The organism is Collinsella sp. AM29-10AC, assembly GCF_003469085.1.
GTDB lineage: Bacteria > Actinomycetota > Coriobacteriia > Coriobacteriales > Coriobacteriaceae > Collinsella.
Genome location: NZ_QSKB01000002.1, coordinates 1 through 57,671 on the forward strand (window position 1 = coordinate 1; position 57,671 = coordinate 57,671).

A 57,671-nucleotide genomic window follows, 5' to 3' on the forward strand; every position below is an offset into this window, starting at 1 on the left:
GCCTTCAGCGCCAGTTCGCCGACTTCGTCACCCAGGTCGACAAATCGCAATTTATCATCCACCAAGATCTTCACGGCTTTTGAAAAGACAGATAGTTACATGTCCAACGCTACAGAAGCCCGAGGACCGTCGCCTTTGATAGCATCTCGTAGGCTCGCGGATATGTCTCTTTGTCGCGCTCGGCCATAAATGCCCAGTTCGCCGTCACGTCAGCCGCCCTCACCATAGCCACCTTGGAGGAGTCGACATAGGAGACTGGAATCTTGGGCAGCCAGTCGCTAAATACAGGAGGGTAGGAGGTCTGCCACGTTGGGTTGAACATGCCGCAGCGCAGCTCCTCATCAACCGATTCTGCCAGGTTGTACTTTCCGTCGATCGAAGTCGAATGCTCGTCAACCACAACAGAAACTGCATCAACCTCGCTCGCGGCAATTCCCTGAAGCCTCAGCGCGTCAACGATGCCGGACTTCACGCCGCGCTTTAGAGCGTAGTCAAGATACCTTTGCTTGCGCCTTTTCGAGCTTGAATTCTCAGAGCAACTGCAACACCCCTGAGTAGTGGACCTCGTAGGGCGTCCTGAACCCCAGGCGCTTGTGGGGCCTGCGGTTGATGGCATCGTACACCCGCTCGACCTCCTCGTCCGAGACCGCAGAGAAGCCGGTCCCCTTCGGGAAGTACTCGCGCAGCAGACCGTCTGTGTTTAGTCAAGCCTGATTTTCGGGTTGGGGCTGCGGTGGAAATCCTGGTCCTCTTTTGGTCCAGGATTTCCACCGCAGCCCCAACCCGTAAATTGAACGCTATCAAACACAGATGCCGTCGCGAAGTCGATGTCGCGCGTGACGCGGCCGTCGGGGATGCGCGCGAGCAGCCCGCTTCCGCCCTTGAGGATAAACCGGCCGTCGGGGTTGCTGAACACCCTGCGCAGGAACCGGTCGCGCAAAGCCCGACGACAGCCGTCCCCGGGGTCACCGCCCCTGTCGCGAACGGCCCTCTTCAGGGCCCTGTCGAGCTGACCGCCGTTCTCGTACGTCATTCTTCCCGCCTCCTAGCTAACGAATCGTACAGGCTGGCCCCCGCCGGCATCCCGGCTTTTGCCCCCCGGCGTCGATTTTCTCCCTCAGCGCGCCCTCGTCTTCGACGAGGCCCCTTTCGAGCGCGTCCGCGAGCACGTTCGCGACCAGGCTCAGTTCCTCCCCGGAGTCTATCAGGTCCACCACCGTGAGCCAGGGCCTCGTCGCCGGGATGTCCGAGACGATCGCCACGTCCTTCGGGTCGAGGCGGCGCTTCCTGATGAATCAGGTTCGGGCGCTTAGTCTGCTTTCTCTCGGGCGTGCAGAACTCGTAGGGCGAGGGGCTGACCTCGCCGATGCCGTAGAGCCATGCAGCCGTCGCCCCCATGGCGACGGGGCGCCTCCCCGGGTCGATCGACAGTCAGGCCGCGAGGACGTCCTCCTCCCGCGTGCTCGGTGAGCCGCCCATGCGGTAGACGCCCTTCGCGAGCCTCTCTATGTTGCCGAGCCCTTCCAGCCTCGAGAGCGCGTACCGCTCGACGCCGAGCACCTTCGCCTGCACAGATGTGAAGAGCCCCCTTTGGGAAGAGGCGATGTCGTTGGTGGCTCGTATGACTTCGATTTATTCCATGCTTGCATTGTGGAAAATAATGCAACAATGCAAGCAATACGCTCAGAATACACGGCGTTATTCGGCGGCATTCGGGGTCACTGAAACTGCGGAAACCGATTTTCGCATTTCTTTATTCCCATTTGTTGACCTGGGCGAATGCAATTGAAGAGGGCTTGAATCCGCCTCGCAGTTTCAAGTCAGTTTCATCCGCTCGAAATCGGCCTTCGGGGGACCCGAATTGTGAATTATTCCCGCAGGGCCTAATTATTCCCGTACCGCCGAGTACTCCGTTGTACCGCCCAGTAGGGACACACGGGAATAATTGGGTCGTTTTCCCAGGTAAAGATGCAAAAAGAAAGCCCTCGAACCAAAGGGTTCGAGGGCTGTTATTCCCACTATTTCGCTGGTGGCTTTGGTTCTGTCGTCCCGTCATTCCAGTTGCACCCAGTTTTCGGCATCGACACGGAACGCGTGCCGCCGAATGACGCGATGTCGCGTCTCGTCAGCTTCGGGGACAAAAGCTGGGACAACTTCAAAAACTTTTTTCAAACTCAGGGCTTTGAGTTTTTGTTTTTGTCCCAAAGGAGCTTCCGGCCGTGATTCGGATGCCCGATTGGGCGGAATCGCCCGTTTCTGGAACTCAACCGCAGCATCACGCACAAGCCACTCGCAACAACTGCAAATGATTGGTCGCGAGCGGCTTCCAACGAGATTCCAAAGCCGCAGGTCAGGCGACTGCACTACTGACAGGGAAAGGGAGTCGTATCGGGCGGCTTGCCCATGAGTCGACGATGAGGCTTCCACCGAATGTCGAGGACATGCTGGTAAAATAGGCAATACTTTTTATGACAGGAGACCGAGCATGGCCGAACCCCACGATAGGAAGCCGATCCTCACGATCGAGCAGCAGATAGAGCACCTCAAGCAGAAGGGCGTAGCCTTCGAGCTGTGTTCCGAGGAAAAGGCCGCGGACTACCTGCGCGACAAGTGCAACTTCTTCAAGCTCGCATCCTACCGCAAACTCTTCTCGAAATACGAGGGAGGCCCGCGCGACGGCCGCTACGTAGACCTCGACTTCGGCCAGCTGCGCCTGCTCGCGGCGCTCGACCAGGAGCTGCGCCACGCCCTGCTCGGCATGACGCTCGACATCGAGCACTTCCAGAAGGTGACACTGCTTCGCGAGATGGAGGACCGTGGAGAGGACGGCTACGCCATCGTGGCCGACTACATGGCATCGCTTACCACTGCAAACAGGGAGTACCGCCTGCGCGAGCTCAAGATGAGCGGCCGCAGCCCCTACAGCTCGAGCCTCTACGCGAAGTACTCCGGCGACATGCCTGCCTGGGCCTTCCTTGAGCTCACCTCGTTCGGCACCCTCATCGACTTCGTGCGCTTCTGCGCCAGGCGATGGGGCGACAGGCGCCTCGAGGCCTCCCACTACGACCTCAAGCGCGTGAAGTCCGTCCGCAACTGCGCCGCGCACGGCTCGTGCCTGATCAACTGCTTCGCCGAGAGGGGCGCCGCCCGGGGCTCGGCGTCCAGCGGCGTCTCCCGAAGGGTGGCCGCCGTGGGAATCCCCAAGGCGACCAGGAGGAAGTGGATGGGGAATACGGCCATGCAGGAGGTCGCGACCGTGCTCGTGGCGCACTCCGGCTTGGTACCCGAGGGCTCCTCGCGCTCGCGCGCCGCATCCGAGCTCGCCGAGATGTTCGCCAGGGCCGACGGAGAAACCGAGGCGCTGCCCGACAAGGGGCCCGACGCCGCAGCTCGCTCCGCGCTCGAGTTCCTTCGCAGGTTGACAGAATCGCTCGGGTTGGTAGAATAGCCTGCAGATAGCAAAACCTTCACGGTTTTAGGGGCGGACTTGCGCAAGCGACTCTGCCCTATTTTTATATTCACTCGCTATAGGAGACGGGTGATACCTGGGTCAATGACAGAACTGAGAAGCCCGGAATAATGGAGCCAGTTAGAAACCCTCGGGTTTGCGGGGCGGGATCGTGAGAGCGATTCTGCCCTATTTTTTCCTCCGTCTGCCCCAAACCAAGTAGTTCGAAGATAGCCTGTAGGTGTCCTCCTGGGCGCCTTTTATTTTCAGGGAATCGGCCGCTTCATGAACGAGCGACCGGCTTGACCTAGATCGAACCGCCTTCATCTCCGCCTAGGCGCCGGCGATCAACATCGTAAATCCGCGCGTGCTACAATGCGGGCACCAGAGATGAAAACACAGTCCCCGTCGGGTAGTCGTGGGCGTGCGGGAGTCCGCATCAGTAACCTGCCTCCTTGGTTGTCCCTTCTCTGCATGGTCATCTACATAAAGGAGGAACCAACCATGCAGATCAGCGTGTCATCCACCCTGACCGTATATCATGACGGCCAATTCTGGGTCGGGCTGGCGGAGCATGTCGAGGACGGCAGATACGGCGTCGTCCGCATCGTCTTCGGTGCAGAACCGTCCAATGAGGAAATCCTGCAATTCGTTACAAGCAAATGGGCGAAGCTCTCGTTCTTCGGTGACGAGGCCACGGAAACAAGCAAGCCCGCGAAGAATCCCAAGCGACGCGCTCGCGAGGCAGCGAAAGCCCTTAAGCGGCCCGCGGTGAGCACCAAGGCACAACAGGCGCTCGCAGCACAGCGGGAAGCGATGAAGCGGGAGTCGGCTCAAGCAAGAAGCCAGCGTCGCGCGGATGAGGCGGAGGCGCGCTTCGAGCCACTGCACTTCACAGCTTGTTTCTCAAGTATTTGGGACGCACACGCGGCGTTCAAAAATGCGGAGCGACTCCACATGGCTCGAGACTGAGCCGAGGTGCCCTACTTCTCGCCCTCCAGCAGCCCCACGATACGGTCGATGTCGACGGCGAAGCGGGGCCTTCCCTCGCGCTCGCAGCGGTCGAGGTACGCCTGGCACTCGGAGACAATGCGCTTGGTGTTGCCGTCGATGATGCGCTGGAGCGTCTCGTAGTAGGCCGAGCCCTCGGTCCTGAAGCGGCGCTGGTAGGACTTGGTTATGGGGAACATCTTGATGTAGTGGATGCCGTGGCGACAGCCGGGGCTCGTCGTGGGGCGGGGTGGCAACGCAAAGTACTGGTCTTTGGGCACGTTGGGGGCGATGTTGGAATGCAGCGGCACGGCGAAGTCCCTGCGCTTCCCGCGGAAACGCAGCCTCACCACCACGATGCAGGGGAGATTGTGCTTAAGCATGAGCTCGCGGTCGCCCTCGACGAGGTCGAAGAAGTCCTGGGAGATGGATACGGTCTTCACCGGTTGCGCCCCCTCATACGAAGCGGGGCCCGCATCGCTGCAGGCCCCTACAGGTGGGCGATATTCTACGCCTTGCGGCACCCCGTCGCCCACGGAGGTTAAACGTACACGTAAGCCGTACTCTGAAAGCCGCGGCTTCCGGCAAGCAGTTTATGCCACGAAAGGTCGCTTTCAACGCGCATAGCTCGCAAAATAACACTCGCTGGGCCGTCACCCCTGGCAGTTGCCCTCCAATCTTCATTGGAGTCAGCAGGTCAATTCATATAGTTATGGGGGTGTATCCTAAAGGAAATCAAATTTATACCCCCATAACTAAGGAATTTTCTATTCCCACTCAATGACTAGGGCCCTGGTGTAATTGGCTTGATCACCGTTCCGGGAACCGGTATCGACCTACCTGTCCGCCAAGCTCCTTCTTCAGCTCCAGCCTAGCATCTGACTCGCGCCGCTATAAGCGAAAACCGAAGAGATGCGTCTTAGCCAAGAAAAGAAGGTTAGCCTCATCTTACTGCATGATTCGTGTGTTATAGTTAGATAGCTCTAACTGTTTGGGGGCGACAGCCATGCATGAACGCAAGGGTTTCTGGGACAAGAATGCCAGTCGGTACGACCGTTTCATGCGAAACGACCGGGCGGCGTATGAGAAGATGTATGGGCTGATCCGGCCGGTAGTGAAAGCAAAAACCGTGCTGGAGGTTGCCACCGGCACGGGGCTTATCGCAAAGAGCATCGTAAATGCGGCGGCGCACATCGAGGCTACGGACGCCTCTGCAAAGATGATCCTTGAAGCAAAGCGGGACAATCAATCCGCAAAGCTGCACTTTTCCGTACAAGATATGTTCCGCCTGCCCTATGCACAGAAGTCCTTCGAAGTGGTGATTGTGTCCAACGCGCTTCACATAGTGCCGCATCCGGAAAAGGCCCTGCAAGAAATCAGGCGGGTGCTGAAGGACGACGGCGTGCTCATCGCTCCAACCTTCACCCACGCGGGGAACTCGGTTTCCGGCAAGGCAAAAGCCTTTTTCATGAGTATGGCGGGATTCCCCCTCCACAGCAGGTGGACAAGCGAGGAATACCTGCGTTTCCTGCGTCAAAACGGCTGGGCGGTGCAGAAAAGCTCGGTGCTGAAGGCCTCGTTCCCGTTGACCTATGCGGAATGCACGAAATCGGAGGGGCCAGATGTCGTTCTTTGAAAACACCCGCAAGCCCGTGGGCCTCGGCGGAAAACTTATGGTTGCCATGATGAATCTGGGCCACAGCCCTGTGGCGCGGTGGGGACTTCAGTTTCTACGACTTGCGCCAAACGCCAAGGTGCTGGATTGCGGCTGCGGCGGCGGGGCGAACATAAAACGGCTGCTGAAAAAATGCCCGCATGGCGTCGTCAAGGGCATCGACTATTCGCCCGTCAGTGTGGAGAAGGCCAGAAAGCTCAACCGAACTGCAATTCAGGAGGGGCGTTGCGCCGTTCTGCAAGGCAGTGTGGCGGATATGGCGTTTGAGGATAGCTACTTCGATGCTGCCACGGCCTTTGAGACCGTCTATTTTTGGCCTGATTTGCCCCGATGCTTCCGTGAGGTCTGGCGGACGCTGAAGCCAGGCGGGAAAATTCTTATCTGCAACGAGAGCAATGGCGATACAGACAGGGACGAGAGGTGGACGCAGATCATCGGCGGCATGACCATCTACAAGGACATTGAATTAAAGGCGTGTTTGGAGCAGGCGGGTTTTCACGAGGTGCAGATACGCAAAAAGAAAAAGTGGCTCTGCGTCACGGCGCGGAAGTAAGGGCATCAAGCACGGGCGTTTTTGCATCCATCCTGCACATGGCGATAGGCATGACGGTCATAGCGGCTATGCTGGCGGCAATTATGACAGTTTTTATTCACTGAGGAAGACACCTATGAAATATAAAATTGAGAAAAACACCGTGCAGGAGACGCTGATCCTCCCGCTGTATTCCCGGAAGCTGTGTACGGAGCTGTACCCGAACCTTTACAGGGATGAAACAGCGGTTCGCCTGCTCGACCAGATCGACTACGACTTTTCAGAGGCAGAGAAAAACTCCCGCAGCCTGATGCAGCGCTTTGGTGCGCTGGAGGTGGCCACACGGCAAAGTGATCTTGCTTTCGAGGTGCGGGATTACCTGAAAGGCCACCCCAATGCGGCGGTGGTCAATCTGGGCTGCGGGCTGGACAACACCGGCAGAACCTGCGACAACGGTAGATGCAAGATCTACAATCTGGACTTCCCGGATGTGATTGCCTTGCGGCAGCAGCTACTGCCCGCCGGGGATCGAGAACAAAATATCCCCTGCGACCTGAAAGACACCGCATGGTTTAGCAAAATCGATGCCTCCCGCGGGGCGGTGTTCTTTGCCTCCGGGGTGTTCTATTACTTTCTGACCCAGCAGGTCCGGGAACTGGTGCGGGGGATGGCGGACGCTTTCCCCGGCAGTGTGCTGGTCTTTGATGCTGCCAATCGGACGGCAGTAAAGATGATCGCAAAAACATGGCTTAAGACTGCAAAAATCAAAGATGTGGGGGCATATTTTGCGGTTTCGGATGCCGCCAAGGAAATCGGCACGTGGGACAGCCGTCTGCAGGTCACAAGTCGCGGCTATATGCTGGGCTACAACGATTTGAGAGACCCTTCTGTCAGCGGCTTTTTCCGGTTTCTCGCAAGGGTCGGTGACAACGGGATGAAAATGCAAATCGTGAAAATAAGATTTTGAGAGGCAAAAACGAAGCGCATTCACTTTGACGTCGAAGAAGACGGCTTTTACGGCGCATATTGGGCGTGCAAGGACACGCATACAGCAGCGGGCACGGATTCAATTGAAACCGTGCCCGCTATCTGATACTATATTATTTTATCGAACGTCTGTTCTACTCCCACTCAATCGTCGCGGGCGGCTTGGACGTGATGTCGTAGCACACGCGGTTGGCGCCGGGGACCTCGGCCACGATACGACCGGAGATGCGGGCCAGCACGTCGTAGGGCAGCTTGGCCCAGTCGGCGGTCATGGCATCGCTGGACTCGACAGCGCGAAGGATAATCGGGCGCTGGTAGGTGCGCTCGTCTCCCATGACGCCGACGGACTTAATGTCGGGCAGGACCGCGAAATACTGCCAGCAGCTGTGCTCGGAGTTGCGCTCGCCGGTCTGCTCAAACAGACGCTGGTTGTAGGCGTCGAGTTCCTCGCGCACGATAGCGTCGGCGTTCTTGAGGATCTCGAGCTTCTCCTTGTCGACTGCACCGATGATGCGGATGGCCAGGCCCGGGCCCGGGAAGGGCTGACGAAACACGATGTGGCCCGGCAGGCCGAGCGCCAGACCAAGCGCGCGGACCTCGTCCTTAAAGAAGTGATCGAGCGGCTCGATGAGGTCGAAGTGCACGCCCTCGGGGAACGGGATCAGGTTGTGGTGACTCTTGATGGTGGCCGTCTTGCCGCCCGTCTTGCGAGCGCCGGACTCGATGATGTCGGGATAGATGGTGCCCTGAGCCAGGTACTTGACCGGCTTGCCATCGGTCTCGAGCTGCTGCGCCACGGCGAAGAACTCTTTCCAGAACTGCGTACCGATGATGCGGCGCTTCTCCTCGGGCTCGGTTACACCGGCCAGAAGCTCGGCATAACGGTCCTCGGCGTGGACGTGGATAAAGTCGACGTCAAACTGTTTGGTGAAAACCTCCTCCACCTGCTCGGGCTCGCCCTTGCGCAGCAGACCGTGGTTGATGAACACGCAGGTCATCTGCTTGCCCACGGCGCGGGCGCCCAGCGCAGCCACGACGGAGGAGTCGACGCCACCGGACAGGGCCAGAATCACGCGGTCGTCGCCGACCTTCTCGCGGAACTCGGCCGTCATGGTCTCGACCAGGTTGTCCATGCTCCAGTTGGGCTCCAGGCCGCAAATCTCAAACAGGAAGTTGCTCAGCAGCTGCTGACCGTACTCGGAGTGCTTGACCTCGGGGTGGAACTGCGTGGTGAAAATCTTGCGCTCGACGCACTCCATGGCGGCAACCGGGCACACGTCGGTGCTGGCGGTAACGGTAAAGCCTTCGGGCACCTCGGACACGGCATCGCGATGGCTCATCCACACGGTCTGCTCCATGGGCGTGGAGTTAAAGAGCTTGGCGCCAGCCGTGCGCGTGATGGTGGCGCGGCCGTACTCGCCCACCTCGGAGTGGCCGACCTTGCCGCCGAGCGTCACGGCCGTGATCTGATGGCCGTAGCAAAAGCCCAGGACGGGAAGGCCAAGGTCAAAGATGGCGGGATCGATGGACGGAGCGTCCTCGGCGTACACGGAGGCCGGGCCGCCGGAAAGGATGAGCGCAGAGGCGTTCATCTCGCGAATCTCATCGGCCGAGATGTCGCAGGGAACGATCTCGGAATACACGTTGAGGTCGCGGACGCGACGGGCAATGAGCTGACCGTACTGCGCACCAAAGTCGAGTACGAGGACCTTTGCGGAAGCCTTTTGATCCATGGTTTCCCCCTCTTGTTGGCGGGGAGCCGGTGCCCACCCGCGTGAATGAACGAAAATAACTTCCATAGTGTACACGTTATATGGGGTTTCTCGTCCCTCGCGGCCATCAGCGCACGGCAAACGCACGACCTGGGCCCTTATTTGACGGCAATTGAAGTATTACTAAACATTACAGATGATGTATTACGTTTGAACATTGGACGCCCTGTGCCACAATACTGCCGAACGACTCCGCCCTTGCGGCGACAAAACCGATAGGAATACCAGCATGAAGCGCATCCTTCTCATCGCCACGGGCGGCACCATCGCATCGACCGAGGACGGCAACGGCCTCTCCCCCGCCCTGACCGGTGAGGAGCTCGCCCAGAGCGTCCCCGAGATCTCGGGCCTCTGCGAGCTCGACGTCGTGCAGCCCATGAACATCGACAGCACCAATATGCGCCCCAGTGACTGGATGCGTATCCGCGACGTCATCGTCGAGGGTTATGCCGACCACGACGGCTTCGTGATTCTGCACGGCACCGACACCATGAGCTACACCGCGGCGGCGCTTTCCTATCTGATTCAGGACAGCCCCAAGCCTATCGTACTCACCGGCTCGCAAAAGCCCATGGGCAATCCCTTTACCGATGCCAAGCTCAACCTGTACCAGAGCCTGCTCTATGCGCTCGACGAGCACTCGCACGACGTCTCAATCGTGTTTGGCGGCGTAGCCATTGCCGGTACGCGCGCCCGCAAACAGCGCACCATGAGCTTTAACGCGTTCATTAGCGTCAACTATCCGCCCATCGCCTATATCCGCAACGACCGCATCGTGCGCAACGGGCTTCACGGCACGCATCAGGGCGAAAACCCGGTGCGTTTCTACGACAGCATCGACCCGCGCGTATTTGTACTCAAGCTCACGCCCGGCGTAAACCCGGGCATCCTCGACGCCCTTGCCGATAGCTACGACGCTGTAATCCTTGAGACCTTTGGCATTGGCGGTATCCCCGAGTTTGGCGAGTCGGGCGAGTCGTTCCAAGAGGCGATTTTCCGCTGGGTCGATTCGGGTCGCACCGTCGTTATGACCACGCAGGTCCCCGAAGAGGGCCTCGACCTGGGCGTTTATGAGGTCGGCCGCGCTTACGCCGATCATCCGGGCATTCTGCGCGGCGATGACATGACCACCGAGACGCTCGTGGCCAAAACCATGTGGGCACTCGGCCAGTCACGTGATGCGGCCGAGATTCAGCGCCTGTTCTACAGCCAAGTCAACCACGACCGCGTCCCGATGGCGTAATTCAGTTATCGACGGGTTTCCCCTATTCGATCCCCTCGAGAAGCTCTGACACCGTCATGCCGAGTGCGGGCGCGATTTTAAATAGAACCTTGAGCGTGAAATTTGCCGTCCCATCTTCGATTCGGTCGAGGTAGGGTCGGCTGATTCCTGTCGCCACACAAAAATCAACCTTGGAGATACCAAGGTCCCTGCGTGTCTCTTCGACCCGCCTGCCAAGAATCTGTTTCGCACGTTCGTCCATGCAGCCGAGTTTGAAATGGAGCTGAACAAAAACGTAAACTATAGTTTACGTTTTGCCGAATACACAGGAGTTTTCTATGTCGGGTTCTTCGGTCCGCATGTACCGAGCCACGCTTCGCACAAACAGCGCACCGCCCAAGCTCGTCGTCGTTGAAGCCGAATGCCTTTCGCCCGATGAGCGCACAGCATTTGCATTGCTATCAAGTCGCGTCGCCGCCGTTCTGGTCCCTTGCCCGGCGCAAGGTGAACTTGCCATCCAATGCCAAACGCACAGCTGCCCGCTCAATCAGGCTGCCGTAATCGCAACCAGCCAACGCGGCCTGCCGCTCCTTCTAGAAGCCGGCATCGCACTCGCCCTTCGTGGCGCCGGATACGAAAACGAGACCGCCGCCGACATGGTCTTTAAACCACGATCGAGCGGCGGCCTCGCAGCAGCCATTGAATATATGTGCAGACTCGTTGCCTAAAAGGACAAGCTAGAAACCAAGGCCAAAGCCCGTTCCGGTAATCGCCGAGTACATAAAGTAAACGTTAACCACGTTGAGGAACACACCCGTGATGCAACCGTTGCGCAGGTAGCGTTCGCACACGATACGCGCCATGGCGGCGGAGTCATCATTGTTTTTAGCCTGGCGTCCTGCCGTAAAGTACGTCACCACGCTCAGCAGCAGGTTGAGCACCGGCAGCGCCAGCAACTCGTAGCTCTTGCCCCAGCGCGTCGCCTCGCCGGCGGCATTAAACTTTGTTGCCACCTCGGGACCAATGTTGGGGATAACACACGCTGCGACCACCAGCGGAATCACCGCAAGTATGAGCAGCGCAATACCCATGTAGCCGGCTTTTTTGCCATATTTAAACATGTGCGTCGTCCTTACACGTTAAAGCGGAAGTGCACGACGTCGCCATCGGCCATGACATAGTCCTTGCCCTCAATACGCAGCTTGCCGGCGGCCTTGGCGCCCTGCTCACCGCCGAGCTCGATGTAGTCGTCATAGCCAATGACCTCGGCCTTAATAAAGCCGCGCTCAAAGTCGGTGTGGATAACGCCGGCGGCCTGCGGGGCGGTCGCGCCCTGACGAACCGTCCAGGCCTTGACCTCCATCTCGCCGGCCGTAAAGAACGACTGCAGGCCGAGCAGCTTATAGGCCGCCTGCGCGAGCACGTCCAGGCCGGGCTGCTCCAAGCCCAGGCTCTCCAGGTAGTCGGCGGCGTCCTCGGGATCGAGCTCGGAAAGCTCGGCCTCGATCTTGGCGCAGATGGGCAGCGGCTTAACACCATCGATGGGCGCCAGATCGTCGTTGAGCATATCCTCGTCCACGTTTGCCACGTACAGGATGGGCTTCATGGTGAGCAGGAACAGGCCCTTGGCGGCAGCACGCTCCTCGTCGGTCATCTCCATGGATGCGGCGCGCTTGCCCTCGTTGAGCCAGGCAAGCAGACGCTTGGCCACCTCGAACTTGGGCATGAGCTCCTTGTCGCGCTTGGCCTCCTTTTCGAGCTTGGGCAGCTGCTTCTCGAGCGTACCCATGTCGGCCAGGATGAGCTCGGTCATGATGGTGTCGGCATCGCCGGCGGGATCGACGAACTCGCCCGTGCGACCTACCTCACGCATGACGTTGGGGTCCTTAAAGTAGCGCACGACCTCGCAGATGGCGTCGGTCTCGCGAATGTTGGCCAGGAACTGGTTGCCCAGGCCCTCGCCCTCGTTGGCGCCCTTCACCAGACCTGCGATGTCGACGAACTCGACCGTCGCCGGCACAATGCGACCCGGGTTAACGATGTCGGCGAGCTTTTGCAGACGGCTATCGGGCACGTCGACGATACCCACGTTGGGGTCGATCGTGGCGAACGGGTAGTTGGCGGCAAGGCCGGTCTTTTTGGTAAGCGCGGTGAACAGCGTCGACTTGCCTACGTTGGGCAGGCCCACGATACCGATGGAAAGGGACACGACAGCTCCTTTTGGTACAAGCATTTCAAACTGCATAAGTATAGCGCCGCCGCAGCATCTGGGCGAACCCGGACGCCACGGCGGCACGAATGAAGCAGAGATAGAGGTCGCTGACTAGTCCGCGAGCTTTTCCACCTGGTCGAGCATCTTGTCAAGCTTGGCCTTTGCCTCGGCCTTGACCTTCTGGGCTTCTTCGTGGGCCTTAGCCTTCTGGGCAGCCTTTTCCTCGGCTTCGGGATCGACGACGACCAGATTGGACGCGTCATGTTCAACTAACTTGAGCGCATGCTCGGGGCACACCTTGACGCAGGCACCGCAGCCCAAACAATACGTGGACTCCAACGCAAAGCGGCCGCTTCCCACCAAATCGCAGGCGAACGTGGGACATACATTGACACACTCGCCACACGACGTGCACTTGTCAAAATCACACTCAGGCGTGCTCACCTGCATGTTCTGGGCAAGCTCGGGGTGGTTTTGCAGCGTCGAGAGCACCAGCTGCCGCCCGTGCGTGAGCGAACGGCGACGCTTGGTCGTCGTGGTGCCGCACATGGTGTTGAGCGTGCGCTCGAGCTGCGTGATCTGATGGCGATGGGCTTTGAGCTTCTGCGTCACCGAGGCCAGTGCCGCCGTTGCCGGATTGAGCTTTGTCACGGTAAGGCCCGTGGTGCGGGCGATCTTTTCCATGTACTCCTTGCGCTCGTACTCGCGGCGCTTGTGGCACTTGAGGCTCTTGGGATCGACCTCCAGACCCATGCCCGTGCCCGCCCACTCCTCGGCAGTAGCAATGGCCTCGCCCAGAATGTCCTCGCCACCGGTGTTACGGCACTTATCGCACACGCCCAGCGGCAGGTACACGCTCACGTTGGGATAATCGGCCAGCACCGAGAACCAGGTCTCGGCCGTAATATCGCCCACGCAGGCAACGACGACCTCGTTTTCGCGCGGCATGCGCTTGAGGGCGCGCGTGCAGGTGACGTAGGCGGTCTCGTGGCTCGTAGCCGCCGAGACAATGTCGTCGTAGACGTTTTTGGGCGCCAGGCGCGGCGAGATGATTGCCTCGGTCGGACAGGCAGCGGCGCACAGGCCGCACTTGCGACAGGAGTCGAGGATCTCGATGGCGTCTTCCTCGACCTCGATAGCGTTGACCGGGCACACGTCCATGCACGCGGTGCAGCCGCTCTTTTCGTTTTTGCAGGTCAGGCACGGAATGGTGTTGCCGCGCGGACGCTCCTTGTAGTCGGCAGGATTCCACTGCGGCGCCGACGGATCGAGTGCATCGGTCACACCGCCAAGCGGGTTTTTAAGAAAGTCGAAACCCTTGCTGATCTCGATAATGTCATCAAACAAATCGTGTTCCTGCGCCATGCGCGGCCCCTCCCTGAGCAGTGCAAACAAGCAAGAGATAATGATACGCCATCGGCCCACGCCTCGGGCAAATTACATGCGGCGCATCTTTGCGGCAAATAGCTTATGGCCTATCGTCGCCTCGATTGCACAAGGTCAATCAAGTGCCAAACTATGCCTCGCACATGAGCTGCATGAGCTTTTGTTTGGTCACCTTGGCCTGCTCGTTGGCCATGTTACGCTCGTTCTTAAAAGTTGCGTCCGCAACGCTCAGCAAATCGGCATCGGAAATCTCACCAAGGCCCAGCTCCTCGAGCGTCGTCGGCAGACCGACGCGCTGGCAAAACTCGAGCACCTGATCAAGCTCGGGCGCACGCTCCAGGCGCAGCTGGACCACCAGGCCAAACGCCACGGCCTCGCCGTGCATGGCCTTGCACTCGGGCAGAATCATCAGACCGTTGGCGATGGCATGTGCCAACGCCAAGCCACCGCTCTCAAAGCCGACGCCCGAGAGCAGAATATTGCACTCGATCAGACGCTCAACCGCCGGCGATATACGCCCCTTCTTGAGATCGCGCTTGGCAGCGACGCCGCACTCCATAAGCGTGTCATAGCAGGCACGAGCCGCAACCAAGGCCAAGTGTCCCGGCGCGCCACCATGCTCGTTGGCGCCATGCGCCGCGGCGCACGAACGTGCCTCGAAGTACGTTGCCAGCGCGTCGCCCATGCCGGCGACCGTCATACGCAGCGGGGCTGCCGCGAGCACGTTGGTGTCGACCACAACTAGGTCTGGATTCTTCTCGAGCATCAGATAGCGGTCGAACGATCCATCCTCGTGATACAACACCGAAATCGCGCTGCACGGACCGTCCATCGAAGCCGCCGTGGGGCATACGCACAACGGCAACTCGGCATAAAACGCAACGGCCTTGGCGATATCGAGCATCTTGCCGCCGCCAATACCCACCACCATGTCGCAATACTCAGCCTGGGCTTCCTTAGCCATTTCGACAACGGCCTCTTCCGTACACGGACCGTCATAAATCTTAAAGAACGGCTCGCTTAGATCTTCGTCCAGAAATCCATCGACGATCTGCCTGCACAGCCGATCCTCGGTGCCCTGGTCAAACAAGACATAGGCAGCGCAGCCCAACCATGACAAATACCTGCCCTGACGCGAAAGTTCACCCGGCCCCTGAACATACCGGCCGGGACCGCCATAAACCATAGGAAGCGCCATACGAGAATCCGCCCTTCATCAAACAACGATTGGTGCAAAGTAACCTGCCCCCTTTGCACCAACTTGGTGCGATGGGGTCAGGCTAGTTTGCACCATAGCAAAAAGGGGCAAAGCCGTCTGCTGGCTTTGCCCCTTCCTTAGCTTGATTTACTCATCTATGAGATAGTAGTGTCCCAGCGCGTCGGCACCCAGGATGGCGTTTGCGACCATCTCGGGCGTCACCTCAAACGGCATATTGCACATGGTGTCATCGGGCGCGCAGGCGGCCTCGGCAACAATCATGGCCTGCTCGCGCGTAAGCTCGGCAACGCCAAGTTCCTTCATCGTGACCGGCAGGCCCAGCTCAATGCAGAAGCCCAAGACTTCCTCGAGTTTCTCAGTCGGAGCATCCTCGAGTACCAGCTGAACGATGGTGCCAAAGGCGACCTTCTCGCCGTGATACATGCCGTGGCACTCGGGCAGCATCGTCAGGCCATTGTGGATGGCATGAGCAGCAGCAAGGCCCGAGCTCTCAAAGCCAATGCCCGAAAGCAGCGTGTTGGCCTCGATGATATGCTCGACGGCAGGCGTGAGCGCACCCTTCTCCAGCGCGACCTTGGCCTTGACGCCATCGGCCATAAGCGTCTCGTAGCAGAGCTTGGCGAGCGCCAGGCCGGCCATGCCGCCCTTACCGCCGGCGCAAGTGCCACCGTCGGCATCATGCGTCGCCTGGGCCTCAAAGTAGGTTGCGAGCGCATCGCCCATACCGGAAACCGTCAGGCGCACCGGGCTCGCCGCGATAACCGTCGTATCCATCAGGACAATGTTGGGGTTTGCCTTAAGGAAGAGATATTTATCGAACTGGCCATCGTCGGTGTAGAGCACCGAAAGTGCCGAACACGGGGCATCGGTCGAAGCAATGGTGGGGCAAATGATAACCGGGGACTCCAGGTAATAGGCGACGGCCTTCGCGGTGTCGAGGATCTTGCCGCCACCGACGCCGACGATGATGTCGCAACCGTTGTCGCGAGCGAGCGCAACTAGGCGATCGACCTCGCCCTTGGAGCACTCGCCGTTAAAGTCCTCAAACAGCAGCTCGGCCTTAGCCTCGGCAAAACCGCCCTCGATCTTAGCACCGACGCGCTTCTTGCCCGAAGGCGTCACGATGACGAGGGCCTTAGCGCCGAGCGGCTCGACATAGGAGCCGAGCTTGGCGAGCTCGTCCGGACCCTGGATGTACTTGCTGGGGCTATTGAAAATTGCAGCCATAACTATCCCATTCTCTAAAAGAAAAAAGAAAGGGGCTCCGTACAGATACGTGCGGAGCCCCTCGTTACGATAACAAGAGTCGATTAGAAATCGATGTCGGTGTCGTAGTAGCAGGCCTTGAGAATCTTCTCGAAGTCGGCAGCCTTGGTCTCACGCGGGTTCTCGGGCGTGCAGGCGTCCTGCTCGGCGTTCGCGGCGATCTCGGGCAGCTTGGCGAGGAACTCCTCCTCGGAGACCATCTGCGGGTTCTCGGCGTCGACCTTCACGCCACCATTCGCGTAATCCTTGATGGACTGCGGAATGTTGAGCTGGTCGTTGAGGTCGCGAATCTTCTGGACGAGCGCGGCGATGAGCTCCTCGTTGGTCTCGCCGGGAAGGTGCAGGATCTCCTTGGCCACGTAAGCGTAACGCTCGGCAGCACGCGGGTCCTTGGAGTTCCACTGGATGACCTTGCCCAGGTACATGGCGTTAGCGGCACCGTGGATGATGTGGCCGTTCTCGAAGGCAGCACCGGTCTTGTGAGCCATGGAGTGAACGATGCCCAGCAGGCCCGAGGAGAAGGCGATACCGGCGATGCACTGAGCCTCATGCATGTGCTGACGGGCCTCATGGTCGCCAGCATAGGACTTGGGCAGCCACTCGACGATCTCGCGGATGCCGTGCAGGGCGTTGGCGTCGGTGAACATAGAGGCGAAGGTGGAAACGTAGGCCTCCATGCAGTGGGTCAGAGCGTCCATGCCGGTGTGAGCGCACAGCTTGGCGGGCATGGTGTAGGTGAGCTCGGGGTCGACGATGGCGACATCAGGGGTGATGTTGAAGTCGGCCAGCGGGTACTTGATGCCCTTGGCGTAGTCGGTGATGACGGAGAAGGCAGTGACCTCGGTAGCGGTACCGGAGGTGGAGGAAATGGCGCAGAAATGAGCCTTCTGACGCAGCTCGGGGAAGCTGAACGGCTGGATGATGTTGTCGAAGGACTCCTCGGGATACTCGTAGAAGACCCACATGGCCTTAGCGGCATCGATGGGCGAGCCGCCGCCGATGGCGATAATCCAGTCGGGCTCGAACTCGCGCATGGCCTCGGCGCCCTTCATGACCGTCTCGATGGACGGATCGGACTCGACGCCCTCGAACAGCTTGACCTCGAAACCGCCTTCCTTAAGGTCGGCCTCAACGTCCTGCAAGAACCCGCCGCGGCGCATAGAGCTGCCGCCAGAAACGATGATGGCCTTCTTGCCCTTGAGGTTCTTCACCTCGTGGCGAGCGCCCTCACCAAAGTACAGATCGCGAGGATTGGTAAAACGTCCCATACTGTGCCTCCTAAACAAGCCCCTCTTAGACTTGCGTATATAACGGAGCACCCGATTGGCTCCGTTAGGACCGTTTGCGCGTTGCCGGCGACGACAATGCGCGATGTCTAAACGTCTCAACGCTCAGACAAACACTATTTTACCGTTCTGGTTGGTCAGTTATTCACCTAAAGCCAACAATGATGAAACGTTTTTTCTATTCCTGAAGACCCTTGTGGGGCATTCATACTCCCAAGCTGGGCAAACGTTTTATCAAGGTTGACCACATATCCCGGGCAGGACTGTGCCCCTCCAAAATGCGTCCCGTTCGCCGCCAAAAATCGACCGTTTGCGGCACCGTGATACCACTCGGTCGTCCAGGGTGCCGACATTTGTGCGACATCCGTCTTCGTGGTGCAAAGGTGCATGTCCAAGTGCAGCACCCCCGGTGTGCCACATGCGGGTAAACTAGAACCTTATATAGAGATATTTGAACCCTAACCGCAGCAAAGGAGGCCCCATGGCATTCGACCCCATTCAAGAGGATTGCCATCGCCTCGTTCTTGAGGCCTTGCGCCGCGACAATATCCCGCTCACCGACGGCCCCGCCGTAGAGCGTCTGATGGAACAATTCACCCGTAACCCCGCGCCGCTCATCGTGCACGATCGCGACCGAGCTGGGCACCTCATTGCCAAGGTGGTCGAGGCTGTCGACTACCGCATTCCCTTTATCCCCGACGACGCCCAGGCAGAGCAAGAAGAAGCCGCAGCCGAGAACATGCTCCGCGAGGCAGCCGCGCTCGATCCGGCCAACTGGGATGCCCAGCGGATGCTGTGCGCGCTCACCGCCGAATCTAACGAGGAATACGTGCAATATCTGGTGTCCAAGTGCGACGAGGTGGAGCACGATCTGGCGCTCAAGATTGCCTCGGCGCAGGACCCCTACGAGCGCGAGGCCGCAGGCGACCTGACCCGCCGTCCCTACCTGCGCTGGCTTGCCGCCTTGGCATCGCGCGCGCTCATTAGCGGCCGCTACCGCATGTCGCTGGATGCCGCGAATCGCAGCCTGGACTTTGCGCCCAACGACCCCGCCGGCGTCCGCCACACCGCAATGCTCGCCATGGCAAAGCTCGAATACCCCGCTGAGGAGCTCAAGCGCTTTCGCTCTGCCCACTCCGTCCCCTATCTCGCCAACACGCCGCTGCGCCGTCGTCCCAAGGATGCAGAACGCGACTTGGACCCGTGGACGCTCATCGCGCTGATGAGCGCTGCCTGGCGCGAGCTGGATTACGAGGGCGCCGAACACTACCTGCGCATCCTTGCGCGCTCGTGCCCGCACGCAGCCGAGGCGCTCTACTTCCAAACCGAGTTTCCCGATGGCGTCTATGCCCGCGTCAACGTGGGTGCAGGCTCCACCGACGAGCTCGTCCTTGCACTCTCCGAGGCGACGCCGGTACTGCAGGAGGGCCTGGGCGCACCCGACAACGCCAGCTTTGCCGCCTGGGTCGCCACCAACGACATCGTGCGCTCCCAGATCGACGAGCGCATACTGCGGGCGGCCGAGCAGGGCTTGCCGTTTAAGGGAGGAGACCTCTAATGGATCCGAGCGTCTACATCCCCGCCTACCTGGAGCGCACCTATCTGGCGTCGCACCCCGAGCTCACCGATGCAGCACGCGAGCTTGTCCATAACGACATTAGCGCGAATCCCCAAAAGTATGCGCAGTCCGAGCATGCCCGGGCGCTGCTGTCCTATGCCGGTGTTCATCGTCACCTGCTCGACGAGCTCCATCGCATCGAGGACATGGGCAGCGACGAGGAGTTCGAGCAGACGCGCAATCGTCTGTTCGACGACATGCGCGATGAGCTGCTCAAGATCGTCCGCGTCGATTCACTGGCCGTCGACGCGCAGCTGCTCGCCATCATCCTGGCCGACACGCCCGTTGACGCCTGCCTGGGCGACCTGATGAAGCTCGAGGCGAGCACGGCCGACTACCTGCAACAGAGCGTGCCCGGGTTTGATATGGAGGCCCCGCACTATTGGGCCAATAATGTTTTGGCCGACGGTGTCACCGCGGCAGACCTCACCGTAAGCGAGCCGGCGCTTATCGGGTGGCTCCACACGCTCGAGGCCATCTCGCAGCTGTGCATGGCGAGCGCCCGCTACCGTGCTGCTGCCAACTACGCTCGCCGCGTCCTTAAAGCAGAAGGCTATCCCACTCGGGCCGCCGGCACCGTGTTGCTCGCCCTCGCTCGCCTGGAAGACCAGGACGGCTTTTTTGCCCTGGCTCATCAGCTCGAGGAACAGATGGGGGCAGACGCACTCGAAAACTCTCCTTGGTACCTGCTCGCCCGCACGATTCTGCTGTTTAAAACAAACAAGATGCGCCCGGCGACGCGCGCGCTGCGTGAGTTCGCTAACCGTTGCGAGGGCGGCGCGTTCTTCTTGCTGAACCCCATGTACCAGACGCCGTATCTTCCCTGCCGACCCGAGCCGCGCGACCCCTGGGACCTCTCGCACCAGGCGGTTTGGGAAGCCGACGGCATTATCTCGGACACCCCCGACTTTGCCCCCTGGGCCAACGCCTGCGAAGATGTATCGCAGCTTGCCCAGGATTTTGCGCGCCGCTACGGCTTTTAGCGACGCGATCGCCCCGACCATGTCATCTATGTTAGGAACGGCTTCATGAACCTCCGCTCATCTCTTGCCTGCACCTCGAGCGATATTGCCCGCTGGGGACTGCGCTCTGTCCTCAAACGCCAGGGCGGCGTACTCCCCGGCCGCATCGCCATGAAGATCGACCCCGAGTTGCTGAGCGACCTCGCGGGCCTGGTCGACCGCAGCGTAGTGATCACCGGCACCAACGGCAAGACCACCACCTCCAACCTCATCGCCGACGCCGTTGCCGCCAGCGGTGCTACCGTGGTATGCAACCGCGCCGGCAACAACATGGAGCCTGGTGTGGTAGGCGCTCTACTCGAGGCCCGCAGCGGCCTTAAGCACACCAACAGCGGCAAGCGCGTGGGCGTCTTTGAGTGCGACGAGCTCTACACCGTACGTGTGCTGCCCAAGCTCAAGCCGACCTACTTTGTGCTGCTCAACCTGTTCCGTGACCAGCTGGACCGCTACGGCGAGATCGACCACACCCAGGGCGTCATCGCCCACGCGCTGGAGCTTTCGCCGGCAACGACGCTCATTTACAACGCAGACGACCCGCTGTGTGCCGCGATCGCCGCGCGCGTTCCCAATGCAAGCATCGCCTTTGGCATCGACGGCGCCACGGACACCGAGTCCGATCGCATTAGTGACTCGCGTTTTTGCTCACAGTGCAACGCACCGTTGGAGTACGACTATGTGCAGTACGGCCAGCTCGGAGCCTATCATTGCTCTTCGTGCGGATGGGAGCGTCCCGCGCTGGTCCGTCGCGTGACGGGCGTGGAACTCGGCTGCGACGGCTACGGCTTTGACCTGGTCTTTGGACCTGCGCCCGACGCTGCTGCTGCACACATCGCCACACGCTACAACGGCCTGTACATGGTCTATAACGTTGCCGCCGCCTTCTTTGCGGCGCGCGAGCTGGGCGTGGACGCGGCGCATCTGCAGCCCACGCTCGATGCCTACGTCCCCGCCGGCGGACGCATGGGCCGCTGGAACATTGCCAGCCGCACCGTCGAGGCAAACCTGGCCAAGAATCCCGTGGGCTTCGATCGTCAGATTCAGTCCATTAAAACGGCAGGCGGCAGGCTCTGTGCCTTCTTCCTCAACGACAACGACGCCGACGGCCACGATGTATCGTGGATCTACGACGTCGACTTCGAGCGCATCGCCGACACGCCGGGTCTTGTCGCCTTTGCCGGCGGCACGCGTGCGCACGACATGCAGGTGCGCCTCAAGTACGCCGGCATCGATGCCACGATTATCTCGAATGTCGAGCAGGCGATTGGTGCCGTGGCAGACGAGGCCGCCGGCGACACTTTCTATGCCGTCGCCAACTACACGGCCTTTCCGCCGCTGGTCAAGGAACTCGACGGACTCAAAGGCACCGATACGAACTCGGTAGCCTCCCACGCCGTAACGCGCGCCGATGGCAGCGCTGTCCCCACCGATATTGCGCCGGTCGAGCTTTCGCGCCCGCTGCGCATCGTCTATCTGTACCCCGATGCCCTCAACCTCTATGCCGACGGCGGCAACGTCATTGCCCTCGAGCGCCGCTGCGCCTGGCGCGGCATCCCCGTTCGCGTGGACGAGGTCCGTATGGGCGAGGTGCTCGATCTGCATGATGCCGATATCGTCATGATGGGCGGCGGCTCCGATCGCGACCAGCTGGCTGTGGCGCACGAGTTGCTCGCTCAAAAAGACAAGGTTGCGGCCTATGTTGAGGATGGCGGCGCACTGCTTGCCATCTGTGGCGGCTATCAGCTGCTCGGCCGTTCGTACTATATGGGCGAGGACCGCATCGAGGGTCTGGGCGTCATTGCCGCCGAAACCGTACGCGGCTCCGACCGCCTGATCGGCAACGTCGCCGTTAAGACCGACCTGGCACCCGAGCCCTTTGTGGGATTCGAGAACCATGGCGGCCGCACCCTGCTCGATACAGAGGCCACGCCGCTCGGAACATCCGTCGTCGCGGGCACCGGCAACAACGGCGACGATGGTTTTGAGGGCCTCATCTACAAGGGCGTCATCGGCACGTATCTACACGGACCGGCACTGCCCAAGAACCCCGAGCTTGCCGACTGGCTCATTACCCACGCCCTCGAGCGCCGCGGCGATGCGCAGGCCACAGCCCTGCTGCCGCTCAAACCCCTCGACGACACCTACGAGCACGCCGCCCACGACGCCGCCATGAAGCTCCTCCCCTAACCACCACAAAGGGGACAGGCACCTTTGTGGTGGTTTCGACCCGCCACGGTAGTTTGTCTCGATCTGTAACAGGTAGACCGTTAAAAGTCGTCGTACTGTTACAGATTGAGATGTTCGTCCCGACGTCCGTCGTTTGTCTCGATCTGTAACAGGTAGAGCCGATTTATCCGCTTAGATGTTACAGATTGAGATATTTGAAAATCGGGATAGAAGCCCGCTCCTGTGTGGTGGTTTTCCAGTTTGCCAACGATATACGCGCCGGCAAAAAAGTCTGCTATACTCTTTCCCGCTGTCCCCATCGTCTAGCGGCCAAGGACGCCACCCTTTCAAGGTGGATATCGCGGGTTCGAATCCCGCTGGGGGCACCATTTAAATCGAGAAGCCCGTTACCCTCCGCGGTGGCGGGCTTTTTGCTACCCATACGTCGGGATTCGAACCCGACAGGTGCGGATTCCGGCATCTGCCGATGGACCGTGTGCAAAAAATGGCAAATATGAGTACTGTTACCGATTTAGTAACAGCGAATTCGGCCTTTTTGATGGTGAATCAGATGTCAAATCAACAACCTGGTGCCCAGATTGAGCCAAACCTCAGCTATATACCTGGACATATGTGGTCTAACTCGGCAAAAACTGCCATTTCGAGATGGCAGTAGTTTAGTGACAGTACTCATATTTGACGTTATTTGCCCACGACCCCTTATTGCGTTGGCAAATCAGTTGCAAAACGGACTCCAAATCGTCCTTCGCGAACAAAAAGCCGGGGCCCGCGCGATGCGGACCCCGGCTCAATACCATGACGATATGTCGGTTACGCTCTACACGTAGAACAGAATGTCGTCGTAGGTCGGGACCGGCCAGTAGTCGGCGGCCACGATCTCCTCCATGGCATCCACGGCGGCACGCAGCGTATCCATAGCGGGAACGACCTCGTGTGCATACACGTTGGCCTGCTCCTGGCCATCGAGGGCCTCGGCCTTCTGATGCACGGCGTCGAGCGCCTTGATGGAGTCGTTGATGGCGGTGATACCGTTGCAGAGCTTGTTGAGCGTGTTCTGCTCGCACTGCATGGCGGCCTCGGCGCCGGCGGCACGAATAGTCTCAAGGCCCTTAGCGACCTTGGTGGCATAGGCGGTAATGACCGGACGATAGGTACGACGCGCCTCGCGAACCATCGTGGTAGCCTCGATGTTCATGAGCTTGTTGTACTTCTCGAGCTTGCAGTCATAGCGGCACTGAGCCTCGGCCTTGGTCAGGACGCCCGTCTCCTCAAAGAGCGCGATAGCCTTATCGGAAACAAAGGCGGGAAGAGCGTCGGCCGTGGTCTTGTTGTTGGCAAGGCCGCGCTTCTCGGCCTCGATGGGCCACTCGTCGGAGTAACCGTCGCCGGAGAACAGGATGCGCTGGTGATCGGTCAGCACCTTCTTGCAGTACTCGAGCGCGGCGTCCTGGAACTTATCCTCGGGCGTACCCTCGAGTGCGTCGGCGAAGGACTTGAGCGACTTGGCCACGGCGGCATCGAGCACCAGGTTGGAATCGGAGACGTTCTGCTCGGAGCCGCAGGCACGGAACTCAAACTTGTTGCCGGTGAAGGCGAACGGGGAGGTGCGGTTGCGGTCGGTGTTGTCCTGCATCAGCTTGGGCAGAGTATCGGCGCCCAGGTCGAGCACGCCGCGCGTGGCATGGACGGAAGCCTTGCCATCGATGATCTTCTCGACGACCTCGGTAAGCTGGTCGCCCAGGAAGATGGACATAATCGCCGGAGGAGCCTCGTTGGCGCCCAGACGATGATCGTTGCCGGCCGAGGCAACGGAGGCACGCAGGAGCTCCTGATAGTTATCGACGGCCTCGATCACCGCGGTGAGGAAGACGATGAACTGCAGGTTGTCGAGCGGGGTGTCGCCCGGATCGAGCAAATTCTCGGACTCGGTGCCAAGCGACCAGTTGTTGTGCTTGCCCGAACCGTTGATGCCCTCGAAGGGCTTCTCGTGCAGCAGGCAGACCAAGTCGTGGCGGGAGGCGATGAGCTTCATCTTCTCCATCATGACCAGGTTCTGGTCGATGGCCTCGTTGACCTCGCCGTAGACAGGGGCGAGCTCATGCTGGCAGGGAGCGACCTCGTTGTGTTTGGTCTTGGCGGGAATGCCGAGCGCCCACAGCTCATCGTCCAGGTCCTTCATATAGGCCGAGACGGTGGGGCGGATAGCGCCAAAGTAGTGCTCCTCGAGCTCCTGGCCCTTGCAGGGAGCAGCACCAAAGAGGGTGCGACCGGTGATGACCAGGTCCCTGCGCTTGCGGTAAGCGTCCTTCTTGATCAGGAAGTACTCCTGCTCATCGCCCACGGAAGGAACGACCTTCTTGGGGGTCTTGCCAAACAGCGCCAGAACGCGCTTGGACTCACGCGAGAGCGCGGTCATGGAGCGCAGCAGCGGGGTCTTCTTGTCCAGGGCCTCGCCCGTGTAGGAGCAGAAAGCCGTGGGGATGCACAGGACATCGTCCTTAATGAAGGCAGGGCTGGTGGGATCCCAAGCGGTGTAACCACGGGCCTCGAAGGTGGCACGCAGGCCGCCGTTGGGGAAGCTCGAGGCATCAGGCTCGCCCTGGATGAGGTTCTTGCCCGTAAACTTGGTAATGGCGGTGCCGTCGTGGTTGGGCTCGAGGAAGCTGTCGTGCTTCTCGGAAGTAATGCCCGAAAGCGGCTGGAACCAGTGCGCGTAGTGCGTCGCGCCCTTGGAGATGGCCCAGACCTTCATGGCGTGGGCAACGGCGTTGGCCACATCCAGGTCGAGCGGCTCACCGTCCTCGAGGGTTGCAGCAAGGCGCTTCCAAATGTCCTTGGGGAGGTAGTCCTTCATGACTTCCTCAGAGAACACCATGGTCCCGAAGCGGTCAGTAAGTTCGGCCATACGGAACTCCCTTCGTATCGGCACCGCGTGAGAAGCGGTGTTGATTACTAACGAACGAGTCATAGATTAGGCTCGTCGTGTTTCCGCAACATTACCGTTATGTTGCTGTCACGAAACCAATCAATGAGGTTACCGCATCGCGGCGGCGTTGCCGCCCTCAACAGCCAATCAACTGTATAAATTGCAGACCTCTCCCCATGGTTTAAGGGTAGTCAATTTGGGATGGGGCTCTATTAACTGGTATTTCGCATCAGATACCAGTCTTTATAGCCCCATCCTAGATTGACCGCCCTGTTATAGGAAATGCCGATAGTAGGGCATCTTTGATTGGTATCCCCAAATAGCGAGTGAAACTCCACCGTGACACAGTGGTGCTGTAGAATCCTTACAACACATCACACTATTACGTATCTAGAGGAGCACGATATGCGCGTCGACGAGGTTTTTAAGCAGGCAGCATCCCAGGGCACCGCGCCCATTTCGTTTGAGATGTTCCCGCCCAAGGGCGAGCTTACCCTCGACACGGCTCGCGAGGTGGCTGGCAATCTGTGCAAGCTTTCGCCGAGCTTTGTCTCGGTCACCTGCTCGGCCGGCGGCTCGGGCAACGGTGCCACCACCGCCCCCATCGCGCATATGATTACGAGCGAATTCGATACACCCTCGGTGGCGCACCTTACCTGCGTGGGCCGCTCGCACGCCGATATCGCCGCCAAGATCGACGAGTATCGCACCGCCGGCGTTGAAAACATCCTGGCCCTGCGTGGTGATCTTCCCGCTGGCGCGACCGAGGACGACAAGCCCGCCTCGGACTACGCCTACGCCCGCGACCTCATCCCCGAGCTCGTCGACGCCGGCTTTTGTGTGGGCGCCGCAGCCTACCCCGAGGGCCACATTGCCTGTGAGGACCTCAACGTCTCGGTCGAACACCTCAAGCAAAAACAGGACGCCGGCGCGAGCTTCTTTGTGACGCAGCTCTTCTTTGATAACGAGTGCTTCTACCGTTTTCGCGAGCTTGCCGACAAGGCCGGTATCACCGTGCCCATTACCGCGGGCATCATGCCGTTTATGGGCAAGTCACAGATCAGCCGCATGGTCTTTATGTGCGGCGCATCGCTGCCCTCCCCCGTCATCAAGATTCTCGCCAAGTACGAGAACGATCCCGAGAGCCTGCAGGCAGCCGGTGTAGATTATGCCGCCCGTCAGCTTTGCGACCTCAAGGAGCACGGCGCCGCCGGTCTGCACCTGTACACTATGAATCGTCCTGCGATCGCCGCAACCATTATGGAGCGCCTAGGGTAATGGAAAAACCGCACATCGATACAGCTTTTGCCGAAGTGCCGGCCGACCTTGCGTCGCCGGCGCTTTATCGTATCGATACCGCCCACCATCCCCGCGTCGATCGTGCCGAGATGTTGCGCTACCTGGGCTACGGCGGCCAGCAGATTGAACCCGAGCTGTCGCAGCGTATTGAGCTTGTCGTTGAGCGCCTGGAACTGGACATTGAGCCCCGTGGCGTGCGCCGCGTGTTTGCCGTCGATGCCACGGGCGTGGACGAGCAGGGAGAGCCCAGTATCCGTCTGGTTGGCACCAACGTTGAACTGCGTGGTCGCGATATCTATCGCCATCTCAAAGACGCCCACTTTGCCGCGCTCATGGCATGCACCCTCGGCATGGACGCCGAGCGTCGCCTGCGCACCACGGGAGCCCAGCAGCCCCTGGAGGGAGCCGTGCTCGACGCCGCATGCTCTGCCTATGTAGAAGCCGCTGTCGAGCAGATGGACCAGCAAGTCAAGGCTGCGGCCGCGGCACACGGACTCGCTGGCAACTGGCGCTTTAGCCCCGGCTACGGCGACTGTCCGCTTACGGCCCAGCGCTCAATCGTGGCTGCACTCAACGCCACGCGGCTCATCGGGCTTACCGTCACACCCACCAGCCTGCTCATGCCCACCAAGAGCGTGACCGCGGTGATCGGTCTGTTTGACGGCGAGGTCCACGACGCCCAGAGCCGCCCCACCTGCAATATCTGCCGCATGCGCGAGCACTGCCGCTTCCGCGCCGCCCACACCACCTGCTATTCCAGCCATTAGGAGCTCATTGATGTTTACTCCGCTTATCACTCACGATCTGGACGGCGCCGCACTGGCGGCGCCCGTTGATGCTGCCCGTCGTAATGGCGCTGCATACAAGACGCGCACGATCGACGACCTTCGCATTAAGGACGATCGCCTGCGCGCCGCCATCGAGGGCACGGGGCACCTGCTGTTCGACGGCGGCATGGGCACCATGCTGCAGGCGGCCGGCATGAAGGCCGGCGCTCTGCCCGAGCTGCTCAACTTTGAGGAGCCCCAGGTCATTACCGATATTCAGCGCCAATACGTCGAGGCCGGCTGCGACGTGATCACCGCCAACACCTTTGGCGCCAACGCCCACAAGCTCGACGGTGCCGCCACCGTGGCAGATGTCTTTGCCGCGGCCGTCGCCTGTGCCCGCGCTGCCGGCGCCCGCTACGTCGCCGGTGACATCGGTCCCATCGGCGCGTTGCTTCGCCCTTTGGGTACCCTCAGCTTCGACGAGGCTTATGACCTCTTTGCCGAGGAAGTGCGTGCCGGCGTCGATGCGGGCGTGGACCTCTTTATTATCGAGACTATGACCGACCTGGCCGAGATCAAGGCAGCCGTCCTCGCCTGCCGCGAGAACTCCGACCTGCCCGTCTTTGCCACCATGACCTTCGAGGAAGACGGCCGTACCTTCCTGGGAACGAGCCCCGAGGTCGCCGCCATCACGCTCGACGCTATCGGCGCCGACGTTCTGGGCATCAACTGCAGCCAGGGACCGGCCGAGCTCCGAGGGCTCGCTGCGCGCATGCTCACCGTTACCGACAAGCCCGTTATGGTGCAGGCCAATGCGGGACTGCCCCGCGTGGACGATGACGGCAATACCGTCTTTGACATCCAGGCACCCGAGTACGCCGTGGCCGTCGCCGGCATGATTGCCGACGGCGTGAGCGTCGTGGGCGGCTGCTGCGGCACCACGCCGGCGCACATGGCCGCCTTGCGCGCCCTCATCGACAACCACACGCCCAGCCCGCGTCACCGCAAGCCCAGCATGTCGGTCACGAGCGCCCAGACCGTGGTGGACCTTCCCTGCGACGGCCACAAGATCGCCGTCATCGGCGAGCGCATCAATCCCACCGGCAAAAAGCGCCTGCAGCAGGCCCTGCGCGACGGCGACCTGGACTACGTCGTGAGCCAGGGCATCAGCCAGCAAGAGCAGGGCGCCGACATCCTGGACGTCAACGTGGGCCTACCCGAGATCGACGAGGTCAAGGTCATCCAGCAAGCGACCGAGCAGCTCCAAGGCTCCACGCTGCTGCCGCTGCAGATCGACTCCACCGACCCCGCCGCCGTCGAGGCCGCCGTACGTCGCTACGCCGGCAAGCCCATCATCAACTCAGTCAATGGCAAACAGCAGATCATGAACGAGATCTTCCCGCTGGTCGCCCACTACGGCACCAATGTCGTCGGCCTCACGCTCGACGAGGGCGGCATCCCCGATACCGCCGAGGCTCGCTTCGCCATCGCCGAGCGCATCGTGGCCGAGGCCGCCCGCTACGGCATCGGCCCGGACCGCATCCTCATCGACTGCCTGGTCATGACCGCCTCGACCAATCAACGCCAGGCCGAGCAGATCCTGCATGCCATGTCCCTGTGCAAGGAGCGCCTGGGCGTCAAATGCGCGCTCGGCGTGTCGAACATCAGCTTTGGTCTGCCCGCGCGGCCGCTGCTGGGCTCGGTCTTTTTAGCCGCCGCCTTTGGTGCAGGTCTGGACGCCCCCATCATGAACCCGGGTTCCAAGCGCTTTATGGACACCGTCTACAGCTATCGCGTCTTGAGCGTTGAGGACGAGGGCTCGACCGGATACATCGAACGCTACGCCGGCTGGACCGACCCGTACAAGATTGCCGCCAACCCGGCGGCGGCTCAGACCGCATCGACCGACGCCGCGCCCGCTGCCAGCGCCACCACCCCCGACGGCAATGACGACCCGATTCGTCGCATGGTCGTCTCGGGCCGCAAAGGCGAGATCGCTGCCGAGACCGAGCGTCTGCTGGCAGACCACGACGCCATGGACCTCATCAACAATCACTTTATCCCCGCTCTCGACGAGGTTGGCGTCCTCTTTGACCAGGGAAAGTTCTTCTTGCCGCAGCTTATGGCCTCGGCCGAGGCCGCGCGCGTGGGCTTTGACACCATCAAGCGCCTGATGCCCGCCGGCGAGATTGCCGACAAGGGCAAAATCTGCGTGGCCACCGTCAAAGGCGATATCCACGACATCGGCAAGAACATCGTCAAGATGCTGCTCGATAACTACGGCTACACCGTCTTTGACCTAGGCCGCGACGTCGACCCACAAGAGGTGCTCAAGACCGTACGAGAGCGTGACATCAAGCTCGTCGGCCTCTCGGCGCTTATGACTACCACCGTCGTCGCCATGGAAGAGACCATCAAGTTGCTCCATGCCGAGGTTCCAGACGTCAAGATCATCGTAGGCGGCGCCGTGCTCACCCCCGAATACGCCAAGCAGATCGGCGCGGACTACTACGCCAAGGACGCCGCCGAAAGCGCCCGCATCGCCGAAGAGGTCTTTGGCCGGTAACACAACGGAAACAACCCCGCACCAAAACGTGCCGCATGCGCCACTTGGCACGTGCGGCACGTTAGAATAAATAAGACTATGCTCGTTTTGGCAGATAGGAGCGCAAGGATGGCGATCACGCCCGCAGAAATCGCGGAAACCCGCGGCATGGTTGAGGAGCAGAACCTCGACATCAGGACCATCACCATGGGCATTTCGCTCATGGGTTGCGGTGACGAGAACCTCGACCGCATGTGCACGAAGATCTACGACCACGTGACGCACACAGCTGAGCATCTGGTCGAGACCGCCGAGAACCTCGAGCGCGAGTACGGTATCCCCATCGTCAACAAGCGCGTTTCCGTCACCCCGGTGGCGCAGATCGCCGCATGCTGCAAGGATGAGGACCTCACCCCCATCGCGCATGCCCTCGACCGTGCGGCCGAGACGCTCGGCATCGACTACTTGGGCGGCTTCTCCGCGCTCGTTCAGAAGGGCATCGGCGATGCCGACCGCCGCGTCATCCAGTCCATCCCCCAGGCGCTCGCTACCACCAGCCGCGTCTGCTCCAGCGTCAACGTCGCCAGCCTGCGCGCCGGCATCAACATGGACGCCGTGCTTATGGCCGCCCAGACCATCATCGATGCCGCTAAACTCACGGCCGACCAGGATTCCGTCGGCGCTTCCAAGTTTGTCTGCTTTGCTAACATGGTCGAGGACTCCCCGTTTATGGCGGGCGCCGTCCACGGCGGTGGCGAGGCCGACGCCGTCATCAACGTAGGCGTCTCGGGCCCCGGCGTTATGGCCGCAGCCCTGGAGACGCTGCCCGATTCCGCATCGATGATGGAAGTCGCCGAAAAGATTAAGCAGACCGCCTTTAAGATCACCCGTGCCGGCGAGCTCATGAGCCGCGAGGCCGCCCATCGCCTGGGTGTCGAGAAGGGCATCGTCGACCTGTCGCTGGCTCCCACGCCTGCCATCGGCGACTCCGTCGCGCGCATCCTCGAGATCATCGGCGTGGGCACCTGCGGTGGCCCGGGCACGACCTGCGCGCTCGCCATGCTCAACGATGCCGTCAAGAAGGGCGGCGTCATGGCCAGCTCCAGCGTGGGCGGTCTCTCCGGCGCTTTCATCCCCGTGTCCGAGGACGCCGGCATGATCGCCGCCGTCGAAGCCGGTGCGCTTTCGCTCGAGAAGCTCGAGGCCATGACCTGCGTGTGCTCCGTCGGCCTGGACATGATCGCCATCCCCGGCGACACCCCGGTCGAGACCATCGCCGGCATCATCGCCGACGAGATGGCCATCGGCGTCATCAACAACAAGACCACGGCCGTCCGCGTGATTCCCGCCATCGGCAAGGGCGTGGGTGACTGCGTCGAGTACGGCGGCCTGTTCGGCCGTGCACCCATCATGCCGGTGAACCCCAACGCCGGCACCGTGCTCGCCCACCGTGGTGGACGCTTCCCGGCACCGCTGAACTCGCTGAAGAACTAGCTGAGGGGTTCGGGCGAGGAGCCCCGGGGAGGGCAAATATATAAGGTCGCCTGCTCGGACAGTCCTGACTCGCACGGAGAGCACATTAAGTGCTCTCCGGCTCGTGCGGAACTCGCGATCGACCTTATATATTTGCCCTCCCCGGGGCTCCCGCACAACGGGACCTCGGTTGGGTTCTATCCCGGTTGCAGTTGCTTCGCTCCTGCACCACATGGTTGATACGGCGGTTTGGCGTTGGATCGGTTCTTTCTGAAATATGCTGGTTGCGGCTCTTCTTTTGGGGGGAGTCGCTTTTTTGTTGCTAGGAGGTTGGCCCGTGGTTGATGGGAATGCTCGCTCTGAGCTGCTTTCTGCTGATTGGAATGGCGAATGGATGCGTTTGCAAGCTGGTCGGCGGCGGGCTGATGATTCTTTTGAGTGGGATAAGCGGGCTCGGCATTTTCGGCCGCTTGAGACTGCTCCGTATGCCCGGGACTTTATGAAGCTGTTGGCGTTAAAGCCTGGTGAATCGGTGCTTGATATGGGGTGTGGGGCTGGGTCGATTGCCATTCCGCTTGCTCAGGCTGGGCATCCTGTGATTGCTGCTGACTTTTCCCCTGCTATGTTGGGCACGCTTGATGCTGGCATTGAGTACTATGGACTCGAGGATCGCATTACACCGCTTGAGCTTGCTTGGGATGATGATTGGGATTTGGTTGGACCGGTCGCGAAAGCGGTGGATGTTGCCTTTGCCAGTCGGTCGGTTACGACGACCAATCTAAAAGATGCGCTTGCCAAGCTTGATCGAACGGCTCGTCGGCGTTGTGCTGTCACGATGGTCGCTAACTCCAGCCCGCGCTATGATCTGCACTTGATGAACGCTATCGGCGCCTCGGTTACCTGCAGCAATGGCTTTGTGTACGCCTTCAACATCCTCATTCAGATGGGTGTGTTGCCGCAGGTTACATACTTTGAATCGCCTCGTCGCGATACCTTCGATAGCCTTGAAGCGGGCGTGGCGGATTTTTCCCGTATGCTCGAGCATGGCAACGAGGATAAGATCGACCGTCTGCGCGACTACATCGCCCAGCACATGATTGAGAACCCCCATGCCGGTGAGCCGGGATCCAAGGGCGTGCCGCAGGGGCGCTATATGCTCGATCATGTCCGTAAGGTTCGCTGGGCGTTTATTGCATGGGAACCGGTCTCTGAATCCCGCTCGTAGCCCGTTCACAGCCCGAGCTGCCCATTACCTCGGCATCCGCATTCTTTGCGAACTGGGCAAACGCGCTCCACACCGTGCCGTTCCTGCGCTATCGTGGGACAGCTCACGTAGATTAAGGCCCCGTCGCGGGGCGCCCCATACATAGAAAGCGAGAACCCATGGCACTGACAGGAGCCCAGGTCAAGCAGCTTCGCAGCATGGCCCATCACCTCAACCCCGCCATCATCATCGGTAAGTCCGATGTCAACGAGGGCACCGTCGAGCAGACGGTCGCCTACCTGGAGAAGCATGAGCTCGTTAAGTGCTCCGTGCTCGATGGCTCCAGTCTTTCCGCCCGCGAGGCCGCCGAAGAGCTCTCCGAGCGTTGCCACGCCGAGGTCGTCCAGGTCATCGGCCGCAAGTTCTCGCTGTATCGCGAGTCCTCGCGCAAGGACATCGAGAAGATCAAGCTCGTCTAAGAGCCAATGATCCGGCGAGTCAACACATAGCAAGCTTACGGGTGCCCAAGTACTTCGGGCGCCCGTTTTTTATCGCTCGACCAGCACGCGATTGAGCCGCCCCTCCACCAAGCGCTCGTATAGACGCCGCGTCTCGGGCTCGGGCACGCCATTGACCTGCTCCCTTAGATGGTGCATATGCCCGCTGTACAGCTCGACGATATCGCGCCGCCGCCCCGCCGCACTGTAGACGCGCATGGCGCAGCGCACCATATCCTCACGCGCTGTTTCCTGCCGAAGCCCCGACTCCGCCAGCCAAATCGCCGACTGCAGATCGTTTTCTTCTAGAGCGGCATTTGCTCCCTTAATCATGCAATCGATGTACTTTGACTGCATAATGCGTCGCATACGCAAAAAGTAGGTGGGGTTACAGCCATTGGGAACATACAGCGGTCCGGCATAAAGCTGCTCAATCTTAAGGCACAGTTCAACTAAATGGGGCCCGCGCGCACCCGTGCGATTTCCCAAAACCTCGCGGCTTATCTGGTCAAACAGCCGTACATCGGTCTTGACGTAGTCGCCGTTGAGTCCGATGCATTCATTTTGGATGAGCACACACGACTTGCCATCCGGCGTCGGTCCCAAAGCCGACCGCAAGCGCGATATCGTCGAGTACAGGTTGTTGCGGGCGCTATTGAACTCGGCATGGGGCCACAGCTCCATGGCCAGCGTCTCACGATCGACGAGCGCATCCATGCCCAGCGCAAGCCGCTCGGCAAGTGTCGCCGCCTTCTTGCGCCGCCACATTTTGTCCGTGATGGGAAACCCATCGCGCTCGGCGCGAAACGCACCAAACATGCGAATCTCGATATGGTCGATGGTATCAACGGCTTCAACCTCGCCGGCCTGGAACAGGCGCTCGCCCTCCCCTTCCAGATCGTCGCGCAGCGAGTACCGCGACAGCTCGCGCACGGGAAGCTTCTTGCGTATCCTGGCCGCCGGCTCGCCCAGACAATGCATGGCAAGGCGCGCAAAGAGCCGATACGATGGCTCTAGAATCCCCGCACGATTCATGGACATCCAGGCCGCAAGGTCGCTGTCTCGGCCCGCACAGGCCAAATGCAGCGCCACCATCCAGGCTTCTGCGCCACCAACCTGCGTCTGGCTTATATCGAGTAGCTCCGCTTCCTCGCGCACCGAAACCATCGAGGTGTTACGCAGATATGCCGCGCGCTCCAGCAGCAATGCGTTATCGCGCATATACGCAATCGACTCCTCGGCAAGTTTGAGCACTTGGACCGCACGGAACTTTGCATTAACCGGCCGTCCCTCTGCCAGCGACTGCCAGCCTTCTAGCAACAGGCCAAACAGCTGAATCTGGTTGTCGCGCATGCGCACGGCAAAACGATCGAGCTCGTTGAACGCCGCGTCGTCGGTTACCGGCAAGCCGGAAAGGAGCCGCCGTGCCGCCAACACCATGCGCACCCAGATAGCCATCGCCTTAAGCCCGCGTACGTCGAGCGCCTCCCGCACCACCGTCATCTCGTCGTCGCGCTCGTCGGTTCCCGCAAACGACCCGTCAAAGAGCTCCACCAGCATGCTATCGGCCCGTATAACAATCCCCGCGATGTCGAGCTCGCAATCGTAGGCCTTGCTCGTTTTGAGCTGCTGTAGAACGCCGCCGTCATCTCCCCGTTCGGTCAGGCATCGCTTGACCTCGATATGCGCAGACAACATATCGAGTGCGGTATGGGATGTCTCGATTTCTGGCACGGCCAGGTTCGTAGGGAGCCCAAGCCCGTTGTCCCCATAGCAAACAGCCGTCAGTGTCTGGGCCACCCTCCATGAAACAGGGTCTATTTCGCAGGCCGCCCGTTCGCCCCCGCGCTCGATAACCGATGCCATATAGCGAGCGAGCTTTGTATTGGACACGCTGACCGCTGCCAGATATACGCCAAGCGCCTCGGCAGGCGTTGGCTCTGGAGCCGGATCCTCGGCATCGATCGTGCCCAGCGCTGCTCGGCAGATATCGGCCCCGTGCCCCGTCAGAGCCAGATCGACCCCATACTGCCCAGCAAGTTCAAGGACCGCATCACGGTCCAAAAAGGCGTCCGCCAGGCCCATCGCCGCATCGCATCTACCCGCCTTAAGCAAAATCCGGGCCGCCCTCGGAACAAGTTCGGGGCGAATCTCGGCCACCAACTTACGCAAACGCAAGCGTCCGTTATCCTCCGTGCCCAGACACGTAAAACTCCGCTCGGCGGGATCCAAGCCAAAGATCGGGTAGTCGCGTACAAAGTAGGACTGGTCGACCATCGACAGCCTCACCCCGCAAGCCTCGAGTTCTGCGATATTGCCCTCGCCCATCAAAATCATGAGACATGCCACGCAAAACAGCGCATTATTGTCGAGCGAAGCCAGATCGGCAAGTGCCGCGCCATATACGTTGACAATCTCGTTTTCGAGCAGTCCGGCTACGTCGCCTTGGCCATACAGACCCGTCTGCAATGCCGAAACGAGCTCGGGCACGCCCTGTGTGAGCTGATAAAAGTCGAGCGACGTGCTGATCGAAAACGCCGATGCCCACGCCGAATACTCATAGGCATGTACCTTGAGCATCTGCGCATTGATCTTAACCGAATCGCCCAGCCCGTGAATCAGCTGACGATTTGAAGGACGGCAGGAGATAAAGACCCCTACCCCCATAGCGCGCAGGCCGCGAATCCTGTCGATGAGGTCTTCGGTATCGTGCTGATCGAGGTTTGGCACATTATCAATCGCGATAAGGGAGTGCGGTTTGTCTTTGAGTTCTTCGGTAACCACCTCGAGCTGCATAAACACCTCGCGCCCAATGGCGCGATCGGCCTCGATAATCCGCACGGGGCCTCGCGTCGGGTCGCATTTAACCTCATGGGTGTACTGCAGCAGCACCGAGGTCTTCCCAAACCCGTCGGGCGCATAAAGAACCACGATGCCGGCCTTTCGGCCCTTGGCTATAAGCTCATTCATCAAGCGTTCGCGGCGCACCATATAGCCTCCGCCCAGCGGCATCAGCTCGAGGCCGTCTATACTGCTCAAATCGTTTACCATGCCCGCTCCTCAACTCGACCGTATGGACACTGTAACCGCAAGACCATACAAGCCGCACTATGAATAGAGCGACCTTGTGTTTTAGGTTGTCTTTTGGTACGCAAGCGGCAAGTTTTTGTACAGCAAGGGCCGATTGTTATTAATCCCCCGACTAATCGGTCTTTAAGCAGGTAAATGAGCTTGTCAGCTTGTCCCATCTAAGCGGCAGTGTAACGTAAATGAACAAGGTTCAGCCATGTCATTCAACTCGCCTAGCACCCGCTACCGTCTACGACCTTTTAGTGGCATTTTTGCATAGAATCTGGTATGGAATGAATCAAGCTGTTGGCATCCGGCATTCGTCAAGCTTACGGCAAGATTTTGGTCAAGCGGGCGGAGAGGGATAACAAAAAGGCCCCCGCAATGCGGAGGCCTTAGGCAAGGCTATGTCGAGGTGCAGGATTCGCGCTACTCGCAGAGCGAAAGGGCGGCCTCGTCGGCAACGACAACGCAGTTGGTGTGCAGCTGCAGGATCGAAGCCGGGCACTCGGGCGTAACCGGACCATAGCACATGTCGTGCACGGCCTGAGCCTTGGCCTCGCCGTTGGCGACGACCAGGATCATGCGGGCATACATGATGGTCTGGGTACCCATGGTGTAGGCCTGACGGGGCACGTCGTCGATGCTGTCGAACAGGCGGCTGTTGGCCTGAATGGTGCTCTCGGTGAGGTCGACGCAGTGCGTACCCTTGGAGAAGTGGTCATCGGGCTCGTTAAAGCCAATGTGACCGTTGTTGCCAATGCCGAGCAGCTGCAGGTCCGGGTAACCGGCGGCAGCGACGATCTTGTCGTACTCGGAGCAGGCAGCGGCGGCGTCGGGGTTGGAGCCATCGGGCACGTGCGTGTTGTTCAGATCGATATTGATGTGATCGAAGAAGTTCTCGCGCATAAAGTAGTGATAGCTCTGGGGATCGTCGTGCGAAAGGCCACGATACTCGTCCAGGTTATAGGTGCTGACCTCGGAGAAGTCGATGTCGCCCTTCTTGTACCAAGCAGCGAGCTGATTATAAGCGCCAATCGGGGTGGAGCCGGTGGCAAGACCAAGCACGCAATCGGGCTTGAGGATAACCTGGGCCGAGATGATATTAGCGGCCTTGCGGCTCATATCCTCGTAGTCTTTAGCTTTAATGATCTTCATTACGCGTCCTTTCTCGTACAAGAGAGGCAAGGCTCCCTTTACAAGCACTTGCCCGCGGCCCGCGTCGGCCGCAACCAACGTGTGCGGCCACCAGGGCGAGGTCGCGTAATGTATGTGTCTCGTGTCTAGCCGCGTCGAGGCCCCTGCCCGTCCACGGTGACCCAAAGCTGTTTAGCTTCGGACGTTTCCCATCTTGCCACGGAGGGCGCCCTCTTTCAAGGGTGCCCTCCGTAAACGTGATTGAATTGTAGGCTAAAGGCCAAGCGGAGCGACTAGCGCTCACGCGCGACGATGAGCTGGTCCATCTCCTCGACATGCTCTCCAACGGAGCCCTTAATGCTCGAGAACTCAACGGAGTTGCACACCAAGATGGGAACCGTCACATCGTAGCCCTCGGCAGCAATTGCCTCGCGATCGAACTCAATAAGTACATCGCCCTTATGGACGATGTCACCCACTTGCGCATGTACGGTAAAGTGTTTGCCCTCGAGCTGAACAGTGTCCAAACCAACGTGGATGAGCACGTCCAGGCCATCGACCGTGTTAAGCGCAACGGCGTGTCCCGTGGGAAAAATGGCCTCGACCTTGGCGTCAGCCGGTGCAATCACACGCGTTCCGGTGGGCTGAATCGCCACGCCCTGGCCCAAAAGGCCGGTGGCAAACGTCTGGTCATTGACCTCGGACAACGGAATGACGTCGCCCGAGATAGGAGCATCCAGCGTAAGGACTCGACCACGCATACCAAAAGACCTTAGGACTTTAGTGAACATGCTCCCCCTCGGACATACTAATCAATCAAAATAACCTTGACAGTTTACCACTTGGCACCGGTTTTTGACCATTAGGGAAGTTCGCGCTTGACAACCTCGACGATGTCGTCGACAACGCGCTGGGTCAGCTCGTGCGTCTCGGCCTCGGCCATCACGCGGACCAGCGGCTCGGTACCGCTCGGGCGCACCAGAATGCGGCCGCGGCCGTCAAGCTCCTTCTCGGCAGCAGCGACGGCATCCCAGATGGGCTGGCAATCGTCCAGACCGGCCTTGTTGTCGGAATGCACGTTGACGAGTACCTGCGGGTACTTCTTCATGATGCCGGCAAGATCGGTGAGGGTACGACCGGTGCGCTTGAGCACGGCCAGCAGCTGCAGAGCCGTCACCAGGCCGTCGCCGGTGGTGTTGTGCTCTAGGAAGATGATGTGGCCGGACTGTTCGCCGCCGATGACGGCGCCGTCCGCGAGCATGCGCTCAAGAACATAACGGTCGCCCACAGCGGTCTGAACCATCTCGAAGCCCTGCTCCTTCATAGCGATGGAGAAGCCCAGATTGCACATGACGGTCGAGACGATCTCGGAGTTGGCGAGCTTGCCGCGAGCGGCAAGGTCAGAACCGCAGATAGCCAGGATGTAGTCGCCATCGATCTCGTTGCCCTCGCTGTCCACGAACAGCACGCGATCGGCGTCGCCATCGTGGGCCAGGCCGATATCGGCGTGGGTGCGCAGCACGAGCTCGCGCAGGGGCTCAAGGTGAGTGGAGCCGCACTCAACGTTAATGTCAGTGCCGCAGTAATCGGTGTTGATGGCATGGACCGTGGCACCCAGGCGCTGCAGCGCGGCGGGCGTAGTCTGGCAAGAAGCACCATGGCCGCAGTCGACGGCAACGACCAGGCCGTCGAGCCTCAGGCCATCAAGCGTATCGATGGCGTGGTCGACGTACGCCTTGCGAGCGTCCTTCATCTTGATGATGTGGCCCACGCCGGCACCGGTCGGCAGCGTATCGGCAGCCATGGCCTCCTCGGACATGACCCAAGCGCTGATCTCTTCCTCGACAGCATCGGGAAGCTTCATGCCCTTGCGGCTAAAGAACTTGATGCCGTTGAACTCCGGAGGATTGTGCGAAGCAGAGATGACGATGCCGCCGTCGAGCTCATTTTGGACAGTGAGCAGCGCCACGGCCGGCGTAGGGATAACGCCGCAGCAATGCGGGCGGCCGCCCTCGGCCATGATGCCGGCGGTCAGAGCGCTCTCGAGCATGGTGCCCGAAAGACGCGTGTCGCGGCCGATGCAAATGTCCGGACCAAGGAACTTGGTCGCCGCACGGCCAAGGCGAAACGCGAGGTCACACGAGAGGTCGGCGTTGGCGACGCCACGGACGCCGTCGGTACCGAAGATGTTCTGGGGCATAGGATCGCTCCTTCCCAAGTAGGCAAAACACAGTCGCCCACTCTAGTCGAAAATGAAAAGCGGGACCCGCCGAGCAATCGGCAGGCCCCGCTTGTACATTGTATCTCGTAAGGAGATAAAACCTTAGCGCTTGGAGAACTGGGGAGCGCGGCGGGCCTTCTTGAGGCCGTACTTCTTGCGCTCGACCACGCGAGCATCGCGCGTAAGGAAACCGGCCTTCTTAAGGTCAGCACGGTAGTCGCCAGCGTTCAGAAGAGCGCGAGCGATGCCCAGGCGCAGAGCGCCGGACTGACCGGAGATGCCGCCGCCATCGCACAGAGCGATAACGTCGAACTGACCGGCGGTGTCGGTCACCTTAAAGGGAGCAAGGGCGTTCTCAACGAGCTGATGACGGCCGAAATACTGCTCGGCGTCACGCTTGTTGATGGTCACCTTGCCGGTGCCGGGGACGAGACGGACGCGGGCGACGGCGTTCTTACGACGGCCGGTACCCTGGTAGACAACGGTGTTCTCAGCCATCTTTAAGCCTCCAGCTCAATCTTCGTGGGGTTCTGGGCAGCATGCGGATGCTCGGCACCAGCGTAGACCTTAAGCTTGGTCATCTGGGCACGGCCGAGGGTGGTCTTGGGCAGCATACCGCGAACGGCGCGCTCGATGACCTTCTCCGGGTGCTTCTCCATAGCCTGGCGGAAGCTCTCAGCCTTGAGGCCGCCGTTGTAGCCGCTGTGGCGATAATAGGTCTTCGTGTCGGCCTTGTTACCGGTAAGCTGGACCTTATCGGCGTTGATGACGACGACGAAGTCGCCGCAGTCGCTGTTGGGCGTGAACTGGGGCTTGTTCTTACCGCGCAGGATCATTGCGATCTGGGTGGCAAGACGGCCCAGGACAGCACCATCGGCGTCGACGAGAACCCAGTTGCGCTGGACCTCGCCCTGCTTGGCGTAGTGAGTCGATTTCGAAATCACTTAGACTCCTCCATGTACAGTACGTGTTGTTACAGAGATTCACGGGGCTCTGCAAGTAACCCGTCCATATTACCCCGCTCGCCGTACGAGTCAACAGGTATTTTGGCTCCGACCAGAGTTTCTGCACATGTCATCCACGAGCCGTGATTTTCCAGCTCTTTAGCTGTTGTCATTTTTGAGGGTTTGCCGTCGCTAGCGTTCAACGAACTCTTGGATTTCCGCGAGCAGGCGCTTTGCCTCCTGACGGCCCTGGATATACAGGTCCAATAGCTTTGCCGGGTCGTGTTCGACATGGCCGACCTCGACCGGCTTTTGCGGAGCGACGACCAACGCACGGCCCTCGCGCTCATACTTCCACAGGTGCATGCGCTGGATGTTGTAACGGTCGTGGCGCGTCTCGATAGCCTCGAGCAGATAGGGGTAGTCGGCATAACGCGCACGCGCGGCCGGCAAAAACTCGTAGGGCTTTTTCTCATACGAACGGTCCTGCGTGACGATGACGACCGCACGGTCGAAGCCCGCCTCCTCGAGCACATGCTCGATAGGAACCGAATCGGCCACGCCGCCGTCGACGTATTTGTGCCCGTCAATCTCGACCGGCGGCGTCACCAGCGGCAGCGAGGTCGAGGCGCGCACGGCGTCGAGATCGAGCACGGCGCTTTTGACCGGGAGGTACGTGGCGGTTCCAAAGAGCATGTCCGTCGCGACAGCGTACATCTCGATGGGGCTCGCGTCGAAGGTCTCGTTGTCAAAGGGATCCAGGCGGTCCTGGACATCGTTGAAGATAAAGTCGTAACCCACAATGGAGCCCGTGGACGCAAACGATGCGGCGCCCATGAAGCGGTTGTCGTTGCAGAAAGCCAGGTTGATGCGGTTGGCACGGCCGATCTGGTGCGACTTGTAGTTCACGCCGTTGAGGGCGCCGGCCGATACGCCATATACCGCCGGAATCTCGACGCCGGCCTCCATGAGAACGTCGAGCACGCCCGCGGTAAACTGCCCGCGAAAACTACCGCCCTCCAAGACGAGCGCGACCTTGCCGGCGTTCTTTGCCTTATCTTCTGCAGTCATATTGACCTCCTGCGATTGCGTTTTGGCCTTCTTCTACCCAGTTTTGGGATGGAGGGCGCGCAGGTTTTTCGAGGCGGCAGGTGCAGCGGAAAGTGCGTCCCAGTTTGAGGCGGGATTACGGGATGCGCTTTCCGCTTGGACCGCCGTTGGGAAAGCGCGACCCGTTCTGAGCGCGGATTCCGGGATATACTTTCCGCTAGCCATTCATTTGGAAATTGCATCCCATTCCGAATGAAGATTCCGGGATGCAGTTTCCGCTTGAGGCGTCATCCGGAAACTGCACCCCAGTCTGAGCCGGAATTCCGGGATGGATTTTCCGCCTGGGCCGCCGTTAGGAAAGCGTGTCCCACCCTGCGTTGCCGTAGCGTTTGCTTAACGTCCGCGCCCTAAACAGAGTTCGATTCTCCGCGGATGAAGGGGATCTGTCGGCGCGGGGCACAGCCAGCAGAAATGCCGTCGGCAGCACATCTGTTTTGGCTGGGGCTTTGCGCGGAGAATCCGCGTATTTGCTTCGCAAATCCGCACCGGCTTCGGCCGCCTGCCGGCGTCCTCGCCCGCGGGCTAAAAACGCTTACGCGTTTTCTTTACGCCCGCGCCCTGCACAGAGTTCGATTCTCCGCGGTGCGGACAAGAAATAAAAAGGCAGGTAGATATGAGTATCTACCTGCCTGTTACTTATGGTGGAGGCGCGGAGAATCGAACTCCGGTCCACGAAAGCCCCCTGATTGGCATCTCCAAGCTCAGTCGCTGGTTTAGTCTCGGACGCTTTGCGCGCAGCGACACGCTCGCGGTGTCCTAACCGGTTCGGTCTTAGCCTGCGCCATACCGATTACGTGCGCAGGAGCATTCCCCTAACATGACGTCGCGCCGGTGTCGGGGAAATCACCGGGTTGACGCGCCGCTATAAACTAAGCAGCGAGAGCCATAGGCTCAAAAGAAGAGTTGTTGTCAATTCAATTTGACGGTACCCCTGTTTAACGAGGCGAGGAGACCTCGGCTTGCTTCCTCTCTCAGAGCTATCGTGTCGAAACCAGTCGCCCCCGAATGTCGGGAAAGTCTGGATGGCATCGGGCCTGCAAACACCCGATAACCGTCGACTTTTCAAGGAACACGCGGGGCGAGCCCCGCTTGTGGAGTGCTATCTTACCACGTTCTAAAGGCAGACAGCTGTTCTATGCACGAGCTGTGAAGACCCCAATGTGCGCCGCACTTCACACTTTTGCCACCGAACGCGTCACGTATATTTTCGCCAAGCAAAATTGACCCGTCGAAAGGACCGTTATGGATACCAAGCAGCAACTCGTCAATGCCCTCGCAGGCCTGGGCTCAACCATTACCGAAGCTATGGATGTCATCGAAGGCTTTGTCCCCTGCGGACATCCCGCCCTCACGGTATCGAACGCACTCGTCGCGCTGGACGCTGACGATGATGCAGCTCTCGCCCAGCAGCTTGAGACCGTCGAGAGCTTTATCGACCACGTGAGCGAAAACCGCGGCGTGACCGCCTACCACGGCGTCGAGGTCGAGCTCGCAGGTCCCAAAGCCGATCTGCTCGCAGCAATCCGCGAGGCAGGCGCCCTTATGCAGACCGCAGGCGTCAAGAACACCCAGGTCAACGAGTGGGTCTACCGAAGCCTGGCAGCACTCGACAGCTCCGACGAAAAGGCAGCCGAGCAGCTCGCAGAAAGTCCCGCCATTAAGGCCGAGCTTTTGTAAATAGCAGACGCGGGCCCCTTGGCGCATCGTCGTCCAAGAGGCCCGCAAACAGTTCGCGTCAACCGATAGCCGCGCCGCCGCGTTCGGCCAAAGCAAGAATCGGTATCATCTGGCGCGGGGTCTTTGCTGCAAGATCGGCATGTTCGAGCAGTTTGCGATCGTTGGTCACCAAGTAATCGACCTGCGCGCGCTTGCACGCGGCGAGCACCAAGTTGTCCTCGTAATCGCGATGGAGCGCTAAGTATTTGTCGGCCAGCCAAAGGTCCGACGCATCTGCACCCACGGCCGTGGCGTTTTCGGTCATATTCCGAATAAACGCCAGCGCCGCATCGCCAATCGCGCGGGCAGAAGCCTCGTCGAGCGCTCCCCCACTGGCAAGAACGCTGCGCTTCAGTTCGTGTTGGACAACGTACAGCACGTCCTTGGCGATATGCACTGGAAAGAACAGCGATGCCCCCGTCTCCGTCGCCTGTCCAATAAACGCACGCGCGGCAAGCGACTCGGCATGGTCAACGCAAAACGAATCAACCCATACGTTGGCATCCACCATTATTTTGAGGGGAGCCCCGCTCACAGGATCATCCCCTTTTGGCGATAGCGCTCATCCATGGCTTCGGAATAGATTGTGTCCCAATCGCGATCGTCGGATACGGGCGACGTAGCGATGCCAAGGTCCGCGTAAAGCTGATCCGCCGCCGCCCATGATGCGGCGAACGGAGTATCGGGCGCGACGGTCCGCTGCCGGTCGTCGACGGCCGCAAGCACTTCCTCGCACTGCCCGCCACCCTGCGCGACCTTGGCCACCACCTTTTTGATGAGCTCGGGCAGTGACCCGCCCGAAAGCCGCAGCACCTCCTCGGCACGGTTCTTGACCTGGCGATCCACGCGAACGTTCACCTGCGCCATGCCGCTAACAGCACCCACGTCGATTCCGCTCCCTTCAATTGCTAGCACCGCTAGCAACACTATATAGAGAAGCTAGCACATGGTCAAATGCAAAAAGCCTGCGCCTGGACGACACCGATGCCGTCTGGGCGCAGGCCAGATAACGTGGGCGAACACGTCTGCTAACGCAGGTACGCCTTCGCGTTGCTCAGGCTGTAGGCAATCGTCGAGCCGTTGTGCAGCAGCGACGACGCCTGCGGGGTTATCGTTCCGGTAATGCCCAGTGCCAACAGCGCTGAGTTGGTGAGCATCACCTTAGAGTAGGAGCTCGTCAGACGATCAACGAGGCCCTGACTCATGCGGCGCAGGCGCACGATCGCGGCGAGATCCGTGTCGGCCAGGATGATATCGGCGACCTCCTTGGCGATGTCGCTTCCGCCACCCATCGCCAAGCCCACGTCGGCCAAACCGAGCGCCGGCGAATCGTTGACGCCGTCGCCCACCATGGCAACATGGCGCCCCTCGCTCTTAATGCGCTCCACATAGGCGTACTTGTCCTCGGGCAGCAGTTCGGCCTTAAACTCGTCGACACCCGCCTCGCGCGCGATGCGCTCGGCCGTGCGCTCCGAATCGCCCGTGAGCATAACGACATGCTTGATGCCCAGCGCATGCAGGTCGGCAATAGCCTCACGGACCCCGGGCTTGAGCGGATCCTCAATGCCGAGCACGCCGACGACCGTGCCGTCGACCGCCAGATACAGCGGCGACAGGCCCTGCATCTGGGACTCGATTTGCTCTTGCGTCTCTGCCTCTAGCTGGGCATGCTCGTCCTCAAACACAAAATGCGCCGAACCGATGATTGCGCGACGATCCTCGATGGACGAAGCGATGCCGTGCGCCACGATGTACTCGACGGCAGCATGTCGCTCGCGATGCTCGAGGCCACGCTCGCGGGCGGCGTTGACCACAGCGCGTGCCACCGGATGCGGAAAATGCTCCTCCAAGCAGGCGGAAAGGCGCAGAACCTCGTCCTCGCTCCAGCCATCGGTGGTGAGCACACAGGCAAGACGCGGCTGCGCCTCGGTGAGTGTGCCGGTCTTATCAAACACGATGGTGTCGGCCTTGGCAAACGACTCAAAGTACTTCGCGCCCTTGACCATGACGCCCATCTTGGCAGCATCGCTCATGGCAGTCATGACGGCGACGGAACCCGTTAGCTTGAGCGCGCACGAGTAGTCGACCATCAGCGCCGCCGAGGTCTTAATGAGGCTACGCGTAGTGAGAGCGACAAGGCCCGCGAGCAGGAAGTTCCACGGGACGATCTTGTTGGCGAGGTCTTCCATGTGCGACTGGCCCTCGGACTTGAGCGAGTCGGCCGTCTGCACGAGTGAGACAATCGAGCGCAGCTTGGTCTGTGCCGTGTTGGCGCGCACGCGCACCAAGATGCTGCCGTCTTCCACGACGGTACCGGCGAACACGTCGTCGCCCACGCTGCGCTCGACGGCCAGCGGCTCGCCGGTCAGGGTCGCCTGGTTGACCATGGCGCTCCCCTGCTCGACCACGCCGTCGATGCAAATGGACATGCCAGTACGCACGGCGACCAGATCGCCGGGCTCAAGCTCGGTCGCGGCAACGCTTACCTCGGTGTCGCCGACGACCTTTTGCGCCTTGTCGGGCACATCGAGCAGCGAGTTGATGAGCTCGTTTTCGCTCATGGCGCGGGTGTAGTCCTCGAGCAACTCACCCACGTTGAGCAGGAACATCGTCTGGCCCGCGGTGTCAACATCACGTTTGACGAACGAAATGCCGATGGCCGAAGCGTCGAGCACGGGAACGGTCAGGCGCGGCTGCGCGAGCTCACGGAGGGCAGCGCGCAAAAATGCCATGTAACCGGCCACGACAAACACCGCACGCAGGGGCGTGGGCAAAAACCAGCGACGTGCGTAATGGGCACCGACGAGTGTCGCCAGGTCCATAACGAGTTTGTGCTTGCGCGGCTCAAGCTGCATCACGTAACCCGTCTTTGCGTCGGCAATGGCCTGAGCGTCGAGCGCACCGACGGCGGCCAGCACGGCATCGCGACACGGCTCATCATATTCGAGCGCTAACTGGCCAATACGGCCATAGACGCGCACCTTGCGCACGCCGTCGATGTCACCACTGAGTTTAAGAAGCGCATCGAGATCGCTCTCTGGCACAGGACCCGCCAACTGGAGGCGGGTCCTGCCGGGGATCTCGCTGATAATCGAGAATCTCATAGTTTGTGCCTAGGAGCGCTACTCGGCTGCCTCGTCAGCAGCGGCCTCGCTCTGGGTGATGTAAGCAGCCTCGGCAACCATGTCGTCGACATTAGCCTTGGCCTGCTCGACCATGTCCTGGTAGCCGTTCTTGATGCGCATGCCGCACGCAATGCCCTGAACGCAGGCATTCTTGACCGGAGCGCTGGTAAGCAGCTTGATGCCGGCCGTGCCAAGCAGAAAACCGCCACCGACAAGCAGGGTATTGAACGTCGACTTCTTCATGTTGCTTCTCCCTTTTGCCGCATTGGACGCGGCATGGTGCTTCAGCACCCGAGTAAACAAGTTTGCTCGAGCACACTTTTGGAAAATAGTTTAGTTTATCTAACTATTAAGTTCAACAAAGGTTAACTTTTTGGAAACTATGGGGTCCAAATTCCATTCAGCCCACCTGACCCGAACGGCCGAGTCGTTGCAGAACCCGGGAGCCCCGGCAGGGCGGGTGCTTGCTCAAAATGAGTTCCGCACGCAAAGAAGGCCACTTAATGTGGCCTTCGTCTTGCGCAGGACTGTTCGAAATTTTGAGGAAGCGCCCGCCCTGCCGGGGCTCCCGGGTTCCCGTTTACGAGAGCGACGTTCTCAGCAACTCGTTGAAGAGCTTCGGGTTGCCCTTGCCGCGGCTTGCCTTCATGCACTGACCCACCAAAAAGCCGATGACCTTCTGGTTGCCGTCACGATACTGCTGTGCCTGCTCGGCACAGTTTGCCAACACCTCGTCCACAATCGGCTGCAGCGCGCCGGCGTCGCTCACCTGACGCATACCGCGCTCGTCGACGATCTTGTTGGGGTCGTCACCGGTCTGGGCCATGGCCTCAAAGACCTCGTGCGCCTGGTTGGAGCTAATGGCATCGGTCGCCAACAGCTTGGCAAGGGCTGCCACCTGAGTCGGCGCAATACCGGACTCGGCGAGTGACACACCCGCGCCCTTAAGGTAGGCGATCATCTCGTTGACCAGCAGGTTTGCGACCGTCTGGGCCTCTTTGCCAGCCATACCGGCAGCGGCGGCCTCAAAGAAGTCGGCAAACTCGGGGTCGCCGGCGATCTGCTCGGCGTCGGCCGTCTTAATGCCAAAGTCGGCCTCAAAACGGACGCGCTTGGCATCGGGCAGCTCGGGGATCTCGCCACGGCAGCGGTCGATAAACTCATCGTCCAGATCGAACGGCGCCAGATCGGGGTCGGGGAACAGACGATAGTCGTCGGCCGTCTCCTTCACACGCATGACCACGGTGCGCTTGCGGCTGGGCTCCCAGTGACGGGTCTCCTGGTAGATAATGCCGCCCTCCTCGAGCACCTCGGCCTGGCGGCAAATCTCGTAGGCAAGGCCATCGTGCAGGCTCTTAAACGAGTTGAGGTTCTTGAGCTCGGTCTTGGTGCCCAGCTTGGTCTCGCCGCGGCGACGCAGCGAAACGTTGCCGTCGCAGCGCATGGAGCCCTTCTCCATGGAGCAGTCCGAAATGCCCAGCGTCACAAAGATGCGACGGAGCTTCTCCATAAACAGACGCGCTTCCTCGGGCGTGCGCAGATCGGGCTCGGTGACGAGCTCAATCAAAGGCGTGCCGCAGCGGTTGTAGTCGACGAGCGACTCGGCAGCGGCGGTAATGCGGCCCTCGGCACCGCCCACGTGGACCATCTTGGCGGCATCCTCCTCCATGTGGATGCGCAGGATGCGGATGGGCACCGTGTAGGAACCGTCCTCGCGGCGCTCAGGCATCTGCAAGCTGGACGCGTCATAGCTGGCCAGATGGCCGGCACGCTGGTTGCCCTCGCGCATGGTCGACGTCATGGACGTGGACAGGCCCTCGGCGTTGGCCGAGGCGCTCGCCAGACTCTGGGCCTCGGCCTCACCAAACGCGCAATCGGGGCGCTCGGCGGCACCGCGACCGGTCACGTCCAGGTCCAGGTGACCGTACATGGCAAAGGCGACCGGACCCTGCGTGGTCTGGAAGTTCTTGGCCATGTCGGGATAGAAGTAGTGCTTGCGGTAGAACATCGAGTGGCGCTGGATCTCGCAGTTAGTCGCGAGACCGGCCTTGACGATGCTCTCGATGGCGCGCTTGTTGGGCACCGGCAGCGCACCGGGCAGGCCCAGGCATACCGGGCACACGTTGGCGTTGGGCTCGTCATCGTGGCTGAGCTTGCAGTTGCAGAACATCTTGGTATCGAGTGCGGTGAGCTCGGTATGGATCTCCAGGCCAATCACGGCCTCCCAATCCTGCAGGACCTCGGAAAGCTCCTTCATTACAGCTCGCCTCCCTTCCCGGCAAAATCGGGCGCGACGGAAAGCGCGGGCGCGCCCGTGGCGGTATCGGCAAAGCCGCGCTCCAGGGCACGGGCAAACGTGAGCAGCTGACGGTCCTTAAAGGCGGGCCCCACCAGCTGGGCAGAAACGGGCAGATGAGTATCCTCGCCCAGGCCCAGCGGCACCGAGATACCGCCGTTGCCGCAAATGTTGAGCGAGATGGTGTACAGATCAGAGAGATACATCTGCGTGGGGTCGCTGATCTCGCCAAACTTAAAGGCCGTGCGCGGCGATGCGGGCATGAGGATGGTGTCCACCTTGGCATACGCGGCGTCGTAGTCCTGCGTGATGAGCGTGCGGGCCTTTTGCGCAGCGTAGTAGTACTTGTCGTACACGCCCGAGCTCAGCAGGTAGGCGCCGAGCATCTGACGGCGCTTGGCCTCGGCGCCAAAGCCGTGGGCGCGCGACAGCGAGCTCTGGTCGGACAGGTTGGCGCAGCCCTCCTCCTGATAGCCGTAGCGAATGCCGTCGAAGCGAGCCAGGTTGGAGAACGCCTCGGCCGGGCCGATGACGTAGTAGGCGGCGATGGCGGCGTCCAGGTGCGGCAGGTCGACCTCGACCAGCTCGGCACCCTGGTTCTGCAGCTCCTGGGCGGCGCGCTGAACAGCGGCCTTGACCTCGGGCGTCAGGCCCTCGGCCTCCATAAACGCAGGGATGATGCCCACGCGCTTGCCCTCGATGCTGTCGTTGAGATGCTCGGTAAAGTCGACGGCGCAATCCTGGCTGGTGCAGTCGTACGGATCGTGGCCCGCGCCGGTAAGCGCGTTCATGGCCAGCGCGACGTCCTCGACCGTGCGGCCAAAGGGGCCAACCTGGTCCAGCGACGAGCCAAAGGCAACCACGCCGTAACGGCTCACGGCGCCATACGTGGGCTTAAAGCCCACCACGCCGCACAGCGACGCCGGCTGGCGAATGGAGCCGCCGGTGTCCGAGCCCAGCGAGAGCGCGACCTCGCCCGCGGCGACGGCTGCAGCGGAGCCGCCCGAGGAGCCGCCGGGCACGCGCTCGGTATCCCAAGGGTTGTTGGTGCGGTGGAACGCCGAGCTCTCGGTGGAGCTGCCAAAGGCAAACTCGTCCATGTTGGCCTTGCCCATGGGCAGACAGCCGGCATCGAGCATGCGCTGAACGCAGGTGGCGGTGTAGACGCTCTGGTAGTCCTCGAGCATGCGGGAAGCGCAGGTGGTGCGCGTGCCCACGAGGTTCATGTTGTCCTTGATGGCCAGCGGCACGCCCGCGAGCGGGGGCAGCGGCTTGCCTGCGGCGCGGTCGGCATCCACGCGCGCGGCGGCCTCGAGCGCAAGCTCGGGCGCCACCTGCAGGAATGCCTGGACCCCGCCCTCGCGCGCCTCGATGGCAGCAAGGGAGGCCTGGGCCACCTCGGTAGCGGTAAAGTCGCCGGCGGCAACGCCCGCGGCGATCTGGGCGGCGGTAAGGGAATCGAAGCTCTGCGCCATTACTCGCTCTCCCCCTCTCCCAAAATGGACGGCACGCGGAAGTAGCGGTCGCGCGCGCTGCCGGCGTTTTCGAGCGCAACGTCGAGCGGCAGGTCGCGCTCGGGCTCGCGCAGGTCATCGCCCATCACGTTGGACAGGCTTCCGATAGGATGGAACGTGGGCTCCACGTCGGGTAAGTCATATTGCAAGACGGGCTCGAGCATCTGGACGGCGTCGTTCATGTAGGACGTCATCTGGGTGAGCTCGTCATCGGTCAGTGCGATCTTTGCGTACTCGGCAATGCCGCGCACGTCTTTCTCGCTGAGTGCCATAGGCGCTCCCTTCCGCATAACAGATAAACCGCTCTAGTATACAGGGCAGCGCCGGCTTGGAGCAGGCGCTTTACCCAAATGCAGCGAAAACGTAACGAGGGCGGCGGGCTGGCAGGCGGCGGGCCAACGGTTCCGCAGCGAAACCGCACCGTCCGTAGCGAAAACTGTCCCTCCCACAATGGAAACCGTCCCGCCCACAACGATAACCATCACAACATTCGACGCTTTTCGTCAAAATCGCGATTTTCATCGAATGTTGTGATGGTTTGGAAGCCCCGACCACCGCAAAGGTGCCTGTCCCCATTGTGGTGGTTCTGAACAATGTCTTATGCCGAGGCCTTGGCCTTGCGGCGCTTGCGGACCGCGTGAATCACGATGTCCAGCAGCAACAGCACAATGGCCACGACCACAATGAGCACGGCGAACTCGCGCTTGCCCCAGTGGCGGCCGGCCAGCGACTTTTGCTTGTCGACGTCCTTCTTGTTGTACTTAGTGCGCACGCAATGCACCAGCAGACGGTGGTCGTTCACGCCGTAGGGCGTGCAGGTGACGAGCGTCACCTTGTCGGCGCCGGACTCGATAGCCAGCGACTCCATCTCCTCGGGCAACACGACCTCGGAGTCCACCATCTTGTAGGCGAGCGTCTTGTTCATAGTGTGCATCAGCACCAGGTCGCCGGGCTCCAGCGAATGGATGTAGTCGAACATGCTCAGGTTGCGCATGCCCGAGTGCGCGGTGAGCACGCAATGCGTCGAGGTGCCGCCCACCGGCAGGCTCGTGCCCTCCAGGTGGCCGACGCCCGCCATAAGGACTTCTTCGCTCGTGCCGTGGTAGATGGGCATACTCACGTCGATGGAGGGGATCTCGACCCAGCTCATCATGGGGTCGCGGTCAAAGATGAGCTGCTGAGCATAGGGCTCGATCTGGTCGGCGGGGAGCTCGGTGGCCTCGCCCGCCAGCTGCTCGTTAAAGGAGCGTGCCTGGAGCAGGATGCGCTCGCGCTCCTCGGCAGACAGCGCGTCCACGGTGCTGGACACGGTGCTGATCTGGTTGAACACGCCCGAGGCCTCGAGCCGGTCCAAGATCCACGGCCAGGTCATAAGGCCCACGCCAATAAGGATGATGACGATGGTGATGAGCCGGTCGGCCCAGCGCGGCAGCCGCTTGCGGCGACGCTTGGGCTTTGGTTGAGGTTTGGGCTGAGGGCTTGAGCCGCCGTTGGCCGCGACGTTATTGCTCTTCATATGTTTGGCGCCCTGCACCATCGCCGGTCACTCCTCTATAGCTCAAGTTGTCTAAACAAATAATAGCCGAATTGCGAGCTTCCGCGCCGGGTAACGCAGTTAGACTGCACCGTCCGGGCCACGTAACCCCACTCAACCAATCAAGCCATATGTTGCTTTCATCGTCTCGAGCAACTGCACCATCGTTGCGCCCACAACCCCGATCTGTTTCAGATTGACGTCGCCCACCTCACAATCTTTAACAAACGCAAGCATATCGTCCTTCAGTTCTCCGCACAGGTCGACACCTTCCGACTCGCCAAGCAGCTGAGCAAGCCTCAGCGCATCGCGTTTATGCTTTTTTACCTTCTTCGAATCAACGTTCTCCCCCGCTTCCCTTCTAGCTTTTAGGTCGAGATACGCCTTCGCTTTGAACGGGACAATGTATTCCGTACCCAGGACCGAAACGCCGCCTACGGTCCGAATTCCCCGAAGGAACAAGCTGTAGTAAGCATCGTCCAACAAAATTGCCGAAAGACTGCTTATGTTTTCATCAACGTGAATTGGTGCCACATCAATCCCCTCACGACCCTTTAGAAAGTCGGGGCACTTCGCAAAGAGCTCGATCATATGGGGGTAACCCGGCCTCTTAGGCTCTGTAAACCGATAAAAACATGAGCCTTTGCCTTCGCCCCAGCCGCAGCGGTAACCGCCATCACGCACCAAAGTCCATATAGCTTCTGCCGTCTGAGGCAACCGGTCATCGGCGACAATTACCACATCAAAATCGTGAGTCATCCTAAACGGAAGTCCCGCCTCCGCGAGCAAAATGTCGCATGCCGTGCCGCCGATAAGGGCATACGATCCTGCAGCTTCTTGCATATGCTGCTGAAATTCTTGGAGACCTTCTACAGCGCTTCTTGCCATGGATATTCCTTTCCAAACATGCGATCGACTTCGAGCTGAATTCGCTCATCGTCGATTGCCGCCAAAGATAGCGCAAGCGAAATGTCATCGACGCGGGAGGAGTCGGCAAACACGGGCGCATAGCGCCACACTTGGATCATCGCCGTGTCGTTATCCGGCAACTCCCCGTCTGCGACTTCGAGGTCGCTCAGTTGACGCCATGCACTCCTTAAGACGGCCTTTTGTTCCATGCCCGGCGCAGCGAGCATCGAACGCGCAGCGAGCGCCGTCTCCCCGGCGTCAACAAGATAGTCGATCTGCGGCGTCTTCCTTGCAAAAAAGACCTTCGAGACAGGCGAGGAGAGCTCTGCCATGTGTTCGCTAAGCAGAAGATCAACGGCAACAGGGAGCACGACGACACGTCGCTCGCAACGCTCGCGCCTCGCGAGTCCCCTGTCGACAAGCTCGGTTATGGCCTCACTCGCACGGCTTGCCGAGATCCCAAGCGCACGACAAAGGTCATAGGGACGATATGGCTCCTGGGCTGCTCCCCAGATTGCGGCAGCCTGTGCGTTGGGTGACATCTTGGACGCGTGATTGCGAGGCCGGGCACCGCCCCTCTCCGTGCAGGCTGTGCCCATAAATGGAAGAAAAGCCTGTCTGCCTGGGCAGACAAAGGGAATCCCTTGTGCGATCAATGCTTTGCGCTGACGTGCATCGGCATCAGGAAACGAAACGACAACAGGAGTCTCCGCGCGCAAGGCTAGCTGACTATAGACTCTCTTAGCCTCGGGAAGCCCGACGCCAGTAGGCAAACTTGCAAGCAAAAACGAAAAACCGTTTGCGTCAACAGCGCGGACCTCAATCGTCCGCAGATGCAGCGGCAAGTGTGCGGATCCAGGCCAAGTTTTGGTCTTGGCGGAAAGGCCTAGTGCTTCTTGTAAGTAGATTAGCGCTTCGTTCATTTCCATTGTTTTCGTTCGATTCCAGTTTGTATTGGAATTATACATAATTTTCGGAATTAATGAGATACCGTTCGTGCATAAGCCAGCATTTGCGTTTTCAAAATGTCCCGAATCGGCGAAGCGATTCGGGATACAATGTCAACAGAAAACGACGCACCCCGCGTAAGTACTTAGGAGCGCGGGCGGCCTAGTTTTCAGCTTTTGTTAAATGCCCGGGATCCGACCCCCGGGCATTCTTATTTGCGCTTGTTGCGGCGCAAATGCCTTCTACCGTCCGCACCGCGCGTGCGCCTACGGACCTTAAACCGAACCTCATACGAGTCAAGAAACGCGATGACGAACGAGCCCGCATCGGACGGTGGAGGCTGGCTGCGTTGTCCCAAAAAACAGGGCAGACTCCAGTGCGGAGTCTGCCCCGAAAAGAGAATGGCAAAGCAAGAACGTGGATGGACGAGAAAAGTGTCCGCAAGTCTCATGGCCATCACATCCCACCTGCCAAAGGGATGGGTGAGCGAGCGTTACTCCTGCTCGGACTCCTCAGCCTGCTTACGGCTGCGGATAAGGTGCGCCACGCCGATGCACAGCACCGCGCCACCAGCGATCCAAGTGAACGTCACGCCGTTGAGACCGGTGAGCGGGAGGCCAACCTGTTTGGTATCGCCAACGGTGATATTGAAGTAGCCATCGGTGACCTTCTCCGAGCCGTCCTGCGCCGTTAGCTTGTTATCACCGGCATTCTTATCGGTAAGGCCAGCGATGACCTTGTCACTCTGGTTCTTGCTATCAAGCGTGCCAGAGAGCGCAGTAAGACCAGTGTCCGGATCATTGGCGCTCATGGTCGGCTTGATCTCGAAGGTGAAGGGTTCGACCTTAGTGTAACCATCGGGAGCAGAAGTTTCCGTGACCGTATAGACGCCAGCATCGAGACCGGTAAGCTTAATGACACCATCGGCGCCCGTCGAAAGTTCGACCATGTCGTCGCTCAGAGCACCGTCTTTCGTGACATATTTAACTTCTGTGCTTTTCTCGTCACCGTTAGTTGTAATGGTGAACTTAGCATCTTTCAATGCCTTCTCGGTACCCAGGTCGACCTTGTTGATCTTGAGGCCGTAGGTGTAGTCCTTGACGGTGTCGGGCGCCGAGGTGCCAGTGCCTGCGACCATGGGGTTGTTAGAATACTCGAGCGTAACAGTATTGGGGTTGCCCTCCAGCTTGTTGTTGTCCCCTGCAATAACCGCCTTTGCGTTGAGCTTTGCCTCGTAGAAGACAACAATCTTGGTGTTGGCATCGATCGTAAGCGGTCCGACATTTTTCGCGGTGGCCGACTTCAGACCCTTTTCGCCCTTACTAAAATCGACTACCAGGTCACGACTGGAATCAGTGGGTTTAGTCACAGCGTAGCTAGCCGGAGCAATCTCGGTATATGCATCACCGTTCAGTGCATAAACGCTAAGCGAGTCATCGACGAAGTCAAGACCCTTCTCCAGCGTATCCTTAAACTTATAGGAATAAGAGTCATAGCTGGCGTAGTTATCTGCAATCGTACCGGTTAGCTTATAGTTCACTTTTTGACCAATCTGGGAGTCGGCAGCGTCCTTCCAATTGGCCTCTGCCACCCCAGTAATGGCACCGCCCGTCACCTTAGAATCATCAAGAATCTTTTTCTCAACCGTGGGGACGCTGGTCTTCTCATAAACGGTCACAACGCTACCACCCACGACCGCAAAGATCGGGGACGTGCCGGTGTTCTTTTTGGTAGCACCCAGGCTATCCCCGTTGGTCACAAACAGGTAGTAGCCGTTGCCATTCGCCGGATCAGGAGTCCAAGAAACACCAGTAGCGATGTTAGTCGAGGCAGGATTCTCACTCTTAACGGCATTCGCAACTGCGTAGAGAACATTGTTGGTAGCGATTCGCGTTCCATCAGTCGATGTTGATCCTGCAGTAGTGGAACCCGCATGTGCCATGAGGAAGTCGGCTACTTCCTGGGCCGTAGGACTGTCAGACAGCTGGTCCTTAGCCTCCAAGCTGTCATAACCCTTCCAGTCTTTCGTAATGGCATCAATCACCTTCTCGCCAACCGTATCGCTTGCCCACGTGATGTTCTGAGCGGTCTTGCCGCCGTTTTCAGCGTCGGTCACCGTAGCCTTAAAGATCTGGTATGCCTTGAACTTGGTGCTCTCGTTACCCTCGACCTGGCTGATTATGATGCTATTGCCGCCCTCCGCAGCAAACGCCATCGTGACCGGGGCCATGACGCCGCCGAAGCTCAGCGCTGCGGTGAGGCCGGCGGTTACTGCCAGGCGTGCGATGTTCTTGGATGTTTTCATGTTGGGACCTCTTTCTTGGAGGTTGCTTTAATTCACGTCATCATCAAAAGCCAGCAGGCGTATTTCCCTGCGCGCCACTCGCTACGGAGGCAGTACGCCATTGAGCAGGGGGGGGGGACAATTATTTATCATGGCGACCTCCTCCCCGCTTGATGACGAGCGCGACGACAATAGCCACTACTCCGATGACGGCCAAAGCCGTTACCAACACCAACGTTCTATCTCCCGTCGAGGGCATAAAGCCTCGACTCACTTCGTTACTTGGGGTGTTAAGCACCGACAACTCGACTAAACCCTTCCCGGCATCGGCGGCATCAACTCGCAGAGGGCTTTCGGCCGATACGGTCACCTTAGGCTTGGCGGCGGCCACCTGGTCGACGTCCAGGCCCTCGGCCTTGACCGTCACGGAGCGCGTGCCCTCAAAGGCGGTGTAGCCCTTGGGCGCCTTGAGCTCGCGGACCTCCAGCTTGCCCGAGTCCACGCCCGAGACGGTCACGCGGCCGTCCTCGCCCGTGGTGACGGTGGCCTTGCCTTGCGCATCCCACGTGCCGTCGGCCGCAAGCGTGCGACCGCGGTCGTCGGCGATGCTCAGGACCGCCCCGGGCAGTGGCTTGTCGCCGTCGCTGCCGCGCTTGGTGAGTGCGAGATCCCAGGTGTAGGCGCACGCGTCGTCGCTCGGCGTGCGAGTGAAGCCGGCGTCGCCGGACTGGTCGGCAAGAGGAGAGCGCGGGTAGCGCAGGTAAACCTCGTTGGGGTTGCCCTTCGCGATGCCGTGGTTGCACGCGCTGTTGAGCGGCGCGTTGTACACGGCGATCACGCGGGCGCCCGCGGTAAAGGCGTCGGCCCCGCCGAGCGCGGCGACCAGGTCGCCGGTGCGCACGGTGAAGGTCTTGCCGTCGGCCGCTACCTTGGTGGCGCACTGGGCCGTGATGTCGGTCCAGCCCTTCGCGGGCTCGGTGCCGACGCGGCCGTCCTTACCGGTCGAGACGGCGTCGAAGCCGCCGTCCGCGCCCGCCGCCACGTATACGCGCATGCTCGCGGCCACCTTGGAGGGGTCGAGCCCCGCGCTCATGGTGTCGACGAACTGCACCGCGTAGGTGTCGTAGGCGGCAAGACCCGCGGGAATCGTGGCCGAGAGGCGCCAGTACAGGTCGTCGCCGACCGTGGCGTCGGCGGCCTTGCCCCAGGCGGCGGTGCTGTCCTCCAGCACATGCTTGGCCACCTTGGGAGTGGCGGCCTTGGGCTTGACGGTGACGGCGCTGCCGCCGACCAGAACCATGACCGGCGCGGTGCCGGCCTCGTTCTGGGAG

Annotated in this window: 51 protein-coding genes, 1 tRNA gene, 1 other RNA gene and 1 pseudogene (1 of these 54 running past the window's edge); 18 read left to right on the forward strand and 36 right to left on the reverse strand. The window is 60.2% G+C overall.

What is annotated here, in order from left to right:
* Positions 1-109: 109 nt before the first annotated feature.
* From DW754_RS00995 to DW754_RS10855, 6 genes and pseudogenes are all read right to left on the reverse strand, one after another.
* The gene (locus tag DW754_RS00995; protein ID WP_117583307.1) at positions 110-472 is read right to left on the reverse strand and encodes a hypothetical protein; all 363 of its coding nucleotides are present in this window, start codon (positions 470-472) and stop codon (positions 110-112) included.
* Between the two features lie 58 nt (positions 473-530).
* Positions 531-701: pseudogene (locus DW754_RS11105) on the reverse strand (IS30 family transposase); the annotation flags it as partial.
* The gene (locus tag DW754_RS01000) at positions 701-1,033 is read right to left on the reverse strand and encodes a nucleotidyl transferase AbiEii/AbiGii toxin family protein (RefSeq protein WP_117583308.1); all 333 of its coding nucleotides are present in this window, start codon (positions 1,031-1,033) and stop codon (positions 701-703) included. The pseudogene DW754_RS11105 and the gene DW754_RS01000, both read right to left, overlap by 1 nt.
* A 16-nt stretch (positions 1,034-1,049) precedes the next feature.
* Entirely contained in the window at positions 1,050-1,262 is a 213-nt protein-coding gene (locus DW754_RS01005) for a hypothetical protein (RefSeq protein WP_117583309.1), read from the reverse strand.
* Between the two features lie 169 nt (positions 1,263-1,431).
* Positions 1,432-1,632, reverse strand: a complete 201-nt coding sequence (locus tag DW754_RS01010) for a type IV toxin-antitoxin system AbiEi family antitoxin domain-containing protein (RefSeq protein WP_117583310.1) — start codon at positions 1,630-1,632, stop codon at positions 1,432-1,434.
* A 420-nt stretch (positions 1,633-2,052) separates the two neighbouring features.
* Positions 2,053-2,283, reverse strand: coding sequence for a hypothetical protein (locus DW754_RS10855; RefSeq protein WP_128619958.1), 231 nt, complete (start codon positions 2,281-2,283; stop codon positions 2,053-2,055).
* 202 nt (positions 2,284-2,485) lie between these two features.
* Here DW754_RS10855 and DW754_RS01020 point away from each other — a divergent pair, with 202 nt between their 5' ends.
* Both DW754_RS01020 and DW754_RS01025 read left to right on the forward strand, forming a co-directional pair.
* Positions 2,486-3,448: an Abi family protein gene (locus DW754_RS01020; protein WP_117759170.1), complete on the forward strand. Its 963-nt coding sequence runs from the start codon at positions 2,486-2,488 to the stop codon at positions 3,446-3,448.
* Positions 3,449-3,952: 504 nt separating this feature from the next.
* Positions 3,953-4,420, forward strand: coding sequence for a YjdF family protein (locus DW754_RS01025; RefSeq protein WP_233508835.1), 468 nt, complete (start codon positions 3,953-3,955; stop codon positions 4,418-4,420).
* Positions 4,421-4,431: 11 nt separating this feature from the next.
* On the opposite strand, the gene DW754_RS01030 is transcribed toward DW754_RS01025, so the two are convergent.
* On the reverse strand, positions 4,432-4,881 hold the full coding sequence (locus DW754_RS01030; RefSeq protein ID WP_117759168.1) for a hypothetical protein: 450 nt from the start codon (positions 4,879-4,881) through the stop codon (positions 4,432-4,434).
* 563 nt (positions 4,882-5,444) lie between these two features.
* On the opposite strand from DW754_RS01030, the gene DW754_RS01035 reads away from it, so the two are divergent.
* From DW754_RS01035 to DW754_RS01045, 3 genes are all read left to right on the forward strand, one after another.
* On the forward strand, positions 5,445-6,074 hold the full coding sequence (locus tag DW754_RS01035; protein WP_117628877.1) for a class I SAM-dependent methyltransferase: 630 nt from the start codon (positions 5,445-5,447) through the stop codon (positions 6,072-6,074).
* Positions 6,061-6,666 (forward strand): class I SAM-dependent methyltransferase, encoded by a 606-nt coding sequence (locus tag DW754_RS01040; RefSeq protein ID WP_117628878.1) that lies wholly within the window; start codon positions 6,061-6,063, stop codon positions 6,664-6,666. Before DW754_RS01035 ends, DW754_RS01040 begins: the two co-directional genes overlap by 14 nt.
* Positions 6,667-6,781: 115 nt before the next feature.
* Positions 6,782-7,612 carry a class I SAM-dependent methyltransferase gene (locus tag DW754_RS01045; protein ID WP_117759166.1) on the forward strand — a complete coding sequence of 277 codons (831 nt, stop codon included), beginning with the start codon at positions 6,782-6,784 and terminating at the stop codon, positions 7,610-7,612.
* 154 nt (positions 7,613-7,766) lie between these two features.
* On the opposite strand, the gene guaA is transcribed toward DW754_RS01045, so the two are convergent.
* Positions 7,767-9,365: a glutamine-hydrolyzing GMP synthase gene (gene guaA / locus DW754_RS01050; RefSeq protein WP_035136929.1), complete on the reverse strand. Its 1,599-nt coding sequence runs from the start codon at positions 9,363-9,365 to the stop codon at positions 7,767-7,769.
* Between the two features lie 268 nt (positions 9,366-9,633).
* On the opposite strand from guaA, the gene DW754_RS01055 reads away from it, so the two are divergent.
* The gene (locus DW754_RS01055) at positions 9,634-10,647 is read left to right on the forward strand and encodes an asparaginase (RefSeq protein ID WP_117759164.1); all 1,014 of its coding nucleotides are present in this window, start codon (positions 9,634-9,636) and stop codon (positions 10,645-10,647) included.
* Between the two features lie 22 nt (positions 10,648-10,669).
* Here the strand turns inward: DW754_RS01055 and DW754_RS11245 are convergent, their stop codons facing one another.
* A complete protein-coding gene (locus tag DW754_RS11245) occupies positions 10,670-10,888 on the reverse strand; it encodes a helix-turn-helix domain-containing protein (RefSeq protein ID WP_035136926.1) in 219 nt (72 codons plus the stop codon).
* 76 nt (positions 10,889-10,964) lie between these two features.
* Here DW754_RS11245 and DW754_RS01065 point away from each other — a divergent pair, with 76 nt between their 5' ends.
* Entirely contained in the window at positions 10,965-11,354 is a 390-nt protein-coding gene (locus DW754_RS01065; RefSeq protein ID WP_117640122.1) for a hypothetical protein, read from the forward strand.
* Between the two features lie 9 nt (positions 11,355-11,363).
* On the opposite strand, the gene DW754_RS01070 is transcribed toward DW754_RS01065, so the two are convergent.
* The 6 genes from DW754_RS01070 to DW754_RS01095 all read right to left on the reverse strand — a co-directional run bounded on the left by DW754_RS01070 (position 11,364) and on the right by DW754_RS01095 (position 17,977).
* On the reverse strand, positions 11,364-11,747 hold the full coding sequence (locus DW754_RS01070) for a DUF1648 domain-containing protein (protein ID WP_117759162.1): 384 nt from the start codon (positions 11,745-11,747) through the stop codon (positions 11,364-11,366).
* An 11-nt stretch (positions 11,748-11,758) separates the two neighbouring features.
* Positions 11,759-12,835 (reverse strand): redox-regulated ATPase YchF, encoded by a 1,077-nt coding sequence (gene ychF / locus DW754_RS01075; RefSeq protein WP_035136922.1) that lies wholly within the window; start codon positions 12,833-12,835, stop codon positions 11,759-11,761.
* Positions 12,836-12,949: 114 nt separating this feature from the next.
* Positions 12,950-14,203 carry a 4Fe-4S binding protein gene (locus tag DW754_RS01080; protein ID WP_117759160.1) on the reverse strand — a complete coding sequence of 418 codons (1,254 nt, stop codon included), beginning with the start codon at positions 14,201-14,203 and terminating at the stop codon, positions 12,950-12,952.
* A 151-nt stretch (positions 14,204-14,354) separates the two neighbouring features.
* On the reverse strand, positions 14,355-15,422 hold the full coding sequence (locus DW754_RS01085) for a glycerol dehydrogenase (RefSeq protein ID WP_117759158.1): 1,068 nt from the start codon (positions 15,420-15,422) through the stop codon (positions 14,355-14,357).
* Between the two features lie 147 nt (positions 15,423-15,569).
* Positions 15,570-16,670, reverse strand: coding sequence for a glycerol dehydrogenase (locus DW754_RS01090; RefSeq protein WP_117759156.1), 1,101 nt, complete (start codon positions 16,668-16,670; stop codon positions 15,570-15,572).
* 83 nt (positions 16,671-16,753) lie between these two features.
* Positions 16,754-17,977, reverse strand: a complete 1,224-nt coding sequence (locus DW754_RS01095) for an iron-containing alcohol dehydrogenase (protein WP_055251037.1) — start codon at positions 17,975-17,977, stop codon at positions 16,754-16,756.
* A gap of 499 nt (positions 17,978-18,476) precedes the next feature.
* Here DW754_RS01095 and DW754_RS01100 point away from each other — a divergent pair, with 499 nt between their 5' ends.
* From DW754_RS01100 to DW754_RS01120, 4 genes are all read left to right on the forward strand, one after another.
* On the forward strand, positions 18,477-19,553 hold the full coding sequence (locus DW754_RS01100; protein WP_117759154.1) for a hypothetical protein: 1,077 nt from the start codon (positions 18,477-18,479) through the stop codon (positions 19,551-19,553).
* Positions 19,553-20,596 (forward strand): hypothetical protein, encoded by a 1,044-nt coding sequence (locus DW754_RS01105; protein ID WP_117759152.1) that lies wholly within the window; start codon positions 19,553-19,555, stop codon positions 20,594-20,596. Before DW754_RS01100 ends, DW754_RS01105 begins: the two co-directional genes overlap by 1 nt.
* Positions 20,597-20,641: 45 nt before the next feature.
* Positions 20,642-22,819, forward strand: coding sequence for a MurT ligase domain-containing protein (locus tag DW754_RS01110; RefSeq protein ID WP_117759150.1), 2,178 nt, complete (start codon positions 20,642-20,644; stop codon positions 22,817-22,819).
* A 291-nt stretch (positions 22,820-23,110) separates the two neighbouring features.
* A tRNA-Glu gene (locus tag DW754_RS01120) sits at positions 23,111-23,187 on the forward strand.
* A gap of 449 nt (positions 23,188-23,636) precedes the next feature.
* Here DW754_RS01120 and DW754_RS01125 read toward each other — a convergent pair.
* The gene (locus DW754_RS01125; RefSeq protein ID WP_117645902.1) at positions 23,637-25,724 is read right to left on the reverse strand and encodes a glutamine synthetase III; all 2,088 of its coding nucleotides are present in this window, start codon (positions 25,722-25,724) and stop codon (positions 23,637-23,639) included.
* Between the two features lie 426 nt (positions 25,725-26,150).
* Between DW754_RS01125 and DW754_RS01130 the strand changes: the two genes are divergently transcribed.
* From DW754_RS01130 to DW754_RS01155, 6 genes are all read left to right on the forward strand, one after another.
* Positions 26,151-27,023: a methylenetetrahydrofolate reductase gene (locus tag DW754_RS01130; RefSeq protein ID WP_117759148.1), complete on the forward strand. Its 873-nt coding sequence runs from the start codon at positions 26,151-26,153 to the stop codon at positions 27,021-27,023.
* Positions 27,023-27,811 (forward strand): hypothetical protein, encoded by a 789-nt coding sequence (locus DW754_RS01135; protein ID WP_117759146.1) that lies wholly within the window; start codon positions 27,023-27,025, stop codon positions 27,809-27,811. The genes DW754_RS01130 and DW754_RS01135 overlap by 1 nt, the downstream gene beginning before the upstream one ends.
* Positions 27,812-27,821: 10 nt before the next feature.
* Positions 27,822-30,380 (forward strand): homocysteine S-methyltransferase family protein, encoded by a 2,559-nt coding sequence (locus DW754_RS01140; protein WP_199411466.1) that lies wholly within the window; start codon positions 27,822-27,824, stop codon positions 30,378-30,380.
* Between the two features lie 108 nt (positions 30,381-30,488).
* The gene (locus tag DW754_RS01145; protein WP_117759145.1) at positions 30,489-31,853 is read left to right on the forward strand and encodes a PFL family protein; all 1,365 of its coding nucleotides are present in this window, start codon (positions 30,489-30,491) and stop codon (positions 31,851-31,853) included.
* Positions 31,854-32,169: 316 nt separating this feature from the next.
* The gene (locus tag DW754_RS01150) at positions 32,170-33,057 is read left to right on the forward strand and encodes a methyltransferase domain-containing protein (RefSeq protein WP_233508833.1); all 888 of its coding nucleotides are present in this window, start codon (positions 32,170-32,172) and stop codon (positions 33,055-33,057) included.
* A 158-nt stretch (positions 33,058-33,215) separates the two neighbouring features.
* On the forward strand, positions 33,216-33,515 hold the full coding sequence (locus DW754_RS01155) for a YhbY family RNA-binding protein (protein ID WP_117563618.1): 300 nt from the start codon (positions 33,216-33,218) through the stop codon (positions 33,513-33,515).
* Between the two features lie 69 nt (positions 33,516-33,584).
* Here the strand turns inward: DW754_RS01155 and DW754_RS01160 are convergent, their stop codons facing one another.
* The 8 genes from DW754_RS01160 to ssrA all read right to left on the reverse strand — a co-directional run bounded on the left by DW754_RS01160 (position 33,585) and on the right by ssrA (position 43,017).
* A complete protein-coding gene (locus DW754_RS01160) occupies positions 33,585-36,584 on the reverse strand; it encodes a BTAD domain-containing putative transcriptional regulator (protein WP_117759141.1) in 3,000 nt (999 codons plus the stop codon).
* Between the two features lie 447 nt (positions 36,585-37,031).
* Positions 37,032-37,760 carry a glucosamine-6-phosphate deaminase gene (gene nagB, locus DW754_RS01165; RefSeq protein ID WP_117759139.1) on the reverse strand — a complete coding sequence of 243 codons (729 nt, stop codon included), beginning with the start codon at positions 37,758-37,760 and terminating at the stop codon, positions 37,032-37,034.
* A gap of 272 nt (positions 37,761-38,032) precedes the next feature.
* Complete coding sequence (locus DW754_RS01170; protein WP_035136902.1) at positions 38,033-38,530, reverse strand: PTS glucose transporter subunit IIA; 498 nt, start codon at positions 38,528-38,530, stop codon at positions 38,033-38,035.
* Positions 38,531-38,601: 71 nt separating this feature from the next.
* Positions 38,602-39,939: a phosphoglucosamine mutase gene (gene glmM, locus DW754_RS01175; RefSeq protein ID WP_006234694.1), complete on the reverse strand. Its 1,338-nt coding sequence runs from the start codon at positions 39,937-39,939 to the stop codon at positions 38,602-38,604.
* A gap of 123 nt (positions 39,940-40,062) precedes the next feature.
* Positions 40,063-40,458 carry a 30S ribosomal protein S9 gene (rpsI, locus tag DW754_RS01180; protein WP_022094634.1) on the reverse strand — a complete coding sequence of 132 codons (396 nt, stop codon included), beginning with the start codon at positions 40,456-40,458 and terminating at the stop codon, positions 40,063-40,065.
* 2 nt (positions 40,459-40,460) lie between these two features.
* Complete coding sequence (rplM, locus tag DW754_RS01185; RefSeq protein ID WP_022094635.1) at positions 40,461-40,904, reverse strand: 50S ribosomal protein L13; 444 nt, start codon at positions 40,902-40,904, stop codon at positions 40,461-40,463.
* Between the two features lie 192 nt (positions 40,905-41,096).
* On the reverse strand, positions 41,097-41,975 hold the full coding sequence (locus DW754_RS01190) for a patatin family protein (protein WP_117759137.1): 879 nt from the start codon (positions 41,973-41,975) through the stop codon (positions 41,097-41,099).
* Between the two features lie 678 nt (positions 41,976-42,653).
* Positions 42,654-43,017, reverse strand: a transfer-messenger RNA (tmRNA) gene (gene ssrA, locus DW754_RS01195).
* A gap of 239 nt (positions 43,018-43,256) precedes the next feature.
* On the opposite strand from ssrA, the gene DW754_RS01200 reads away from it, so the two are divergent.
* Positions 43,257-43,691, forward strand: coding sequence for a hypothetical protein (locus DW754_RS01200; RefSeq protein WP_117759136.1), 435 nt, complete (start codon positions 43,257-43,259; stop codon positions 43,689-43,691).
* Positions 43,692-43,749: 58 nt separating this feature from the next.
* On the opposite strand, the gene DW754_RS01205 is transcribed toward DW754_RS01200, so the two are convergent.
* The 12 genes from DW754_RS01205 to DW754_RS01270 all read right to left on the reverse strand — a co-directional run.
* Positions 43,750-44,265 (reverse strand): PIN domain-containing protein, encoded by a 516-nt coding sequence (locus DW754_RS01205; RefSeq protein WP_147336388.1) that lies wholly within the window; start codon positions 44,263-44,265, stop codon positions 43,750-43,752.
* Positions 44,262-44,615 carry a hypothetical protein gene (locus DW754_RS01210; protein WP_117759132.1) on the reverse strand — a complete coding sequence of 118 codons (354 nt, stop codon included), beginning with the start codon at positions 44,613-44,615 and terminating at the stop codon, positions 44,262-44,264. The genes DW754_RS01205 and DW754_RS01210 overlap by 4 nt, the downstream gene beginning before the upstream one ends.
* Positions 44,616-44,758: 143 nt before the next feature.
* Entirely contained in the window at positions 44,759-46,774 is a 2,016-nt protein-coding gene (locus DW754_RS01215; RefSeq protein WP_233508831.1) for a heavy metal translocating P-type ATPase, read from the reverse strand.
* A gap of 78 nt (positions 46,775-46,852) precedes the next feature.
* Positions 46,853-47,098: a DUF6110 family protein gene (locus DW754_RS01220; protein WP_055250999.1), complete on the reverse strand. Its 246-nt coding sequence runs from the start codon at positions 47,096-47,098 to the stop codon at positions 46,853-46,855.
* A 337-nt stretch (positions 47,099-47,435) separates the two neighbouring features.
* The gene (gene gatB, locus DW754_RS01225; protein ID WP_117759129.1) at positions 47,436-49,112 is read right to left on the reverse strand and encodes an Asp-tRNA(Asn)/Glu-tRNA(Gln) amidotransferase subunit GatB; all 1,677 of its coding nucleotides are present in this window, start codon (positions 49,110-49,112) and stop codon (positions 47,436-47,438) included.
* Entirely contained in the window at positions 49,112-50,626 is a 1,515-nt protein-coding gene (gatA, locus tag DW754_RS01230; protein ID WP_117833459.1) for an Asp-tRNA(Asn)/Glu-tRNA(Gln) amidotransferase subunit GatA, read from the reverse strand. Before gatA ends, gatB begins: the two co-directional genes overlap by 1 nt.
* Positions 50,626-50,937 (reverse strand): Asp-tRNA(Asn)/Glu-tRNA(Gln) amidotransferase subunit GatC, encoded by a 312-nt coding sequence (gene gatC / locus DW754_RS01235; protein WP_055250987.1) that lies wholly within the window; start codon positions 50,935-50,937, stop codon positions 50,626-50,628. The genes gatA and gatC overlap by 1 nt, the downstream gene beginning before the upstream one ends.
* Positions 50,938-51,263: 326 nt before the next feature.
* A complete protein-coding gene (locus tag DW754_RS01240) occupies positions 51,264-52,181 on the reverse strand; it encodes a class C sortase (RefSeq protein WP_158561596.1) in 918 nt (305 codons plus the stop codon).
* A 132-nt stretch (positions 52,182-52,313) separates the two neighbouring features.
* On the reverse strand, positions 52,314-53,087 hold the full coding sequence (locus tag DW754_RS01245) for a hypothetical protein (RefSeq protein WP_117758187.1): 774 nt from the start codon (positions 53,085-53,087) through the stop codon (positions 52,314-52,316).
* Positions 53,069-54,037, reverse strand: coding sequence for a MarR family transcriptional regulator (locus DW754_RS10860; protein ID WP_147336361.1), 969 nt, complete (start codon positions 54,035-54,037; stop codon positions 53,069-53,071). Before DW754_RS10860 ends, DW754_RS01245 begins: the two co-directional genes overlap by 19 nt.
* Before the next feature lie 512 nt (positions 54,038-54,549).
* The gene (locus DW754_RS01265) at positions 54,550-56,361 is read right to left on the reverse strand and encodes an isopeptide-forming domain-containing fimbrial protein (RefSeq protein WP_117758190.1); all 1,812 of its coding nucleotides are present in this window, start codon (positions 56,359-56,361) and stop codon (positions 54,550-54,552) included.
* Positions 56,362-56,482: 121 nt separating this feature from the next.
* Positions 56,483-57,671, reverse strand: partial view of an isopeptide-forming domain-containing fimbrial protein gene (locus DW754_RS01270; protein ID WP_117758191.1) — the 3' portion only. The gene runs 470 nt beyond the window's last position; 1,189 of the gene's 1,659 nt are visible here — the last part of the coding sequence; its start codon lies beyond the right edge, outside the window — the gene reads right to left on this strand; the stop codon is at positions 56,483-56,485.

What these genes read in the sequence shown, in the direction of transcription:
- DW754_RS01080 (WP_117759160.1), bottom strand. Translation starts at nt 14,203, where the DNA reads ATGGCGCAGGAACACGATTTGTTTGATGACATTATCGAGATCAGCAAG.
- DW754_RS01245 (WP_117758187.1), bottom strand. Translation starts at nt 53,087, where the DNA reads ATGGCAAGAAGCGCTGTAGAAGGTCTCCAAGAATTTCAGCAGCATATG.
- DW754_RS01065 (WP_117640122.1), top strand. Translation starts at nt 10,965, where the DNA reads ATGTCGGGTTCTTCGGTCCGCATGTACCGAGCCACGCTTCGCACAAAC.
- DW754_RS01155 (WP_117563618.1), top strand. Translation starts at nt 33,216, where the DNA reads ATGGCACTGACAGGAGCCCAGGTCAAGCAGCTTCGCAGCATGGCCCAT.
- gatA (WP_117833459.1), bottom strand. Translation starts at nt 50,626, where the DNA reads ATGGCGCAGAGCTTCGATTCCCTTACCGCCGCCCAGATCGCCGCGGGC.
- DW754_RS01000 (WP_117583308.1), bottom strand. Translation starts at nt 1,033, where the DNA reads ATGACGTACGAGAACGGCGGTCAGCTCGACAGGGCCCTGAAGAGGGCC.
- DW754_RS01160 (WP_117759141.1), bottom strand. Translation starts at nt 36,584, where the DNA reads ATGGTAAACGATTTGAGCAGTATAGACGGCCTCGAGCTGATGCCGCTG.
- DW754_RS01265 (WP_117758190.1), bottom strand. Translation starts at nt 56,361, where the DNA reads ATGAAAACATCCAAGAACATCGCACGCCTGGCAGTAACCGCCGGCCTC.
- DW754_RS01020 (WP_117759170.1), top strand. Translation starts at nt 2,486, where the DNA reads ATGGCCGAACCCCACGATAGGAAGCCGATCCTCACGATCGAGCAGCAG.
- gatB (WP_117759129.1), bottom strand. Translation starts at nt 49,112, where the DNA reads ATGAAGGAGCTTTCCGAGGTCCTGCAGGATTGGGAGGCCGTGATTGGC.
- DW754_RS01200 (WP_117759136.1), top strand. Translation starts at nt 43,257, where the DNA reads ATGGATACCAAGCAGCAACTCGTCAATGCCCTCGCAGGCCTGGGCTCA.
- DW754_RS01095 (WP_055251037.1), bottom strand. Translation starts at nt 17,977, where the DNA reads ATGGGACGTTTTACCAATCCTCGCGATCTGTACTTTGGTGAGGGCGCT.
- DW754_RS01125 (WP_117645902.1), bottom strand. Translation starts at nt 25,724, where the DNA reads ATGGCCGAACTTACTGACCGCTTCGGGACCATGGTGTTCTCTGAGGAA.
- DW754_RS11245 (WP_035136926.1), bottom strand. Translation starts at nt 10,888, where the DNA reads ATGGACGAACGTGCGAAACAGATTCTTGGCAGGCGGGTCGAAGAGACA.
- DW754_RS01110 (WP_117759150.1), top strand. Translation starts at nt 20,642, where the DNA reads ATGAACCTCCGCTCATCTCTTGCCTGCACCTCGAGCGATATTGCCCGC.
- DW754_RS01135 (WP_117759146.1), top strand. Translation starts at nt 27,023, where the DNA reads ATGGAAAAACCGCACATCGATACAGCTTTTGCCGAAGTGCCGGCCGAC.
- DW754_RS01140 (WP_199411466.1), top strand. Translation starts at nt 27,822, where the DNA reads ATGTTTACTCCGCTTATCACTCACGATCTGGACGGCGCCGCACTGGCG.
- DW754_RS01035 (WP_117628877.1), top strand. Translation starts at nt 5,445, where the DNA reads ATGCATGAACGCAAGGGTTTCTGGGACAAGAATGCCAGTCGGTACGAC.
- DW754_RS01055 (WP_117759164.1), top strand. Translation starts at nt 9,634, where the DNA reads ATGAAGCGCATCCTTCTCATCGCCACGGGCGGCACCATCGCATCGACC.
- DW754_RS01105 (WP_117759152.1), top strand. Translation starts at nt 19,553, where the DNA reads ATGGATCCGAGCGTCTACATCCCCGCCTACCTGGAGCGCACCTATCTG.
- DW754_RS01100 (WP_117759154.1), top strand. Translation starts at nt 18,477, where the DNA reads ATGGCATTCGACCCCATTCAAGAGGATTGCCATCGCCTCGTTCTTGAG.
- DW754_RS01170 (WP_035136902.1), bottom strand. Translation starts at nt 38,530, where the DNA reads ATGTTCACTAAAGTCCTAAGGTCTTTTGGTATGCGTGGTCGAGTCCTT.
- DW754_RS01025 (WP_233508835.1), top strand. Translation starts at nt 3,953, where the DNA reads ATGCAGATCAGCGTGTCATCCACCCTGACCGTATATCATGACGGCCAA.
- DW754_RS01040 (WP_117628878.1), top strand. Translation starts at nt 6,061, where the DNA reads ATGTCGTTCTTTGAAAACACCCGCAAGCCCGTGGGCCTCGGCGGAAAA.
- nagB (WP_117759139.1), bottom strand. Translation starts at nt 37,760, where the DNA reads ATGAAGATCATTAAAGCTAAAGACTACGAGGATATGAGCCGCAAGGCC.
- gatC (WP_055250987.1), bottom strand. Translation starts at nt 50,937, where the DNA reads ATGGCACTCAGCGAGAAAGACGTGCGCGGCATTGCCGAGTACGCAAAG.
- DW754_RS01145 (WP_117759145.1), top strand. Translation starts at nt 30,489, where the DNA reads ATGGCGATCACGCCCGCAGAAATCGCGGAAACCCGCGGCATGGTTGAG.
- DW754_RS01085 (WP_117759158.1), bottom strand. Translation starts at nt 15,422, where the DNA reads ATGGCGCTTCCTATGGTTTATGGCGGTCCCGGCCGGTATGTTCAGGGG.
- rpsI (WP_022094634.1), bottom strand. Translation starts at nt 40,458, where the DNA reads ATGGCTGAGAACACCGTTGTCTACCAGGGTACCGGCCGTCGTAAGAAC.
- DW754_RS01130 (WP_117759148.1), top strand. Translation starts at nt 26,151, where the DNA reads ATGCGCGTCGACGAGGTTTTTAAGCAGGCAGCATCCCAGGGCACCGCG.
- DW754_RS01070 (WP_117759162.1), bottom strand. Translation starts at nt 11,747, where the DNA reads ATGTTTAAATATGGCAAAAAAGCCGGCTACATGGGTATTGCGCTGCTC.
- DW754_RS01240 (WP_158561596.1), bottom strand. Translation starts at nt 52,181, where the DNA reads ATGAAGAGCAATAACGTCGCGGCCAACGGCGGCTCAAGCCCTCAGCCC.
- glmM (WP_006234694.1), bottom strand. Translation starts at nt 39,939, where the DNA reads ATGCCCCAGAACATCTTCGGTACCGACGGCGTCCGTGGCGTCGCCAAC.
- DW754_RS01220 (WP_055250999.1), bottom strand. Translation starts at nt 47,098, where the DNA reads ATGAAGAAGTCGACGTTCAATACCCTGCTTGTCGGTGGCGGTTTTCTG.
- DW754_RS01090 (WP_117759156.1), bottom strand. Translation starts at nt 16,670, where the DNA reads ATGGCTGCAATTTTCAATAGCCCCAGCAAGTACATCCAGGGTCCGGAC.
- DW754_RS01045 (WP_117759166.1), top strand. Translation starts at nt 6,782, where the DNA reads ATGAAATATAAAATTGAGAAAAACACCGTGCAGGAGACGCTGATCCTC.
- guaA (WP_035136929.1), bottom strand. Translation starts at nt 9,365, where the DNA reads ATGGATCAAAAGGCTTCCGCAAAGGTCCTCGTACTCGACTTTGGTGCG.
- DW754_RS10860 (WP_147336361.1), bottom strand. Translation starts at nt 54,037, where the DNA reads ATGGAAATGAACGAAGCGCTAATCTACTTACAAGAAGCACTAGGCCTT.
- DW754_RS01190 (WP_117759137.1), bottom strand. Translation starts at nt 41,975, where the DNA reads ATGACTGCAGAAGATAAGGCAAAGAACGCCGGCAAGGTCGCGCTCGTC.